Raw genomic sequence first — 54,400 nt, forward strand, 5'->3', positions numbered from 1 at the left:
AGCCGCAGCCCTCTGCGATGATAGACCCGTCAAGGTCAATGATAGAGCAGATAGACGAAAAGGATCTTTTTCTGCACTATCCTTATGAGTCCATAAAGCCTTTTATCAGGCTTCTTGACGAGGCGGCTAAGGACGAAAGCGTTACGTCTATCAAGATGACTTTGTATCGTGTGGCGAAAAATTCAAAGGTTATAAAAGCCTTGTGCAACGCCGCAGAAAATGGTAAAGACGTGCTTGTGCTTGTGGAACTGAGGGCACGTTTTGATGAGGAAAACAATATAGGTTGGTCAAAGCTTCTCGAGGAGTCAGGCTGTCATGTAATGTATGGTCCACAGGGGCTTAAAGTCCATTCAAAGCTTTGTCTTATTACAAGAAAAGTTGGCGACAGCGTAAAGTACACTGTTCAGGTGGGTACAGGAAACTACAACGAAAAGACCGCAGGGCTTTACACAGACCTTTGCCTTATGACGTCAAACAATGACATTGCTCAGGATGCTTGCGAGGTGTTCAGAACGCTGTCAATGGGCGAGCTTGTGGAAAGCTCAAAGTCACTTATGGTCGCTCCCCACTGTCTGCAAAACAAGGTAGTGGAGCTTATGGATAATGAGATAAGCATTGCAAGAGCAGGCGGTGAGGGATATGTTGCCGCAAAGCTCAATTCTCTTACTGATAAGGTGCTTATGGACAAGATAATAGAATGTTCTCAGGCAGGCGTGAAGGTAGAGCTTGTCATAAGAGGTATATCCTGCCTTGTGGCAGGCGTGGAGGGAGTTACTGACAATGTGCAGATACGCTCAATAGTAGGCAGATATCTTGAACACGCAAGGATATATATTTTCGGCACAGGTGTTCGCAAAAAGGTATACATATCCAGCGCAGACTATATGACAAGAAACACCACAAGGCGAGTTGAGGTCGCCGCACCTATCCTCAGTGAAGAAGTAAAAAAACGTGTCCTCGATATTTTTGACACCCAGATGCAGGACAACGTAAAAGCAAGGATAATGCAGCCTGACGGAAAATATGTCCGTGCAGAGCGTGGAGATATCGCCATTGACGCACAAAGCAGATTTTACGCTGAAGCATACGCCAATGCACCAAAGCCTGCTCCTGTTAATGATTCAAAGGCTGTCGAGCCTGAAAAGGATAAAAAGGGCTTTTTAGGCTGGCTCAAAAGGCTTTTCAGAAGAAAAAAGAAATGATATACAATGCGGTCATATTCTATATGGCTGCATTTTTTGTACAAAAAATGGGACAGACCTTCGCCTGTCCCTTAAATTTTTATTCATTACTTATTATCCGCAAAAGCGTTGTTGATAGCTGAAACAAGTCCCTTGATAGAAGATACGATGATATCTGAGTGTCTGCCGACGCCCCAATACATCTTATCACCGCAGGAAATTCCAACATACGAAACAGCCTCAGATGTTGACTTTCTTTCAAGAGCGTGTTCTGTGTATGTTTCCACGGTAAAATCAAAGTTCAAAGCCTGCTTGATAGCATTTGCCACAGCGTCAAGACGTCCATTACCCTCTGCTGTATGATCGTCTGTTACGCCGTTTACTGAAGCTGTGATAGCGGCACAGATAGTGCCGTTTTGCTTCTGAACATAGTGTGCTTCAGGAATGTCAACAGGTGCGCACTTGTTGAGGTACTCGTCCTTGAATATCTTGTATACCTCATCAGGCATAAGCTCCTTGTGCTTGTGGTCTGAAACAGCCTTTACCTTGTAGCCAAAGTCCTCTCTCATCTTCTTTGGAAGATCGTAGCCGAACTGATTTTGGAGGATAAAGCCTATTCCGCCCTTGCCTGACTGTGAGTTTATTCTGATAACGTCACCGTCATACTCTCTGCCAACGTCATGCGGATCGATAGGAAGATAAGGAACTGTCCACTTGTCACAGCTCTTTTCTTTTCTCCAGTTCATGCCCTTTGCGATAGCGTCCTGATGTGAGCCTGAGAATGCAGCGAATACAAGTGCGCCTGAATATGGGCTTCTGTCATAAACCTCATTCTTGTAACTCTCTCGTAAAGCTCTACCAGCGCAGGCATATCTGAGAAGTCCAGCTTAGGGTCAACTCCGTGAGTGTACATATTAAGTGCGATAGTAACGATATCAGCATTACCTGTTCTCTCGCCATTGCCGAAACAAGTACCCTCTATTCTGTCAGCACCTGCAAGCAGACCCATTTCGCAGTCTGCCACTGCACAGCCTCTGTCATTATGTGGGTGAAGTGAAACTATAACGTTCTCTCTGTTGTGAAGAGTGTCGCACATATACTCTACCTGCTGAGCATAAACATGAGGCATTGACATTTCAACTGTTACAGGCAGGTTGATGATGACCTTGTTATCAGATGTAGGCTGCCAGATGTCGATAACAGCGTTGCAGATATCTCTTGCAAACTCAGGCTCTGTGCCTGTGAAGCTCTCAGGAGAATACTCGAATATGATATTTCCCTTAGCGTGCTTTTTATACTCGTTACAGAGCTTTGCACCGTCTGTAGCTATCTTGATTATCTCTTCCTTAGACTTTCGGAAAACCTGCTCTCTCTGTGCAACAGATGTTGAGTTGTAAAGGTGGACAACAGCGTTCTTTGCACCGTCGATAGCTTCAAATGTTTTCTTTATGATATGCTCTCTTGACTGTGTAAGTACCTGAATAGTAACATCATCAGGTATCATGTTCTTCTCAATAAGTGTGCGGCAGAACTCATATTCTGTTTCAGAGGCGGCAGGGAAACCTATCTCTATCTCCTTGAAGCCAATCTCAACGAGCTTTGTGAAAAACTCCAGCTTTTCTTCAAGGCTCATAGGAATGATAAGAGCCTGATTGCCATCTCTCAGGTCAACAGAACACCATGCAGGAGCATGGTCAACATACTCTTTTTCAGCCCACTTCATGCACTTTACAGGAGGCATATAATAGCCTCTCTCATACTTTTCTACGTTTTTCATGTCAGTTCCTCCTTATAAATATAAAGCCGATAATTATTTTGATAGTGATGTGGAAAAGGGCATAAAAAAATCGCCGCTCCTACCAATAAGGAGAGACGAGCTTTGCCGTGTTACCACTCTCATTCATATACGGTTCACACCGCATATCTCAGCCGCATCTATCAATGCGTATCTCTATAACGGGAGAACCCGTGAGCGGCTAATAAGATTTCACCGTTCAAGCTCGAGGACGAGTTATCACAAATTCCGCATACCGTCTTGCACCCACCGACGGCTCTCTGTAATGTCAGAACTTTGCTTTTGTTCCTGTCAACGCCTTTGTCATATTGTTTTTATTATACCCATACTTCCCGCTTTTGTCAATAGGACAATTGTTGATTTAACAATTTGTTAATATTCGGTGCTAAATCGTTTTCCCTGACGTTAAATGCAGGTGCAGGCGTCCCCTGCAAAATAATCTTAAAATATTCTTATTACACTTTTCAAATTCTTAAAAGTATCTTAATTAGCCTTTCTGTCGGTTGACAAAGAATAAGCAATGGTCTATAATAATAGATGCTGGCTGAGGGGGTTACCCCTCATACTTTTGTACAAAAGGGGATCTGTAACATGATATTTGAAAGCATAAAAAAACTTGTAACATATGGTCTGGAAAGCGGACTTATCGAGGAGAGCGACAGAGTTTACACTACAAACAGGCTTCTTGAAGCCCTTGACCTTGAGGAATATGACGAACCAGCGGAGGAGTTTTCTGACGTTGATCTTGAAAGCACTCTCAAAGAGCTTCTCGATTACGCTGTGGAAAAGGGTCTTACAGAAGATTCAGTTGTATACAGAGATCTTTTTGACACAAAGCTCATGGGGCTTCTTACTCCAAGACCGTCAGAGGTAGACACAAAGTTCTGGGGACTTTACAACCACCAGTCTGCAAAGGTCGCAACTGACTATTTCTACAAGCTTTCGCAGGACACGGACTACATAAGAAGATACAGAGTAAAGAAGGATATGCGCTGGATAGCTCCAACTGAGTACGGCGACCTTGATATAACTATCAATCTTTCTAAGCCTGAAAAAGACCCGAAAGCCATTGCAGCGGCAAAGCTTGCAAAGCAATCGGGATATCCTAAGTGCCTGCTGTGCTATGAGAACGTGGGATATGCAGGACGAGTGAACTCCCCTGCAAGACAGAACCACCGTGTTATATCCCTTAAAATAAACGGCACAGACTGGGGACTTCAGTATTCCCCATATGTTTATTACAACGAGCATTGTATCCTTTTCAATAAGAAGCATACTCCTATGGTAATAGACCGTTCGGCATTTGAGAAGCTTTTTGACTTTGTCAGACAGTTTCCGCACTATTTCATAGGTTCAAACGCTGACCTGCCTATCGTTGGCGGATCTATCCTTTCGCACGAACATTTTCAGGGCGGTCATTATACTTTTGCAATGGCGAAAGCCCCTGTTGAAGAAAAGATAGTTTTCAAGGGCTTTGAGAACGTTGACGCAGGTATCGTTAAATGGCCTATGTCCGTTATCAGAATAAACAACGAGGACAAAAACGCTCTTGTTGACCTTGCTGACAAGATACTCAAAGCTTGGAGAGGCTACACCGACGAAGAAGCGTTCATTTACGCTGAAACTGAAGGCGAGCCACACAACACTATAACACCTATCGCAAGAATGAGGGACGGCAGATATGAGCTTGACCTTGTGCTTAGAAACAACATCACAACCGAGGAATATCCTCTTGGCGTTTATCACCCGCATCAGGAGCTTCATCATATAAAGAAAGAAAATATCGGTCTTATCGAAGTAATGGGTCTTGCAGTGCTTCCGTCAAGACTTAAAGGCGAAATGGAGAAGCTTGCTCAGGTTCTGGTCACAGAGGGAACAGAGGGTGTACGCCGTGACAAGCTGATAGAAAAGCACGCTGATTGGGCTGAGGAGATATCAAAGAAAAACAGTATAACAGCCGAGAACGTTCATGAGGTCTTGCAGAAAGAAATAGGCATCGTGTTCGCAAAGGTGCTTGAACATGCAGGCGTTTATAAGAGAAACAAAGACGGAAAAGCTGCATTTGAAAGATTTATAGACTATGTGAACAACAAGTAATAAAGAAAGAGGTGAACGCCCGTATCTCGCAGAAGAGATCCTGCAAGGGTGCGGGCATTTTTATGCTCAGATTTACAAGACAGCATATAAAGGAAACAGCAATAATTCTGGCAATAGTCATTTTTATAGGCACACTGTGGTTTTTAGGCTACAAAAGGCATATAAGAGATACGATCAATCAGGCTTATGACGTTACGCCCATATCCGCCATACAGTTACAGCTTGCTTCGTCATCAAAGGCTGATAAGCTTATGATAGTGGCTCACCCTGATGACGAAGTGCTTTGGGGCGGAGGACATCTTTATGATAAAGGCTATTTTGTTGTGTGTGTAACAAACGGAAGAAATAAGGTGCGTTCTCAGGAGTTCAAGGACGTGGTGACTGCCTCGGGCAACGAGTGTATAATGCTTGAATATCCTGATAAAGTCAGGGGTAAGCGTGATGATTGGGCGCTTGTTAAGGACGGTATCGAATCTGACCTTGAAAAGATAATGACCTGCAAGGATTGGAAGCTTATAGCTGTGCATAATCAAAAAGGCGAATATGGTCATATCCACCATGTAAACGTGCATAATTACGTCACTGAGATATACGATAAAAACGATATCCAGTGCGACCTTTACTGCTTTGGCAAGTATTACAAGGCTAGCCGTCTGAAAGTGGTGGACAGCACTTTGCCAAAGATATCAAAAGAAAGATACGAGTTCAAGAAAAAGCTTGCAGATATGTATACCTCTCAAAAGAAAACTGTAGACAAGCTGTGGCATATGGCTTATTATGAGGATTGGACGCTGTATAAACGCTACAGTGAACACCCTGAAATGAAAAAACAAACTGCAACTGCGCTGGGAGTGGCTGTGAATGAGGCTCAGTAAGAAAAATATAATACATCTGTGTGTGCTTACAGGGATATATCTTCTCTTTGTGCTTGCATTGACAAGATTCAAGTTCGCCTATGGCTCTGAGCTTGACTGGGGCGGACAGCATTATGCTATCCCTGATTATTTCAGAAAGCTCTTTTACAAAACAGGGGACTTTTTTTCCTCCTTTGCCCCGAACATAGGTTGTGGTGAGAACATCTATAATCTGTCATATTATGGGCTTTATTCGCCTATAATACTTTTTTCTTATCTTCTGCCATTTGTGAAAATGTCCACCTATATACAGATAGTATCCATAATAGGCATTATAGCAAGCCTGTGGATATTCTATATATGGATGCGGCAGAAATTCACAGACAACACAGCGTTTGCACTGAGCTTTGTGTTTCTCTTTTCAGCGCCCCTTATCTTCCACAGTCACAGGCACATAATGTTCGTGAATTATATGCCGTTCCTGCTTTTAGGCTTTATGGCTATCGAGGATTATTTTGAGGGCAAGAGAAAATACATGGTGACGCTTTGGGCATTTTTGATGCTCATGACAAGCTATTTCTTTGCAGTGTCGGGTCTTGCGGCAATGGCAGTGTATGGCGTTTACCGCTGGCTGAAAATAAATGAAAAGCCAACTTTCAAGAAGTTCTGCAAAGACGGAACAGCATTCGCTTTCAGGCTTATCCTAGCAGTGATAATGGCGTGCGTGCTTATCCTGCCGACACTGCACTGTATGCTCTCAGGCAGAGAGGCAGGCAACAGCCATGTTGATCTCAAGTCGTTCATACCAGGCGTAAACTTGAAATTCCTGCTCTATTATCACTACTCAATGGGACTTTGCCTTTTCACAGTGCTTAGCATAATATCAGCGGTGTTCTCAAAACAGCGCTGCAGAAGATTTCTTGGGATCGTTATGATGGTAATAGCCACCTGCCCTATAATAGTCTATATGTTAAACGGCACACTGTATGTTGACCCGAAAGTTCTTATACCTTTCCTTCCTCTTGGTATGCTCCTTTTCGGACACACCTATTTTGATATAATAAGAGGAAAGCTAAAGCTTAAACCACTTGCAGTGATAACCCTTTTAGTTGCACTGGCAGGAGTTTTCTGGTTCAAGACCACCAAAAAAGTGGAGTTTTATATTATCCTTGACTTTGTTGTGCTTATGTCGAGCCTGTTTGTATACAGACGTTGCAAAAAAGAGTTCATACTTAATATAGGAATGTCCCTTTGCCTCGTGGTATCCACAGTATATGCAAACTTTGCAGACAAGCTTGTGCCTTTAAAAGAACTTGACTATGATAACAGCAGTGATATGAATACACTTGCAGACTATGTCGGCTCGCAAGAGGAGATATCGAGAACCTCAAACTGCGTTGACGAAGTGAACACAGTGAACATGATATATAATGCAGATTATTACACCATGTCAATATATTCCTCACTGCACAATAAAGATTACAACAAATTTTATTACAGCGAGATATACAACGAAAATTCATACCGCAACACTTCCCTGACCACTCAGACACGAAGCCTTATTGCTGATATGTATTTTTCAAACAGATATCTTATCACTGACGACCCGGTAAAGGCAGTGTCAGGCTACAAGAAGATAAAAGAGAGCGGAAGCCTTTCACTTTATGAAAACAATGACGTTCTGCCTTTCGGATATGCTACCAATGCTCTTATCGGCAGAAAAGAATATAATTCCCTGAATTATCCTTACTCAGTGGAAGCTCTTTTCAATAATATAATAGTTGAGGATAAGACGGAAAAGTCATTTTCATCTGATATCAAAAAAGTACGCTCCATCAACTTTACAGAGTGCGACCAGATAAAGCGTGAATGGGGAAAATACACCATTGACGCCAAAAAGCCTTTCACTCAGGAGATAACGCTTCCCGAAACGCTCACGAACAATGAGATAATGTTTGTATCTTTCAATGTGAACAACGATATAAAGGGTGGCAGAAAGGACGCTTGGGTGTCCATAAACGGCAATAAAAACAAGCTCACTGCACCCGATTGGAAGTATTACAATAATAACAGACGTTTTGAATATGTCATAACCACAGGTCAGGACTATAGTGCAGACAGCGTTAAGGTGAATTTCTCTGACGGCAAGTATGAGATAACCAACGTTCGCTGTTATGTCATCGACAAAGACAGCCTTGTGCGTGACGTTGACCCGTTCATGATAGACAAGAAGACCTCTCACGGAGATGTGATAAACGGCACTATAGACGTTAAAAATGACGGCTATTTCACTATTTCCATTCCGTATACCGACGGCTTCACCGCTGAGATCGACGGCAAAGAGGTGCAGTGTGAAAAGACCGACACTGCATTTCTTGGCTTCAAGATACCAAAAGGCAGCCACAGCATAAAGATAACCTTTACCGCACCGTTGCTCCACAAGGGCATAGTTCTCTCAGGGGCAGGCTTGCTGATATTCATAGCTTGCGTTATTATTGACAGAAGAAAATCAAAAGCTTCAAAGTAGGGAAAAAAATAAAAGCGACAGAAATCCAGATCTGTCGCTTTTTTTGTCGTATGTTTAGGTTTGTCTATTCACTTATTACATAAAATATGATAAAATAACAGAGTGATTGTGTGACTTTTGTCAAAGGTTCTGTCTGAATCCCTCACCAATGGTAACATTTTCGTATGCAAGCTCACGCATTTTCAGCATTACGTCATGTGGAGTTTCTCTCATTCCGCCCGTTGCCCAATCTATTATTATTCCGCAATAGCCATGAGAATAAAAATCGGCAAAGAACTTCGCCTTATCGGAACGCTTTCTGGTTATAGCAACAGCGTGATAGAAAAATCTGATGAACAGCTTGTGCATACTTCTGAAAAGATAATGCTCGAATATCTTTTCGTTGCTTTTTAGCGTGTTTGAGTAAAAGCGCTTGTCTTTAAGCATATTTACGAGAAATCCTTCAAGACGCTCATACCAGTTGTCGTAGTTTACGCCTTTGGTGATGTCAGCGAAAAGCTCGTGAAGATAGATATAGCTCAAAAGCTCATATTTATCCTGAAAATGGTAATAAAAAGATTGGCGGTTAAGACCGCACTCACCTGTTATATCGGATATGGATATTTTATCAAAGGGTTTTTGCTCGCAGAGTTTTTTCAGTGAATCACACAAAGCACTTTTGGTTATCGCAGAGCTTGACATTTAACTACATTCCTTTCAGATTCATAACGACAAAAGGTCTTTTTTGAGAAAAAATCAGACTAAGCTGAATTAATGTCAAAAAAGCAGACAATTCGCGCTAACTTTTATTATATCATAATTTTATGAAATTTCAATAACTTTTTATAAATATTTTTCACAGGGGGAAACGGCATGAAAAACAATATCATCACAGAATTTATAAATGGTCAAAGCTGTAGAGCGTATGAAGCCCTGGGAGCAGTAAAAATGGAGAACGGCATAAGATTTTCCACCTATGCGCCCCATGCAAGGAAGGTAGAGCTTTGCCTGAACGGAGATATTATCCCTATGGAATGCGACGAGCAAGGGGTATGGAGCGTTGAACGCCCTGCAAAAGAGGGTGACATTTATCAGTATGTTATCACAACGCCTACTCTTGAAAAGCACTACCGCTCAGACCCTTTTGCGGTGTACAGCGAGGTAAGGCCGAAAAATGCGTCTGTGGTGTATGATATAAACAGCTATAGCTGGAATGACCAAGAATGGCTCTCAAAGCGTGACAAATGCTATGAAAAGCCTATGAACATATATGAGGTGCATTTCGGCTCGTGGCGCATAAAAGAGGGAAAAGAAGAAACCGACCGCTTTTACACCTATGAAGAAATGATAGACCTGCTCATACCTTATGTAAAGGAAATGGGCTATACCCATATCGAGCTTCTGCCACTGACGGAATATCCTTATGACGGCTCATGGGGCTATCAGGTGTCGGGATATTTCTCCGCAACCAGCCGTTACGGCGACCCCAGAGGCTTATGAAATTCATAGACGCTTGTCATGCGGAAAATATCGGCATTATTCTGGACTTTGTGCCCGTACATTTTGTTCGTGATTTCTATGCCCTGCACATATATGACGGAAGCTTCCTCTTTGAAAGCGACAACGAGTATGACAGATACTCCGAGTGGGGTACTGCCCTGTTTGACTACACAAAGCCTCATGTGCTTAGCTTTGTAAAATCCTCAGTTAATTTCTGGATAGAAAAATATCATGTTGACGGATTGAGATATGACGCAGTTGCAAACCTTATCTATCGTCACGGCCACACTGATGACGCTGTGAACGACAGCGGTATATGGTTCTTGAAGAACACTAATTACACCATTCAGAAAATGCACCCTGACGTTATGCTTTTCGCAGAAGATTCCACCAACTACACAAAGGTAACTGCCCCTGTTGAGTTCGGCGGTCTTGGTTTTGACTATAAATGGGATCTGGGCTTCATGAACGATACCATCAATTATATAAAGACTCCGCCTTTTGAACGCAGAAATCATCACAATAAAATGACTTTCTCCATGAGTTATTTCTATAATGACCTTTTCATTCTTCCTTATTCTCACGACGAGGTAGTTCACGGCAAGAAAACCATGGTGGATAAGGTGTTCGGCAGTCAGCAGGAGCAGTTTGCTACCATAAGAGCACTGTATACTTTCCAGTTCACTCACCCCGGCAAGAAACTCAACTTCATGGGCAACGAGCTTGGCGAATATCTTGAATGGCGTGATGAAAAAGAGCTTGGCTGGAATTTGCTCACATATCCTATACACGATTCATTACACGAGTATGTGAAAGCACTCCACAAGCTTTATCTTGAACAGCCTGCACTGTATAAGTCCGACTATAATTCCACATCTTTCCGCTGGATAGACGCAGACAACAAAAATCAGTGCATTTATGCCTACCGCAGAAGCGACCATTCCGGCAAGACGCTTTATATGGTGTTCAATTTTTCCGGAAGCTATCAGAACTATAGCCTGAAGGTCGAGCAAAACGGAGCTTACAAAGAGCTTCTCAACTCTGACCGTGATATTTATAGTGGATCAAACTGCATAAACAGCGGTCTTTACACCACAAACTATAAGCTGCCACTCAGACTCGCACCTCTCAGCAGCGTTATAATTACCACAGAATGAGAAAAAAATATTAAAAATCATTAAATACTATTGCAAAATGGCGAAATATGCGTTATAATATGAGTGTATGTAATATACAACATTTACACCAAAATCATTTGAGAGGAGTTATGTAAATAATGGTTTATTCTCACGAAGTTGAAACAATGTGCCCTATCGCTCAGGGCGTTGCTCACGGTGCAGCTCCAATTCCAGAAGAAGCAAAGTGGGTAAAAGCTAAGGAAATCAAGGATATCTCAGGCTTTACACACGGTATCGGCTGGTGTGCTCCACAGCAGGGCTGCTGCAAGCTGACACTTAACGTAAAAGAGGGCGTTATCCAGGAATGTCTCGTTGAAACTATCGGCTGCTCAGGTATGACACACTCTGCTGCTATGGCATCAGAGATCCTTCCAGGCAGAACAGTTCTCGAGGCTCTTAACACAGACCTCGTTTGCGACGCTATCAACACAGCTATGAGAGAGCTTTTCCTCCAGATCGTTTACGGTCGTTCACAGAGTGCATTCTCTGAGGGCGGTCTTGTAGTAGGCGCTGGTCTTGAGGACCTTGGTAAGGGACTTCGTTCACAGGTAGGTACTATGTATGGTACACTTGCAAAGGGTCCTAGATACCTTGAAATGACAGACGGCTATGTTACAGGTCTTGCACTTAACGAAGATGACGAGATCATCGGCTACAAGTTTGTAAACTTCGGCAAGATGATGGACTTCATCAAGGCTGGCGACGATGCTAACACTGCTTTTGAGAAAGCACAGGGTCAGTACGGCAGAGTAGCTGACGCTGTTAAGATCGTTGACCCAAGAAAAGAATAAGGAGGATTTGTTACAATGGCTTTATTTGAATCATATGAGAGAAGAGAAAAGCAGATCCTTGCTGTTATCAATCAGTACGGTATCAACACTATCGAAGAGTGTGCTGACGTATGCAAGGCTAAGGGTCTTGACATTTATAAGCTCGTTGAGGGCATTCAGCCTATCTGCTTTGAGAACGCTAAGTGGGCTTACACAGTAGGCTGCGCTATCGCTATCAAGAAGGGCTGCACAAGAGCTGCTGACGCTGCTGCTGCTATCGGTGAGGGACTTCAGGCTTTCTGTATCCCTGGCTCTGTAGCTGACCAGAGAAAGGTTGGTCTTGGTCACGGTAACCTCGGCAAGATGCTTCTTGAAGAGGATACAGAGTGCTTCGCATTCCTCGCAGGCCACGAATCATTCGCTGCCGCTGAGGGTGCTATAGGTATCGCTGAGAAGGCTAACAAGGTTAGAACAAAGCCTCTGAGAGTTATTCTTAACGGTCTTGGCAAGGACGCTGCACAGATCATCGCTAGAATCAACGGCTTCACATATGTTGAAACAGAAATGGATTACTACACAGGCGAAGTTAAGGAAGTATTCCGTAAGGCATACTCTGATGGTCTGAGAGCTAAGGTAAACTGCTACGGTGCTAACGATGTTACCGAGGGCGTTGCTATCATGTGGAAAGAAAATGTTGACGTTTCTATCACAGGTAACTCAACAAACCCAACAAGATTCCAGCACCCAGTTGCAGGTACATACAAGAAGGAAAGACTTGAAAAGGGCAAGAAGTACTTCTCAGTTGCATCAGGCGGAGGAACAGGTAGAACTCTGCACCCAGATAACATGGCTGCTGGTCCTGCTTCTTACGGTATGACAGATACAATGGGAAGAATGCACAGCGACGCTCAGTTTGCTGGTTCTTCTTCAGTTCCTGCACACGTTGAGATGATGGGTCTTATCGGCATGGGCAACAACCCAATGGTTGGTGCTACAGTTGCTTGCGCAGTTGCAGTTGAAGAGGCTATGAAGTAAGGTTTTAGCCACTTCACAAGTCTTGTAATGCGAACAACGATAAGACTTCGTGTTCAAAAGAATATCAGTAAGGCGTTAGATTTTGTTCTAACGCCTTATTTTACGCACAAAAAGACCTCCCCATGCTGTAAGAAAGGTCTGACGACCAAACTAAAGCGCAGGAAGGTCAATATCACAAATACAAGCTAAAAAACTGCATAACTCCCATATTAAAAGAACTTTGCAATATCCTCAACAGCTCTCCTTTTAGGTCTAGCAGGGGCTTCTGCAGGATAGCCAACGGCTATAACCGATACTACGATCTCGCTTTCAGGTATTTCAAGCACCTCACGGAGCTTTTCTCCGTCCCTGATGCCCATTACAAGCGAACCTAAGCCAAGCTCAGCCGCTTTGAGAAGAAGTATCTCATTGTGCAGACCAAGATCGTAAAATCCCCAGCCATTGCCGACTTCATTATCAGGATCACCCTCTTTGTCAAAACCTGCTCTTGTATGTACAAAAGTCGTTACAAGAAGCGCCGCATTTTCAGACCTTTCTCTGTTAAATCCAGGCAAGCACTCCTCTCTTACCCTCTTTGTCATCTCGTCACTGAGAACACAGTAATACCTTGCAGTTTCAGAGTTTTTCCACGATGGTGCTTCTGTTGCAGCAGCTATAAGAGTTTCTATCTGCTCTTTTGTTACCTTTTTACTGCCGTCATATTTTCTTATGCTTCTTCTGCTTTCAATAAGCTTCTGAAATTCCATTTATATCTCTCCTTGTCAAAATGTGAGGCTCACGCCTGTTTCAGATACAATTATAACATATCACTTCCACCATTTCAAGTAGCAAAAGCCCTTGAAATGTTCATATTATTGTGATACAATAACGTAAAGACAATATGGGGGTGCAGACTATGAGCTTTGTAAAATTCGAGAACGTTTATAAAAGATACAAAATGGGCGAGATAACCATAAATGCCGCAGACGGTGTTTCATTTGAGATAGAAAAAGGCGAATTTGCTGTTATAGTAGGCGCAAGCGGTGCAGGAAAAACTACTATACTTAATATGCTCGGCGGCATGGATACCTGCGACGAGGGCAAGATCCTTGTTGACGGCAAGGACATTGCCACTTTTAATAAAAAGCAGCTCACAACATACCGCAGATATGACATAGGCTTTGTTTTTCAATTCTATAACCTTGTTAATAATCTTACTGCTAAGGAAAATGTAGAGCTTGCCACACAGATATGCGCTCATGCTTCACAGCCTGAAGAAGTGCTGAAAAAAGTGGGACTCGAGGACAGAATGAACAACTTTCCCTCCCAGCTTTCAGGCGGCGAGCAGCAGCGTGTTTCTATCGCACGAGCATTGGCGAAAAATCCTAAGCTTCTTCTTTGCGACGAACCAACGGGTGCTCTTGATTACAACACAGGTAAAAATATCCTCAGACTTTTGCAAGATACCTGCCGAAATGACGGTGTGACAGTTATAGTCATAACCCACAACTCCGCAATCGCACCAATGGCTGACAGAGTTATAACCGTCAAAAACAGCAAGGTGGATAAGGTCGAGATAAATAAAGACCCTGTTGACGTTTCTACTATCGAATGGTAACGGAGAAATATATGAAAATTCTTTCACCTATCAAATACGAATATGGCAATCTGAAAATAGGCGGAGGCGGCTTTGTGACAGGTATCACTTTCCACCCCACCGACAGCAAAACACTCTATATACGCACCGACATCGGTGGCGTTTATCGCTATGACTTTGATAAACAAACTTGGGCGTATCTGGCAGACAAAGTTACCGCAGACGACCCTGCACAGACCTATCCCCTTGCAATAGCCCTTGACGAAAACGACCCAAATAAGCTGTTTTTCACCTGCGGAGATAAACGCTCAAATTATCTCTGCATATCTGATGACAATGGAGAAAATATAATACAAAAGACACTGCCATGCAGCGTTCACGGAAACGAAGTTGGCAGAGCCACAGGTGACAGACTTATTTATAAAAACGGCAGGCTGTATTTCGGCTCTCAGACCGCAGGTATTATCTATTCTGAGGATATGGGCGAAAGCTGGCAAAGCATAGACCTGTTTGGTGAGAAAAACATCTCGCTTATATGGACAGACAGTGAGGGCAAACTTTTTATCGCAGGCTGTTCAGGTGAAGCAAACTCCCCTGACGGTGTAACAAGAGATCACACTCTGTATTGCTCCACAGACGGCTTGAAAAGCTTCGTTCCCCTCACCGCCCCCGACCCTGTGAAATACGAAAACTCCTCCTATTATGGCTTCGTGCCACAGCGTATCACCAGTGACAGCAGATATATATACATCACTTTTGCTTCAAGCGGAGAAGTATTCTACGGTGGCATGGGTGCTTATGCCTGCGACACAGGCTCGCTTTCAGGCGGCAAGGTATACAGATACCGCATCGAAAATGGCGTGCCTGTTTTTAACAAAGACATCACCCCCGAGGACCATGTCCCATGCGGCTACAGCGGAATATGTTCCAACGGCAAAATGCTTTTGCTATCAACTGTCTGCCGAAAAAATGGCGGAGATATGATCTATACAAGCACCGACAGCGGTGAAAGCTGGAAGATAATAATGAACAGGCTTGAATATAGCCGCTTCGATTGGAATATCCCATACATGAAACCACGATACAACGGCGGCGGAAACTGTGTCCACTGGATAAGCGACATAAAGCTTTCACCTTTTGACAGCGACACAGCCTTGTTCAACACAGGAACAGGTCTGTTCATGATAACAGGTCTTGCAAGCGGAGTTGTGCTTGTCAAACCATTCTGCGAGGGCATCGAGGAAACTGTTCACCTTAATGTATACACCACTCCCCATGGCAGGAATCGCATTATAGATATCATTGGCGACCTTGGCGGCTTTGCCTTTAAAGACTATGACAGTGAGTGCGAAAATTCCTTTGCAAACGAAAATGGCGACCGCTACATCACCTGCCTTAATGCTGATCTCACCCTCAGCGACCCCGAATACATCGTCGCAACTCCCCGTGGCAACTGGACGGGCAAAACAAAAGGTGGTCTGATCTTATCCAAAGATTGCGGTTCAACATGGGAAAGACTTCCAATGCCCCGTGGGTTTTCTGAGTTTATAGACAAAAGGCTTGACAACATCGAAAAGCCTAATGTAGACTCAGGTTGGACAGCGATATCTGCCGACGGCAAACGCATAATGTGGGCTGTTGCAGGCGGCAGAGGCTTTTCTAACAAGGCTGTCTGCTATACCGACGATGAGGGCAAAACATGGCAAAAGTCCATTTTTACGGACAGCAGCGGAAACTCAGCAGATGAACACAACGTAAAAATATTCTCGGACTATTACAACAGCGATCTTTTCTTCGCCATAGCAGAACGAGAAAATCTTGGACTTTACATCAGCCGTGACAAAGGTGCAACTTTCAGAGAAGTGTCCATAAAAACGGACATAAAGTGTCCGCGATACGCTCACTATCAGCTTTCAAGACAGCCAGATAAAAGCGGAGTATTCTGGCTTGCAAACGGCATAGAAGGACTTTACCGCTTCGAGATAAAGAGTGACAGCGTGGGTATAAGTGATATTCTCCCTGAGGACAGGATAAACTGCATAGGCTTTGGAAAAGGGCTTGAAGAAACTCCTGCAATGTATGTCACAGGAAATATCAGTGGCGAATACGGCTTTTATATTTCTGATGATCTGGGCGAAAGCTTCGCACGTATAAATACCAACAGTCAGCAATACGGTGTTATACACTCAATATGCGGCGATATGCGTGAACACGGTGTTTTCTGCCTTGCCACAGGCTCTCACGGGCTTATGTTCGGCAGGCAAAAAAACCTTGCAAAGCCGTGAAAAATGTGGTATAATCAAAGTAACATAATTGAAAGGAAGTTCAATATGACCTACAAGGAAGAATTTATAAAATTTATGGTAGACAGCGGAGTTCTCACATTTGGCGACTTCACTCTTAAAAGCGGCAGAAAAGCTCCATATTTCATCAACTGCGGAAACTATAAAACTGGTGAACAGCTTGCAAAGCTGGGCGGCTTTTACGCTGACTGCATAGCTGACAACAAAATACCTGTTGAAACACTTTTCGGACCTGCATATAAGGGTATCCCTCTTGCTGTTTCAGCCGTTATCGCGCTTGCAACAAAGTATGGCATTGACATTTCTTACTGCTTTGACAGAAAGGAAGCTAAGGATCACGGCGAGGGCGGAATGTTCGTTGGAAAGAAGCTTGCAGACGGAGAAAAGGTAATAATCATCGACGATGTTATGACATCTGGCAAGGCTCTCAGAGAGTCAATGCCAAAGCTCAAAAGTGCCGCAGACGTAAACGTAACAGGCATGGTGATAACAGTTGACAGAATGGAAAAGGCACTGGATACTGACCTTTCAGCTGTTGAACAGGCTTATAAAGACTTTGGCGTAAAGGTATACTCTATCGTAAACATCAACGATATCATCAAGGCTATTCAGGACGGTGTTGTTGAGGGCAAAGAGTATCTTGACAAAATGCTGGAATACCGTGCAGCATACGGAGTTGACCACGAATAATAAGGCTGCTTTGAGGAAAATTTAAGGTTATTTTAAAGTTACAAATTGAAATAATTTGTAACAGTATTGTAGTGAAATGTAACTTGTCTGTTCTTGAAGTTACAGCCCCTAAAGGCTATAATATGTAATGTAGAACAGAGAAAGAAAAAAGAATGTAAACACTAAGATCAAACTCTTAGCTCGTTTCATCCTCTCCAAAATTTTTACACAAGCAAAGGGCAGCCGATGGGTTGCCTTTTTGTTTTGTCGAAATGAGCAGGATAAATGTAAAAAAAGTGTTAAGTGCTTGACAAGTGACGTATATAATGGTATAATAATAAAGCTGATTTGTTCAGCATATTGATAAATACTACATAGAACTACTGTCTAAACTGAAATGATGGGCTTCTATGAGTCATAATTTTAGTTTGGAAGGAGGAAGTCAAATGAGAGAAGGAATTCACCCAAAGTATGAGGAAACAACAATTACTTGCGCATGCGGTAATGTTATCCATACTCGTTCTACAAAGAAGGATATCAAGGTTGAAATTTGTTCTAAGTGCCACCCATTCTACACAGGTAAGCAGAAGCTCGTAGATACAGGCGGACGTGTTGACAGATTCAAGAAGAGATTTAATCTTGACTAATTTTCAAAGGGAACGGATAATTCCGTTCCTTTTTTCTTTTATATGAGGAAACCAAATGGGATATACAACAATCTATGAGGAAGCTCAGGCGAGCTTTACGGAGAAAAAGTCCGAATTCATCGGGCATATCGCACCTGTCAGCACCGCTGATGAGGCTGTCGCATTCATAAACAGAATAAAAGCCGAAAACCGCAAGGCAAGGCACAACGTCTATGCCTATGTGTTGAGAGAGGGAAACGTTTCACGATACAGCGACGACGGTGAGCCGCAGGGTACAGGCGGAGTGCCTGTGCTTGATGTAATAAACAAATCCGGGCTTACAGACGTTTGTGTGGTGGTAACACGATATTTCGGTGGAATACTTTTGGGGGCAAGCGGTCTTACAAGAGCCTATTCTCAGGGTTGTTCAATGGCGGTGAACGCTGCAAGAAAAATGAAAATGTGTGAGTGTTCAAGAATATCCTTTTCCTGCGACTATACACTTTATGGCAAGGTCAGCTATGCGTTGCCTGAATATGGCGTGATAATGGAAAAAGAGGACTTTGCCGATTCTGTAAATCTTGCGTTTCTTGTGAAGTCTGAATTATCAGACAAGCTAAAAAAGCAGCTTACGGATATATCCTGCGGCAAGCTTGAATTGTCAGAAGAAACAAATCTCCTTGCTGATTTTGCATGAAATTTGTGCGATCATACAAAAACATTCAGCCTTTATGTAAAAATAAAGGTTTTTTGAACTATTATAGTATATATTATATAGAGTTAGTATGTTTTATATACTGTAAGGGGGAATTTTTGTGCTGCCGAGAGAACAAACCGAGTTGTTTGAAAAACAATTTCTGAGCGAAAACGCCTGCTTGTCTGATGATTCAAAAGGGCGTAAAGAGCCTTGCGAACCTTGTCCGCTGAGGACGTGTTTCCAGCGTGACCGTGACAGGATACTTCACTGCAACTCTTTCAGACGGCTGAAGCATAAAACTCAAGTCTATCTGTCCCCTGCAGGCGACCATTATAGAACACGACTTACTCATACCCTTGAGGTAAGTCAGATCGCACGGACTATCTCACGGGCTTTGCGGCTCAACGAAGATCTCACCGAAGCTATCGCACTGGGTCATGACCTTGGACATACGCCTTTTGGTCATGCAGGAGAAAGGGCTCTCAACGAGCTTAGCCCTGACGGCTTTCACCACTATGAGCAAAGCCTGCGTGTAGTGGATATTTTGGAAAAAGACGGCAAGGGTCTTGACCTCACAGAAGAAGTCCGTGACGGAATATTAAAGCACACTAACATGATAGCCGACACGAAAGAGGGATATGTTGTGCGCTTTGCAGACGTTATCGCCTATATAAATCACGATATCGACGATTCCGTTCGTGCAGGCATTATGACCGAGGAGGATATCCCGAAAAACATCACAAAGGTTCTTGGCGGATCCAAGTCTGAGAGGATAACCACTCTTGTGACCTCGCTTATCAAGGGCGGAGCTGAAAACCTGCATATGGACGACGAAGTGAGTGACGCCTACACTGCACTGCATAGATTTATGTTTGACTTTGTGTACACAAATCCAAAGTGCAAATCAGAAGAAGTCAAGGCTAAAGACATGATAGCAAAGCTCTATGACTATTATGTTCATCATATCGAAAAGCTGCCTGCCTTTTATATGAATCTCGCCTATCAGTTCGGAATTGACCGTGCTATCTGCGATTACATATCAGGCATGACAGACGGCTTTGCCATTGAGACCTTTAAAAATCTGTTTATCCCATTGGGGTGGACAAAGTATTAGCGCATACCCAAGGAGGAAGAAATTTGCCGCTGCCTATAGATTTTATAGAAAGACTTAAAGCTGCCAACCCTATCGCAGAGGTCATGAGCAGCTACGTCACCCTCAAAAGAACAGGCAGAGATTATGTTTGCCTCTGCCCTTTTCACAACGAAAAAACCCCGTCCTGCCATATTCACCCTGACAAAGAGTATTTTCACTGCTTTGGCTGCGGAGCAGGCGGAGATGTTATCACTTTTACAATGAAGTACAATAATCTGGACTATTGGGAAGCTGTCAAGCTACTTGCAGAACGTGGCGGAGTGCCGCTTCCGGAGGATAACGGCTATGACAGCAAGCGCACCGATACCAGAAAACGCTTCTATGAAATGAACAAAACAGCCGCAAGGTTTTTCTATCATCAGCTAAAGACACCACAGGGCAAGGAATGTCTTGACTATCTTATAAACAAACGTAAGCTCAGTATTGAAACCATAAAGAAATATGGAATGGGCTTTGCTCCAAACAGTTGGTCTGCCTTGAAAAGCTATATGCTCTCCGAAGGCTTCACCGAGGAAGAATTAGAGCAAGGCTCGCTTATCTCACGTTCACAGAAGAATACCCGAAATACGTTCGATTTCTTCGTAAATCGTGCAATGTTCCCTTTTATCGACCTTGCAGGTCATATAGTGGGCTTTGGCGGAAGAGCGCTCACACCTGACGATAAGAGAAAATACCTTAACTCAAAAGATACCCTTGTGTATTCAAAAAACAGATTTCTCTTCTCCATGAACTTCGCCAAAAACGCCGCAGTGAAAGATAAGACCATTCTTCTGTGCGAGGGTAATCTTGACGTTATTTCCCTTAATCAGGCAGGCTTTGAGAATGCCGTAGCTTCCTGCGGAACTGCGCTCACCCCTGAGCAGGCGAAGATAATATCCAACTATGCAGACAACGTTGTCATATGCTATGACGCAGATGGCGCAGGTCAGAAAGCCACAACGAGAGCAATAAAAATTCTAGGTGAAACCGGTCTTAAGACCACCGTTATAAAAATGAACGGTGCAAAGACCTGATGAGTACATAAACAAATTCGGAGCAGACCACTTTCGCCATTTGCTGAAAAAATCAGACGGTGCAATAGAGTTTGAGCTAGAAAAATGCAAAGACGGCATTGATATGGACACTGATATAGGCAGGATAGATTATCTCAAAAAAGCCTATAAAGTCCTTGCGGATATAAGCTCCCCTACTGAGCGTGAGATATACGCAAAAAAGGTGGCGGCTGAACAGAATGTGAGCATCACAACTGTCAATGCAGAACTTAATGCTATACTTAAAAACCGTCGCTATCAGTATAGCAAAAAGGAATGGACTCGCACTATAACCTTCGCTGACAAGCGTGACACCATAAACCCCGAAGCCAATGAACACAGACGAGAATCCGCCGCCGAAGCGGGTATCATATATTATCTCTACAATAATCATGACGCCTGCGGAGATGTTCTCAAAAAGCTTCCGCCCGACAAATTCGTTACCAGCTTCAATAGGCGTGTTTACGAAAGCCTGACGAGCAAGATAACCGATCTGCAGGATTGCTCTGTATCATCTTTTAATGGTGAATTTTCACCCGAGGAAGTGGGTAAGATAACGGAGATACTGGAAAAATACAGCGAACTGGGCATTGACGCCAAGGTCGCTGAGGATTATATAAATGTGCTTTTAAACTACAAGCCGAAGGAGAAACAGGAGGATATATCCGACGATGACTTCTTCAAAAAGTTTGAAGAAATGCGCAAAAAGAATTAGCAAAGATCAACCGATGTAAAAATTGAGATTGGAGTGTTTGAAATGACAGACAAGAAACAGATACTTGATAACCTTATGGAACACGGCAAAACTACAGGCAAGCTCACTACAAAAGAGATAACTGACGCTCTTGAAAAGCTCGACTATGACGTCGAGCAAATGGACAGCTTCTATGATAGCTGTGCCGCAAATAACATTGAGATAATTGATGATATCATCACCGACGACAGCCTTGACATGGTAAACCCGGAAGACGATCTGGATCAGGACGGCGTTGATATTTCCCTTTCAACTGACGGGATCGCTATCGACGACCCGGTTAAGATCTACCTTAAGGAAATAGGCAGAGTGCCGCTTCTTACCTCCGAGGAGGAGATACAGCTTGCAGAAAAGATGTCTAGCGGCAATGAAAAGGACGCTAAAAAAGCAAGAAAAAGACTTGCAGAAGCAAACCTCAGACTTGTTGTTTCTATCGCAAAGAAATATGTGGGCAGAGGAATGAGCTTCCTTGACCTTATCCAGGAAGGCAACATGGGACTTATCAAAGCCGTTGAAAAATTTGACTATACAAAGGGCTTCAAATTCTCCACATATGCCACATGGTGGATAAGACAGGCTATAACAAGAGCGATCGCCGATCAGGCAAGAACTATCAGAATACCTGTACACATGGTAGAAACTATCACGAAGGTAAAGAAAGTATCCTCACAGCTTCTCCACAAGAACGGTCATGATCCGTCACCAGAGGAAATAGCAAAAGAGCTTGATATGAGCGTTGAAAGAGTAAGAGAGATAATGCGTATCGCTCAGGACCCTGTTTCTCTTGAAACACCTATCGGTGAGGAGGAGGACTCACATCTTGGCGACTTTATCCCTGATGATGACGCTCCGGCTCCGGCAGAAGCCGCTTCACTTGTGCTTCTTAAAGAGCAGATAAATCAGGTGCTTTCCACTCTTACAGAGAGAGAAGAGAAGGTGCTCAGACTGCGTTTTGGTCTTGAGGACGGACGTTCAAGAACTCTTGAAGAAGTAGGTCAGCAGTTCAACGTTACCCGTGAGAGAATACGTCAGATAGAGGCAAAGGCTCTCAGAAAGCTCCGTCACCCTAACAGGAGCAACAAGGTAAGAGATTATCTTGACTAAGTTTCGGAGGAAATAAATGTTTATAACACTTGAGGCGGATTACGCAGTAAGAATAGTATCCGTTCTATGCCGCGAAAAAGACAAAATGGACGCAAAAACCATTTCCAATGATGCCTGCGTTACACTTCGATTTGCGCTGAAGATACTGAGAAAGCTTGTTGCGGCTGATATAGTGAAGTCATATAAAGGCACGCAGGGGGGCTATATCATAAATAAAGACCCTGCACAGCTTACCTTGAAAGACGTTCTTGAAGCCATAGAGGGTACATATTATTTTTCAAGATGTCTTTCCCCAGACTGCACCTGCAACAGAGGTGCAGACGGTATCTGCTGTTATCAGAAAGCTTTTAACGAGATATCTGAAATGGTAAGGAACAAGCTTGACACATATACCTTTGCGGAGCTTATCGCAAATTCTGAGGAATTTAACCGAGAGGATACTGCTAATGAAACGCAGCAAGAAATTCAAGCTTGACAAGGAAGCTATAAACAAAATAGACAGCGAGTATGACAATCGTGACCTTTCAAACTACACAAATTACGAGGTATACGAGGAAGAAAAGCCGCGTCACAGATTTCTGAAAAAGCTCGTAAAACGGCTGATAATACTGTGTGCAGTTGTGCTTGTGATAAACCTTGCGGTGCTTTTGTATACAGGCAGACTGTGGTTCAATGAGCCGAAAAAGCGTGACTATCCAATAAGAGGACCTGTTGTAACAGAGTCAATGGGTGAGATACGCTGGAAGAGTTTTGCTAAGCAGAATATCCAGACCGCCTATATAAGAGCCACCAAAGGCTCTACCTTTGAGGACGGTGCGTTCCGTGACAACTGGAACGGCTCAAAGGACACTGATATATCAGTGGGAGCATATCATGTGCTTGAGCTTGATACTGACGGCACTGAGCAGGCAGAGCATTTCATAAATGCTGTGGGCGAGGATCTAAGCGGCAGGCTTATCCCTGCAGTGGAGGTAAGACTGAGAGGACTTTACAGAATTTTGCCACCTGACTATTACGAAGCCGCAGATAACCTTGCAGACTTCTGCGACAGGATAGAAAAGCAATACGGCGTAAGACCTGTCATATACTGCACAGAACGGACGTACAAAAACATCGTTGCTTCAGACAGCAGATTTAACAAGGACAAGATATGGTATGAGAGCCTGTTTTCAAAGCCTGACGAGGATATGGATTGGACGTTTTGGACTTATACCAACCGTGTAAAATTCTCATTCTATGAAAGCGGCGAATATCTCCACATGACGGTATTTAATGGCAGCGAAGATGATTTCAAAAAGCTTATAATATAAAAAAGCGTGTATGTTTTTTTGCATACACGCTTTTTCTATCACATAAAATAAAAACAGGACAAACACTTTCATGTCCGTCCTGTCTGTTTCATAATATTACTACAAATATGTAATTACTTAGCTTCACCCTTGAGCTCTGCCATACAAGCTGCACAAATTGTCTTGCCCTTGTATTCAACGCACTCTTCACCGCTTCCGCAGAAGATACAAGTTCTCTGGAACTTCTTCAGAATGATCTTGTCATCATCTGTATAGATCTCGATAGCGTCCTTAACAGCAAGGTCGTAGGTTCTTCTGAGCTCGATAGGAAGAACTATTCTTCCAAGCTCGTCAACTTTTCTTACAATTCCTGTAGATTTCATAAAATCAATCCCCTTTAAATTAATTTGAAACACAAAAATAGTATTTCATTTAACATAAATCTTATGATAAACATATTATAACAAACATAATTACATTTGTCAAGCGTTATCACCAAAATTTCACACTTATTGTCAAAGTTTTTTATATATTAACTTGATATGAATACTAATTGAAAGGAGTGTTAATTATATTAAGCGTAATAATTGTGATATTGTCCCTATCCGCCTTGTTATGCGGTTTTCTTAAAGGCGACATGACAGCAGTATCAGTGGCTTCTCTTGAAGGCTGTAACAAAGCGGTGGAGCTTGTCATATACTTGAGTGGCTCGATGTGTCTTTGGGGCGGACTTATTAAGATATGTGAAAAGGCTGGCATAACAGCGGTCATTGCACATATGCTATCCCCTGTCACAAGGCTACTATTCAGAGATGCCGCACACTGCCCTGAGGTCATGAATGCCGTGACAATGAACCTGACCGCAAACCTTTTAGGATTAGGCAATGCCGCCACACCCTCAGGCATAGCCGCCGTGAAAGCCATGCAGAAGCTTCCGCCTGCGGCACGAAAGAAGTGCATTTCTATGCTTGTGGTGCTTAACACAGCTTCCATTCAGCTTATCCCCTCCACCATTGCGGCAATGCGCCTTGAACACGGTGCAGTATCCCCCTTTGACGTAACACCTGCTATCATTTTCTCCTCCCTTATCTCCGTGACCGCAGGCTGTCTTATGGTCTATGCCCTCAACCTCAGAAAGGACGAACGCCATGAATTTCGGTGACATTTTCGTGCCTGCGCTTATGGTTTTTATACTTTGCTATGGGCTTGTGAAAAAGGTGGATATAGTGAACGTGTTCTGCGAGGGTGCGACTGAAAACCTCAAAATCGCCGTGGGGCTGATACCAATGCTCATTCTGCTTATGACAGCAGTGGGAATGTTCACATCATCAGGAGCAGCTGATATTATAGCAAAACTGCTCCGACCTGTGACCACCTTTCTGGGCTTTCCGGAAGAGTGCATACCCCTTGCCATAGTCAGACCCATTTCAGGGAGCGGCGCACTCGCCTGCCTTGAAACCATTCTTTCAAGCGTTTCCCCTGACAGCTACAGCGGACGTGTGGCAAGCGTTTTAATGGGGTCAACGGAAACGACATTCTACACCATAGCAGTATATTTTTCAGCCATAAAACAAAAGGCTTATCCCTCAGTATTTGCGGCGGCGTGCCTTTCAGACCTTATGGGATTTGTGTTCTCTGCACTTGCAGTTAGGCTGTTTTTCTCATAAAACGCAGGAATAAATTTCACATATCGGTACATAATAGACCTATCACAAATATACGGAGGTCTTACCAATGAAAGATATGTTTTGTTTCCAGTGTCAGCAGACTGCACACAACACAGGCTGTGACGGAAAAGTAGGCGTATGCGGCAAAAAAGCCGATACAGCAGTTTATCAAGACGAGCTTATCGGTGCACTTATCGCCCTTGCAAACGCAGCAGAAAATGGCTCGTCAACTGAAAAAACAGATATGCTCATACTCAAAGGGCTTTTTACGACTATCACGAACGTGAACTTCAATAATGTCACCATAAAACAGCTCACAGAGGAGATACACATTGAGCGAAACCGCATCAACTCTCAGAAGTTTGATGACTACGACATGAAAAAACTGTGGAACGATCATGAGGATATCCGCTCGCTGAAATCACTTATCCTCTTCGGAATAAAGGGTATGGCGGCGTATGCTTATCACGCACATGCACTTGGCAAAACTGACAGCGAGGTGACAAGCTTTTTCTACAAGGCTCTGCGTGCCATAGGCAGTGAGAACGACCCTGAAAAGCTGTTGGGGCTGGTGCTTGAAACAGGCAATGTGAACCTGAAATGTATGGCACTTCTCGACGCCGCAAACACTGACGCATACGGCGACCCTGTCCCTACAGAAGTTCCACTGACCATTGAAAAAGGGCCTTTTATCGTCGTGAGCGGTCATGATCTACACGATATGAAACTTCTCCTTGAGCAGACCAAAGATAAAGGAGTGAATATCTACACCCACAGTGAAATGCTCCCTGCCCATGGTTATCCAAAGCTCAAAGCCTATCCGCAGCTAAAGGGCAATTTCGGCACAGGCTGGCAAAATCAGCAGTCGGAATTTCACAATATCCCTGCACCGATACTTTTCACAACAAACTGCATAATGCCTGTTCGTCAAAGCTACTGCGACAGAGTTTTCACCACCTCTATCGTGTCATATCCTGAGCTTGTGCACATTGGCGACGACAAGGATTTTACGCCTGTTATAGAAAAAGCCATTGAGTGCGGCGGCTATGACGAGGACAGAGAAATGACAGGCATGAACGGCGGTCACACAGTAACAACAGGCTTTGCACACAACGCAGTGCTGTCAAATGCCGAAAAGATAATAAGCCTTGTGAAAGAGGGCAGGATAAAGCACTTCTTCCTCATAGGCGGCTGTGACGGTGCGTCACCGAGCAGAAGTTACTATTCAGACTTCGCAAGGCTCACACCGCCTGACAGTCTTATCCTCACCCTTGCCTGCGGAAAATACCGCATAAACGATATGGATCTTGGCACTATCGACGGCATACCAAGGATACTTGACTGCGGACAGTGCAATGACGCATACTCAGCCATAAAGATAGCCCTCGCACTTGCCGAGGCGTTCGACTGCGGAGTAAACGATCTGCCGCTGACGCTTGTGCTTTCATGGTATGAGCAAAAGGCAGTGTGCATACTTCTCACCCTGCTTTCATTGGGCATAAAGAACATCTACCTCGGACCGACCCTCCCTGCATTCGTTTCAAAGGGCGTGCTTGACGTTTTGGTGGATAAGTTCCAGCTTACACCTATCAGCACCCCTGAAGAAGATATAAAGAAAATACTCGGCTAAATTTTCGCAGGAGCGTGATTTTTACGTTCCTGCTGAGAGTGCTGAAAAAAACAAGCAAGCGGGACGTCGAGGGCGCCGTCCCCTACAAATGACGTAGCTATTTTATGTAGGGGCAACCTTTGGTCGCTCGCTAACTATTGGGCTTTTCAACAAATTGGCAGGAGCGTGATTTTTACGTTCCTGCTTTTTTGTCGTAAAAAAATCTTCTTCATTTCTTGTATAGGAGAATAAAATATGGTATAATCATATTAAAGAAAAAACAAGAAATCGGAGGTACATAAAATGTCTGAAATAAAATGTCCCCACTGCGGAGAAGTATTCAAAGTTGATGAACAGGGCTATGCGGCTATCGTGGCACAGGTAAAAACGGCTGAGTTTGATAAAGAGCTTGACAAGCGTGTGGCTGATGAAAAAGACAAGGCTTTAAAGCTTGCTAAGCTTGATTTTGACAGCAAGTATACAAAGGCTGTCAATGATAAGGATATGGAGATACAAAAGCTGAAAGCAGCTGCGGCTAACGGTGAGAGTGAAAAGACACTCGCTGTCACAAAGGCTCAGGAAAGCACAAGAGCCGAGTATGAAAAAACGCTTGAACAGCTAAAGGAGCAGATAAGTCAAAACGAAAAGCTTATCGCACAGCTTACCGCTCAGACCAAATCTATGACCACAGAAAAAGAACTTGCCATATCAATGGCTGTGGAGAAAGCAAGATCGCAATTCAACAGCGAAAAGGATAAGCTCAGGCAGGAGATATCCCAGCGTGATATGCAGATACAGCAGCTCAATTCTGAGCATACTCTGCAAATGCAAAAGTCAGAAAATGAATATAAAGCGGAGATAACACGTCTTGAAACGGATATCAAAAATAAGGATACTGAAAAGGCTTTGGAGCTTACCACTGCACTTTCAAAAGTGGAAAGTGAGAAAAATTCCACTATCGCAGAGCTTAATGCACAGATAAAAAGTAAGGACGAAGCTATCGCATACTACAAAGACCTAAAAAGCCGTCTGTCTACAAAAATGGTGGGCGAGAGCCTTGAACAGCACTGCATGAACGAGTTCAACAAGATAAGAGCTACCGCATTCAGAAACGCTTATTTTGACAAGGATAACGACGCAAGCTCAGGAAGCAAGGGCGACTTTATCTACCGTGAATGTGATGAAAACGGTGTGGAGATAATATCCATAATGTTTGAAATGAAAAACGAGCAGGACACCACCTCCACCAAGAAAAAGAACGAGCATTTCTTCAAAGAGCTTGACAAGGACAGACATCAGAAAAATTGTGAATACGCTGTACTTGTTTCACTTCTGGAAAGCGACAGCGAGCTTTATAACGCAGGCATAACAGATGTTTCATATGCTTATGATAAAATGTATGTAGTCAGACCTCAGTGCTTTATACCGATAATCACCATTCTGAGAAATGCCGCCATGAATACCCTTCCTATAAGGAAGAGCTTGAAAAGGTGCGCAATGAGAATATCGACATCACAATGTTTGAGCAAAACATCAACACTTTCAAGGAGGGCTTTGCCCGAAACTATGAACTTGCAAGCAGACGTTTTGGCGAAGCTATCACAGAAATAGACAAGTCTATAGCACATCTCACAAAGATAAAAGAAAATCTTATTTCATCAGAAAACAATCTGCGCCTTGCTAATAAAAAGGCTGACGCTCTCACTATCAAGAGCCTTACCAAAAATAACCCTACCATGCAGAAAAAATTTGCCGAGCTTAAAGGAGAATAATTGCTGAATATGAAAGGAGTGGCAAAGCCATGAAAAAAGATATCAGAAAAGACATTTTCACAATTATCGCCGTGACTGTCGCCGCCTTTCTCATGGCGCTAAACACAAAGACCTTTGTAAACACAGGCGGCCTTTACCCAGGCGGAATGACAGGAATGTCCATACTCATACAGCGTGCAGTGAAACAGCTTGCAGGCATAATGCTTCCGTTCAGCATCATAAACATAACTCTGAACATAATCCCTGTGTATATCGGTTTCAGATTTATCGGCAAAAAGTTCACGGCTTTTTCCTGCGTGATGATACTGCTCAACAGCTTTTTCACCGACCTTATCCCCAACCACATAATCACTCAGGACGTGCTTCTCATAAGCATCTTCGGAGGAATGATAAACGGCGTTGCCATTAGCCTCTGCCTTAATCGTGGTGCAACATCAGGTGGAACGGACTTTATATCCATTTATCTTTCAGAGAAAAGCAATATGGACACCTTCAATGTTATACTTGGCTTCAATGCGGTCATATTGTGCGTTGCAGGCTTTATGTTCGGCTGGGACAAAGCACTGTATTCTATCATCTTTCAATATGCTTCAACAACCGTTTTGCATATGCTCTACAAAAAATTCCAGCAAAGCACCTTGCTTATCGTAACAAACAAACCCAAAGAGATAGCAGACGCTATTTATGCAGTGAGCCAGCATGGCGCGACCATACTTGACGGCGAGGGGTCTTATGAACACTGCGAGAGACAGATCGTCTATTCAGTAGTATCAGCGGCACAGACCAAAAAGGTCATACACGCTGTAAAAGAAGCCGATCCGAAAGCCTTCATAAACGAAGTAAAAACACAAAAACTCTCAGGAAGATTTTATCTACCAAAAGAGAGCTGATATAAAAGCGGACTGAAAAAAGGTCCGCTTTTTATTAAAAAAAATCTTGTTCAACCCTTGTACTTTGTGAAAAAATATGATATACTATTAATATATATAAAATCATCTGTATTTGTTTTGTTTTTTTCATTACATTTACAGAAATTATCGAAAGGGTGTGAACTATGCTTGACAGTATCGCTTATGTTATAAACGCTATTTGGGGCGTTTTTACATCAATAGTCTTAATGACATTGTCGATATTGCTATCCTCTCCTTTCTGATATTCCACGGCATAAAGCTTATTCGCGAAACAAGGGCGCAGCAGCTCACAAAAGGTATCCTTATACTTATAGGCTGCTACCTGCTTGCAGTATTCTTTAATTTGCAAACTATCAGATTTTTGCTGAAGATCTGCTTCCAGTGGGGCTTCCTTGCTCTTATCATAATGTTTCAGCCTGAACTCAGACGTGTTCTTGAAAAGGTTGGACGAACAAGTCTGGGCGGCTTTAATTTCTTTAGCTCAAGTGACTCTGACGACAACACCGAACATTGGAAAAAAGCTATTGACGCTATATGTGATTCTGCCGCAAGTCTTTCTTCCACCAAAACAGGTGCGCTTATAATCTGTGAGAGAAAGACAAAGCTTGGTGAACAGATAGCTACAGGAACGATACTCAACTGCATACCTTCAACAGCGATATTCGGAAACATATTCTTCCCGAATACACCGCTCCATGATGGTGCTGTAATAATCAGAGACGGAATAATACTTGCGGCAGGCTGTTTCTTGCCAAGGCCGCAGAAAGACGAACTTATAAACAAACAACTCGGTTCAAGACACCGTGCAGCTATCGGAATGAGCGAAAACTCTGACGCAATAGTCGTCGTGGTATCTGAGGAAACAGGCAACATCTCAGTTGCCGAAAACGGAGAGCTTACCAGAGGATATTCAAAGGACTCTCTGAAAAGGCTTCTGGACAATCGTCTTTTGCCTGAAAAGGACGCTAATTCCATTAGAGAAAATTCTTTTGCAGGAAGGGTGATTTCAAAATGGAAAAAGTAAAAAAGGCTAAAAAAGAAAATCGCCATGGTGCAGACTTTGGTCTGAGAATACTTTCCATAATCATTGCTGTAATAATATGGTTCGCCCTTTCTATCACTCAGTATCCTACAATAAACAAGACTATAACAAACGTCCCTGTTGTGTTCTCACTTGACGGAACGCAGGCAAAAGAAAAAGGACTTTCCGCACTCAACTATAAGGATATCTCCGTAGACGTTGAGATAAAAGGCATGAACTATGAGATAGGCAGCTATACTGCCGCAGATCTTGTGGCAACTGTCAATCTTGATGACGTAACAAAAGAGGGTACCTACGACCTTGACATTGATGTCAAGTCATCACATTCCACAGACAAGGTAACTGTAGTTTCTGTCAACCCTGACACTGTTTCTGTGGAGTTTGACAGACTTACCACAAAGACTATCCCACTCACCGCAGAAGCCCCGCTCATAAGCGCTGAGGAGGGCTATATCCTTAAAGAAACTACTACATCTCCAAGCGAGATAACAGTTGAAGGTCCGAAAAATGACCTTGACAACATAAGCAAAGCAGTGGCACAGATCTCAAAATCAAAGAAAATATCCGAGGACACGACTATCAACACACAGGATATCGTATTCTATGACGATGACGACAACGTTGTTGATCCATCTAAAATAGAAGTCAAGGATACGAAGTCTGTCGATGTGAATTTTGTTATCTACAAGAAAAAGACAGCAAAGCTAAAGGTAGATATCTCTAATTGTACGGATAATTTTGATGTCAACTCCCTGCCACTGAAGCTTTCCGAGGAAGAGATTTCTGTGGTATCGCCAAATCTTGACGACTCAGATACAGAAACGCTCACTATCGGCTCCATAAAACTTTCAGAGATAAACCTTGCAAAGGTGTTCAGCTTCAAGATCCCTCTCAACTCAGGTGAGATCAATATGAATGGCGATGAAAACGTTCGTGTATCCTTTGACTCAGATGGATACACCTCGAAGGAGTTCACCATAACATCAGACCATATCATCGCAACGGGCAAGCCGTCAGGCAAGTCCACTGAGATAGAAACAAAAAAGCTCACAAACGTCAAGGTCTACGGTCCTGAAGATGTGATAAACAATCTTAAAGACAGCGACTTATACGCTGAGGTCAATCTCAGCGACATAATTGACTCTGGTTCTTATGCTCGAGAGGCTATAATCTATTCACCGACCTACAACAACGTTTGGGGTTTCGGCAAAAACGAGATACAGATAGTTGTTTCAGACTAATAGGATTTTATCGGGACGATCTATTCGTCCCGATTTTTCGGTAAAAACGCAGGAGGATATATGCCAATAATAGTAAATCAAATAAGTTCCCCCCTTAACGCAACAGAGCAGGAAGTTATCTCCACCGCTCTGAAAAAGCTAGGCAGTGCCTCAAAGCACGCCATAGACTGCGAGATACACAAAAGTTCTCTTGATGCACGAAAGCGCAACGACATTCACTTTGTCCACTCAGTTTTCGTGACACTTGACAGTGCCGACCTTGAAAAGAAGCTTTGTGAGAAGAACACTTCCCTGACCTATGTTGAGCGCAGTGTTTACAAGCCTGTCATATCCACAGAAAAAGCAGAGGGCAAAGTTGTCATTGCAGGTTTTGGACCAGCAGGAATGTTTGCAGGACTTGCCCTTGCCGAGCAGGGATATAGACCGATTATTTTAGAGCGTGGCAGCTCAATGGAAAAACGCACTGCATCGGTACAGAAATTCTGGCTCACAGGCGAGCTTGACACCAATTGCAACGTGCAATTCGGTGAAGGTGGTGCAGGCACATTTTCTGACGGCAAGCTCACCACACGAATAAAAGACCCTCTTTGCAGATATGTTCTTGAACGCTTCGTGGATTTCGGTGCGCCGAAAGAGATACTCACCAAAGCTAAGCCGCATATCGGCACTGACAATCTGCGAAATATCGTCACGGCTATCCGAAAAAGGATAATAGAGCTTGGGGGCGAGGTAAGATTTGACACTGCTCTCACTGACCTGGCTATCGCTAACGGCAAAGTGCAGACTATATCGGCAAGCGGAAAGGACGAAAAAGTGTCTGCCGTTATACTTGCTATTGGTCATTCCGCAAGGGATACTTTTGAGCTTTTGCAGTGCAAAAACATCTTTCTGGAACCTAAGCCGTTCTCTGTTGGCGCAAGAATAGAACATAAGCAGGCGGCTGTTGACGAAAGCTTATACGGCGACCATGCAGGCAATCCACTTCTTCCAAAGGGCGAGTATCAGCTTTCATGGCGTGATAAAAACGGCAGAGGTGTTTACACTTTTTGTATGTGTCCGGGCGGTACAGTTGTGCCGTCGGCATCCGAAAGCGGAGGCACTGTCACAAATGGCATGAGCGAGTTTGCCCGTGACGGTGAAAACGCAAACGCTGCAGTAGTTGTGGCCGTTACCCCTGACGACTTTGGTCACTGCCCGCTTGACGGAGTGGCTTTCGCACGGTCTATAGAGCAAAAAGCTTATACTCTTACAGGCTCATATAAAGGCGCAGGCACGACAGTTGGCGGATTTCTTGATGGCAAGCCTGAAATAGCAGGCACAGTTTCACCCACCTACGCACTTGGCTGTAAGGCGACAGAGCTTCGTGATGTATTTCCTAAATTCGTGACTGATATGCTGGAGGGCGGCTTGCAGAATTTCTCACGGAAAATGAAATGCTTCGGCGATAAAGGTGCAATGCTCACCGCACCTGAAACCCGTACCAGCTCCCCTGTTCGCATTACACGAAACGCAGATATGGTATCTCTCTCAGTGGAAAATCTCTATCCCTGCGGCGAGGGTGCAGGCTATGCAGGAGGCATAATGTCCGCCGCCGTTGACGGTCTTAAAGCCGCAATGCAGATAATGTCAAGACAAGCACCGTGTGATAAATAACCAAAAAAAGCCGTTTACTGTACGAATTTTTGTACAGCAAACGGCTTTTTATTGTAGGGGCGAACACTGTTCGCCCGTTTACCTACACTCGTTTATATAAGCCGAAATATCACACAAAAAGGGACGGCAAAACCGTCCCTTAAATTTTTGGATATTAAAGCTCAACTGGCTCGAATCTGATACGGATATCAGGAAGCTTCTTGATCTCTGTGTAGCTGTTCATAAGTCCGTCCTCAATAGACAGATCATTCTCACCGCTTGCAGGAGGAGCAAAAAGTCTGAGAGTCAGATCAGCCTCACCCTCCAGCGGCTTCTCAAAGAAAGCTGCCATAAGGTCGATCGTCTTTGCCTCAGGTGACTTATAGAACCACTTGCCGTTTATCTCCATCATGATGTTTGAATCATCATCAAATGTAACCTCGCAGAAGTGTGGATTCTTTTCAAAGTGGAGAGGGATCTCAAGACCCTCTGCGTCCTCAGAACCGCCCCAACGAAGCGTGCATGGCAGTGTAACCTCGTCGCCTCTTGTCATTGCAGGCTTGAAGAAATCATCGTGGATAATCTCCTTGTATGTCTTCATAACAGGCTGCTCGATACCGCAGTCAGCATAGTTAGGGTCCTGAATCTCAAGACCAAGACGTCCTCTGTCTCTGAACTGATAGAAAGTAAATCCTGAGAACCAGCTCTCGCCGTCAGCCTTGAGCATATCGCAGAATTCCTTTACCATTGCTGCCTGATCGTATGGACCTGTAACATCACCGTCAGCGTTGAACTCGCTCATTACCATTGGCTTTGTAACGCCGCCGTTTATCTCCTTGAATCTCTCAAAAGAACGCTTTGTCATATTGTATATGTCCTTGACCTTGCTTCTGCTGTGGCTTGTGCCGCCTCTTTCAGCAACGTCATAAGGCCAACCCCAGTGAAGAGCCATGTACTTGTCAACAGACCAGATGTCTGTCTCCTTGACAGCCTGTGAAAACTCTGCTTCCTTTTCGATCTCTTTCTTGTTAAGATCTTCAATGCCACCGATACAAAGAATAGTAGAAACGTTTGGTGCATGCTCTTTAAGTATCTTATTGAAACGGCAGTAGAAATCAGCAACTTCCTGATAAGTGCATCTCTTGTTGAATGAGAACCAGTTGCCTGTAGCTTCATGGTTTATTCTCAGAAGAAGTCTGCCGAAAGGTCTAAGGTCATTTGCGATAGCGATAAGCTGCTCGTCTGAAACGTGTGGGTCAACTGTGAGTGTGAGTGTAACGTCCTGTCCATGACGTCTTACATCTCTCATGAAGGTAAAAGGCTCGCCCTCTGTGTTGCCCTCAAGACCGCCCTTGTACGTGAAATAATCATCATATGGATAATCCCATGCAAAAGAAACATCTTCGTCTTTCATTACCTCAGAAATTCTTCCGGGGAACTCCTTATCCAGCGGATAGTAGCAGTACATAAGGCTTATGCTTCTGTGTGGTCTGCCCATTTTGTTGAGAATATAATCCTGATTTACATACTCTCCACGCTCAGAGCCGTCGCCCAAATCAACAGCACATTTTGCCTTACCCATATGCAATGAATAGATCTTGTATTCGCTCATAAAATTTCCTCCTATTTTAAAGACAGGACTTTCCTGCCTATTCTGTTACTAAAAAATTCGTTAATATCGTCCAACACCCTTGAAAGCTCAACTCTCGGCTCAACGCACATAAAATCCAGGCACTGCGGAATTTTTTTCACACATGGACTTGGTTTTAAGTTTACCACAATAAGCTCATAAAGTCAAGAACTGTGGCTCAGCTAACGTTATTAATGTAATTTACAATATAAGCCGTCATGCCTAATATAATAAATTCATGTTTCATATTCTTATATTAAGTATAAAATCTTCTGATTTTAAGCCTTGGTTCATACGAAAACAATGTTAAAATCTTTATGTTCTAAAGAGTAGTATAGCAGAGCTTAATACAAATTTATAGTGAAATAAACAAATAAATAATGAATTTTCAGTGAATATAAAAAGCGAACAGGCATCCACCCGTTCGCTTTAATTGATATGATTAAATTACATCTCCGAGCTTGTGTCTGCACTGTCGACCGCACTCTCAGAAACCTCAGAACTATCCGCACTGCCTGCAAAAGCATTGCTGTTTTTATTCTCTCCGTAGGTAGACATATACACCTTTGTGAATTGTATGTCCTCCCTAGGCTTCAGCGTCTCAGAGTCAGCCACATCAGCACCGCATATCTCGTCATAAATATCCAAGCCATCATAAACCTGACCGAAAACAGTATACTGCTGAGAGAAATTAAGCACACCGCCATATTTCTCAAAAGCATCGGTGATATCCTCAGGGATATTGTTGCTGTCTGCAAGCTTGCTGTCAAGCTCCGCCTGCTCCTCCTCGGTAAGGTCATAGTTATCAACAAAAAGAAGATAGCTGTTTGAAACCTTCTTCTTGCTGAACAAGTGACCTTGCTCCTGAGTGTATGCACAAAGCGCACCTTTTAAAGGCCACAGGTTTTTTGAATACTCCGCCTCGATAGTGGTAGTGTCAGTGTCAGAAGTTGTCTGACCGTCAGCCTGCTTTGTTCCGCCTATAAAATACACACCGTCCTGCACCATGCTCACATAAGTGCCGTCATAGTAGCCCTTTTCCACAAGTCCAGTGAAAAACTTGCAATAGTTCGGTGCTTCATCAGGAAAAAGCACAGCCTTGAAAGTTCCCTTGTTTGTTTCAAAAACCACCACAGGGCTGTCATCGGCAGGTTCGTCCATCTGTATCACCTTTGCGTCAGTATAGTCTATATCATTCTTGCCGCTACTGGTACAGGCATAAAATAGAACAAAGATTATAACAAAGCAAATTGCTATAAGTGAAAACTGAAAATACGTCTGAAACTGTTTTCTGCGGGATGGACCCAGATCCTGTTTATTTTTGCTCATTTAACGCTCCTTTACTTTTTCTTTATCTTTGTGCCCTGTCTTGTTTCCTCAACGATATAGCCAAGCTCGCCTATCTTATCTCTCAGCTCGTCAGCCTTAGCAAAGTCCTTTGCCTTTCTTGCAGCCTTACGCTCCTCAACAAGCGCCTTGACCTCCTCAGGGATATCCTCTTCACCGTCAGCACTGAGCTTCTTTGCAGCTTCTATCAGACCAAGTGAAAGCACCTTGTCAAAATCCTCGATAAGGGCAAGCTTTGTTTCATTGTTAGTGTCAGCTTTAAGAACGTCATACAGAACAGTGATAGCATTTGAAGTGTTTATATCGTCATCAAGTGCCGCCTTGAAGCTACCCTTGAACTTCTCAAAATTCTCAAGCTCCACTACCTCGTCAGGCTTCTTGTCAGCCATAAGCTGTGCTATCCTTGCAGTGAGCTTGTTGTATGCTGTCTTTGCATTGTCAAGGTTTTCGTATGTGAAAACAAGTGACTTTCTGTAGTGTGACTGCAAGCAGAAAAATCTGTATACCAGTGGGTCATAGCCCTTTGACTCCAGCAGTGAAACAGTAAGGAACTCTCCCTTAGACTTTGACATCTTTCCGCTGTTTGTGTTAAGGTGCAGGATATGGAACCAGTAGTTGCACCATTTGTGACCAAGATAAGCCTCAGACTGTGCTATCTCGTTTGTGTGGTGTGGGAAAGCGTTGTCGATACCACCGCAGTGAATGTCAAGTCTTTCGCCAAGGTGCTTCATGGAGATACATGAACACTCGATATGCCAGCCAGGGTAGCCCACGCCCCAAGGGGAATCCCATTTAAGCTCCTGATCATCGAACTTAGACTTTGTGAACCACAGTACAAAGTCAGCCTTGTTGCGCTTGTTTGTGTCCTCCTCAACGCCCTCACGAACGCCGACCTCAAGATCTTCCTCATTAAAGTTGTGGAAAACATAATACTCTTTCAGCTTTGAAGTATCAAAATAGATATTTCCACCTGCCTCATAAGCATAGCCCTTGTCCATAAGAGCAGATATCACCTTGATAAAATCACCAATACAGCCAGTTGCAGGCTCAACAACGTCAGGCCTTTTGATATTTAGCTTCTTGCAGTCCTCAAAGAAAGCGTCAGTGTAGAATTTTGCGATCTCCATAACAGTCTTATGCTCACGCTTTGCGCCCTTGAGCATTTTATCATCGCCTGTATCGCCGTCAGAAGTAAGATGACCAACGTCAGTGATGTTCATTACTCTCTTTACGTCATAACCGTCATAGCGGAGATACTTTTCCAAAACGTCCTCCATTATATAGCTTCTCAGATTGCCGATATGGGCATAGTGATAAACTGTAGGACCGCAGGTATACATTGACACCTTGCCCGGCTCGTTTGGTACAAATTTTTCGATCTTGTGAGTAAGCGTGTTATAAATGTTCATTTATCTTTACCTCTTTCCTTATATTTTACTGCTCTTTATTTCCGATCTTTTCAAGCTCAGCCACTCTCTTTTCCAGCTTAGCTATCTGTATTCTTGTCTGGCAAAGCTCCTGAGCCACAGGATCAGGGATATGCACCTGATCGAGATCGCAGGTACGCTTACCGTTCTGCTTAACTATCCTTGCAGGCACGCCCACAGCCGTTGAGTTTGCAGGCACAGGCTCAAGAACTACCGCATTTGCGGCTATCTTTGCATTGTCCCCCACAGTGAATGGTCCAAGAACCTTTGCACCGCACCCTACCATAACATTGTTTCCAAGGGTCGGGTGTCTTTTACCGTGGTCTTTACCTGTTCCGCCAAGGGTACAGCCCTGATACAGCAGGCAGTAATCGCCTATCTCAGCGGTCTCACCTATAACAACACCCGAGCCGTGGTCGATAAGCAGACCCTTGCCTATCTTAGCACCTGGGTGTATCTCAATACCTGTCAACATTCTTGCAAACTGCGAAATACATCTTGCGATGACCTTGTGCTTGTGAACATAGAACCAGTGCGACACCCTGTAAAAAGCCACAGCGTGAAGCCCCGAATATGTGAGGATCTCCAGCGTGCTGGTTGCCGCAGGATCTCTGTCCTTTATAGTCTGAATATCATGCTTTATATTTTCCAAAATCGTCATATCTATCTCTCCCTTTCTAAGAAAAAACCTCCGGAATGGCGTTTCACCACTCCGGAGGCAGATTATGATCTACGGTCCCACTCCGATTTCCTGTACAAAATTTTGTACAGCTCAATATCTTTAACGCAGACCCTACGGAGAGGAATACTAAGCTTTCGCCGTTGTTCGCTCCCTGCTGTCAGCCGCACTTCACTGAAAGTCCTTGAAGCCTTGCACCAAACGGCTCCTCTCTGAAAATTACCTCACAGCTACTCTTGCTGATACGCATTTATATATTAAGTTATCATATGCCGCAACACGTCGGCAGGCCACATTATTTGCCCGAATCTATATACTTCCAGTATCCCTTGAGATAAACCGCACCGGAAATAACGGTAAGCACAACCGCTATCCAAATGAGTATCTCGTTTACAAGGAATATCGGTGTTCCCCAAGTGAAATCAGGGCTTCCCTTTGGTGCAGGAAAAATTATCTGAAGCACCATTATAGCGATAAGTGCCACCATAGTGAAAGCCGTTTTCAGCTTGCCCCATATTCCTGCAGCGACCACAACGCCCTCGCTTGCCACAACAAGTCTAAGAACCGTTACCATAAACTCTCTTGCAAGTATCAGTACCACCGCAACAGGGTCTATCCAACGTTCAAATGTGAAGCAGATAAGCGCCGTCATAACAAGAAGCTTGTCTGCAAGTGGGTCAAGAAACTTTCCGAAAGTAGTAACAAGATTGTGCTTTCTTGCTATCTTACCGTCAAACCAGTCTGTGATAGACGCAGCAGCGAACACGATAAGCGCAAACACCATGTGATGCGGTATCTTGAAAAGCAGCACGAACAACAGAAAAAACGGTATCAATATTACTCTAAGCACTGTAAGTTTATTTGGCAGGTTCATATCAAGTTCCTTTCATCTACATTTTTGAGCCGATAAGGTCATAATCCATAGTATCGTCAATTTTTACCTTGACATACTCGCCGACCCTAACTTTATCCTCGCTCAGGAAGAATATCTTTCCGTCTATCTCAGGTGCGTCCGCCTGACTTCTGCCGTAGTAACACTCGGCATATCTGTCAAAGCCTTCACACACCACCTCGACTTCGCTGTCGAGAGCAGCCTCATTAAGGCTGTCGGAAATGATCATCTGTTCTTCCATTATTATCTCCGCTCTGCGCTCTCTGTCCTTCAAAGGCACCTGATCTTCAAACTTCTCCGCAGGCGTACCCTCCTCAGGCGAGTAAGCAAAACAGCCGAGCCTTTCAAAGCGAATTTCCTTTACAAACTCGCAAAGCTCCTCGAACTGTTTCTCAGTTTCCCCTGGGAAACCTGTGATAAGAGTTGTCCTCAGCGTAACGTTCGGTATCTTTTCTCTTATCTTCTTTATAAGCGCCGTAAGGGTCTCTCTGTCCCCATGGCGGTTCATTCTTTTAAGTATGGTCTTGTCGCAGTGCTGTATAGGCATATCAAGATACTTTACAAGCTTGTCCTCTTTAGCGATAACGTCCAGCAATTCGTCCGTTATCCTCTCAGGATAGCAATAAAGCGTCCTTATCCACTTGAAGCCGTCTATCTCACAAAGTGCCGTGAGCAATTCAGGAAGCATAGACTTGCCGTATATATCCTCGCCATAGCGTGTTGTATCCTGCGCCACAACTACAAGCTCCGTCACGCCGTTCTCAGCCAGCCATCTGGCTTCCTTGACGATATCCTCCATGCGTCTGCTTCTGTATTTTCCTCTTATAGACGGGATAGCGCAGTAAGTGCAGTTGTTGCTGCAACCCTCGGCTATCTTTATATACGCATAGAAAGGCTCAGTAGAAATAATTCTTCCGCCCTCCATTGAAAGCTCAGTTTTTGCGCCATAAGAACAGACCGCCTGCTTATCCAGCAGTATCTCTCTTATAATATCGCAAATTTTTCCGTTAGAGCCTATTCCCACAACAGCGTCAAGCTCAGGGATCTCCTTTTTCATTTCGTCACGGTATCTTTCAGCAAGACAGCCCGTAGCTATTACCGCCTTTATCCTGCCCTCCTGCTTGAGAGTACAGAACTCAAGTATAGTGTCTATAGCCTCCTGTTTAGCCGACTCGATAAATCCACAGGTATTTATAATGACCACATCAGAAAGGGCTGCGTCAGAAACTATCTGAAAACCCTCCTTGCGCAGATCATAGAGCATATGCTCAGCGTCCACCTGATTTTTAGGACATCCGAGAGAAACCATTCCCACTCTAGTTGCCATGAAAAAATCTCCAATCCTACACCGCCAACGGACGGCATAAAGTATCACAATAATCTATCTTATTATCTCACTTTTACACAGTTTTGTCAAGCCCTTTTAGTCACTATTGTATGACAAAAATCAAAATATTTATGAAATTTCCACAAAGCCAAAAGCATACAGAAAGTAAGTCCGGCATGATCCCAAAAGAAAACCCCGAAAGCTGCAACTTTCGGGGGTTTCATTTGTGTGTCACTGTGAACACAATCAATCTCGTGGTTACCTATATTATACACCACGCAATTTATTTTGTCAAGCACTTTTGCACCGTCAGTTTTTCTTCTCAGGATATGTGACCGTTATCTCAGCCCCTGCTTCCTGCGACCAAACAACATAATCAAGCTTTCCTTCATCAATAAAAACAGTGAAATATGTATCCTTAAGCTCATCAGGAAGCTGTTCCTTTATCTTTTCTATGAACTTATCCGTCTCTGTGGAAATGTAGTTCATGTACTCAAACTTGTAGCTCTTGTCTTTTGAAAGCTCCGTGACCGCCTTTTCTGCCGCCTCATATACCGCCTGAGCGTTAGCCTCAGCCTTTTCCGAGTTTTCGTCAGTGATTATGCCGTCTGCGTAAGCCTGCGCCTTTGATCCTGCAAAGCAAACTTTCCAATCATTGTCCTTGTCAAGCACCATAAGAATATACTGCGATGACGTGACCTCTCCCTCAGAGCTGTCATAAGCTATGGTCACATAAAGCTCAGCCGCCTTTGAATACTCCTCCGAGATGTTCACCTTGTCGATAAAGCCGCACTTATCCTTGTCAAAGCTATATCTTACTCCGCTTATCTGCTCGTCCTCACCGTATTCATTGTCGCCGCCCATGTTCTTTTTCATATATTCATAGTCAGCGGCATAATCGTCTGTCATAAGCTTTACCATTGATTGGTCAAACTCAGCGTTTGCGGCTTTAAGATACATTGCCGCAACGTCCTTTGCTTCTTCAAGCGGGTCAGCGGCTTCTTCGCTTTCCGTATCAGTTCCCTGCGTTGTCACAGCGTTCTCACTGCCCTGAACATTTTCCGCAGGCTGAGAGCTGTCTGTGCCGTCAAAGCTCAGCGAACAGCCTGTCATGACTGCCGCACTCAGTATAGCCGCCGCAAAAATGATCTTTTTCATTCTTTGCTCCTTTATTCGTCGCTGTACTCCTGTTTTATGTCAGCAAGCACCTCTTTTATTATGTCGTATGAATACCCCAAACGCACAAGGGCGTTTTTTACCTTTATGTCACCCTTTTCTCCGTCAAGATATCTGAGATACTTTCGCTCCACAAGCTCATACAGCCGCTCGTATGTACCCTCGCTGTATTCCTCCAGAGCCTCCTCTATTATAGGCTTCGTAAGCCCTTTCTGTCTCATTTGCTGATAAGCACGGTAATATCCGTATTTACGCACTTCCACATAAGTCCTCGCAAGCCCCTGAGCATACCGCCTGTCATTGACCGTCCCAAGCTCCAGCATCTTATCCATTACAGCGTCGCATATCTCCTCGCTGTAATTTTTCTCAAGCTTCTTGTAAAGCTCCACATAGGAATAGTCCCTATAGTCAAGGAGATACAAAGCCCTTTCCTTAGCCTTTCTGAACTCGTTGTCAAAAACTATCTTCTCCCAAGCAGACTCAGGCATATCAAGCCCTGCTCTCAGACCATAGGCAGACACTATCTCGTAGTTAAGAAAAGCCGTTCCGCCCTCCTCAAACTCTATCATGTATGTGCTGCCCTTGTATTTTGAAACGCCCGTTATTTTAAGCATTTATCAGTCACCAAGCTCGCTTATATCAACAGGAGCGAACTCTTCGAAGTCCTCCTCAGGCTTTGCCACAACAGACTTGTCGCTTGCCGCCTTGCGTATCTTCTTCTCAGGCTTGTCAGCAGCCATATCCTCATTTGCACTCTGAGCCGCCGCACCTGCGTTAGCCTTTTCTTCAAGCTTCTTGGCCTTTTTATCTTTCTGCGCCGCAAGCACAAGCTCCGCCTGATGTTCCTTTATCTTGGCTTCTATCTCGCCCATGATGTCAGGATTGTTCAGCAGGAACTCCTTAGCGTTGTCACGTCCCTGACCAAGCTCATATCGTTGTAACTGAACCAAGCTCCGCCCTTCTTCACCACATCAAGATCGACCGCCATGTCAAGCACCTCGCCCACACGGGAGATGCCCTTGCCATACATGATATCGAACTCGCACTCCTTGAACGGCGGTGCTACCTTATTCTTTACCACCTTGCACTTTGTTCTGTTACCAATGACCTCAGAGCCGTTCTTTATCTGCTCTCCACGTCTGACCTCTATTCTTACAGAAGCGTAGAACTTCAAAGCACGTCCGCCCGGAGTAGTTTCAGGGTTTCCGTACATAACACCTATCTTCTCACGGACCTGATTGATAAATATAGCCGTTGTATTGGACTTTGCGATAACAGATGTGAGCTTTCTCATAGCCTGAGACATAAGTCTTGCAAGCTGGCCAACGTGAGTGTCGCCCATTTCGCCGTCTATCTCAGATTTTGTTACCATTGCCGCAACCGAGTCGATAACGATACAATCAACAGCGCCGGAACGAGCCAGAGCCTCGGCTATCTCCAAAGCCTGCTCACCACTGTCAGGCTGAGAAACAAGCATATTGTCGATATCAACGCCAAGCTGACCTGCATAAACAGGATCAAGAGCATGCTCAACGTCGATAAAAGCTACCTCGCCGCCCATTTTCTGCGTTTCTGCGATAACATGAAGTGCGACCGTTGTCTTACCTGATGACTCAGGCCCGTATATCTCGATGATCCTTCCTCTCGGCACTCCTCCAATACCAAGCGCCATATCAAGGGTCATTGAGCCTGTGGGTATAGCCTCGATATCCATAGCCTTAGCCTCGCCAAGCTTCATGATCGCACCCTTGCCGAACTGCTTTTCAATATATGCTATCGCTGTGTCAAGAGCCTTTTTCTTTTCCTCTGCGTCAGTTATTTTTACTACCGTCTTAACGGCTTCTTTTTTCTTCTTGTCTATCGCCATTTTATATGACCTCCCTATCTTATCGGTGTTTTATCCGTATCTATATCATAACACACTAACTGTCCGTTTGTCTGTACAGTAACCGCAATTTATCTATTTGTACAAATTTTCGTACTATTTTTCATAAAAGCCCGAAACACAGCGGTAAACACCGCACAAGTCTTTCCTGCATCTCACGTTCTTAAAGCCGTGCTGTATCATCAGCCGCATTACTTCGTCCTCCTGACCGATACCGATCTCAAAGAGCATAACGCCGCCGCTTTTAAGCTTTTTCTTCCACTTGCGAACTATCTCACGATAGAAGTCCAAGCCGTCCTCACCGCCGAAAAGAGCTTCCGCAGGCTCAAAAGAGACCTCACGCTGTAAAGCGTCCATGTCCTCTGTTGTGAGATAAGGGGGATTGCACACTATAAGGTCAGCCTCAGGCATATCCTCCACAAGCTTTTCGTCTGTAACGTCGCCCATGACTATCTCAGCACCCGAGCCGTTCAGACTTATATTCTCACGGAGATACTCTGCCGCCTTTTCAGACTTCTCCACACACACTGCCCGACCGCAGTCAAGCTTCCTTTCAAGGGTGATACCAATGCACCCCGAGCCTGAACAAAGGTCTATAACAGTAATATCTTTCTTATCCGCAAACATCTTCAAAGCCGTGTCAACAATAGTTTCCGTGTCCTGACGTGGTATCAGCACGCCCTCGCCCACCTTGAAAGGCAGACCATAAAACTCCCACTGTCCAAGGAGATACTGCAAAGGATAGCCATCACAGCGACGTGTGACAATGTCGCTTATACGCTTTTCCTGCTCAGAGGTGATATTCTCCCCCTCAGCCACATCTTCAAACACCCATGTGACCTCGCAAGCAGCGTTCTCACCAAGACCGCTTTCTTCAAGCAGTCCCACACATTTATCAAACAGTTCTTTCCTTACCATTTGTCATCTTCCTTATTTTCAGGTATACAAGCTCTCAGTGCCGCTATAGCACATTCTATCTGACTTTCATCAGGCTCGCTTGTAGTTATCCTCTGTATCCACAGACCCGGTGCAGATATTATCTTAGTGAAAATATTGTCATATCTTCCCGCTAGCCTTATAAGCTCGTAAGCAATACCCGTAACAATAGGCAGAAGTGCTATCTTTATAACAACTCTCAGCAAAATGCTTGCCCATGATACTCTGAATATTGTGTTTACAAAAATGCTTATGAACAGCACAAGGAAAATAAAGCTCGTTCCGCAGCGAGGGTGAAAACGTGTGTATTTCTTCACATTCTCCACCGTCAGCTCTTCTTCATGCTCATAGCAAGCGATAGTCTTGTGTTCAGCACCGTGATATTCATACGTACGCCTTATATCCTTAGTAAGAGCAGTCAAAGCCGTGTAGCCAATGAAAATAGCTATCTTCAAAATACCCTCGATAAGATTCTTTCCAAAAGCCGACAGGTCAACGAACTTGCTTATGAATTTAGACACCAGCGACGGCAGATACATAAACAGCAATATCGCCAGACCCACACCCAGCACCATAGATATCGCCGTGATGATAGGGCCAAGCTTGTCCCCAAGCTTATCGTCCAGCCACTGTTCAAACTTGGTCTGCTCCTCCTCATCGTCCTCCGTCATCTGCTTCTCAGCCGACCTTGTAAGGCACTTGTAGCCGTCTATAAGAGAAGTAAGGAAGCTGAAAATGCCTCTCACAAAAGGCGTTTTTCTGTACCAAGGCGTATCTTTTCCGCCTTTTATCGCCCACTCCTCCAGGTCTATGGTGCCGTCAGGCAGTCGACAAGCCATAGCCGCCTTGTCAATGCCACGCATCATAACGCCCTCGATAACAGCCTGTCCACCGATCTTTGACTTGAATTTTTCCTTGCTTTGTGCTTTACTGCTCATTTTCTTTCCTTTCAAGGCGGTGTGTGCGTCTACTGCACGTTGTCGTTGTTTTCGATAGGCTCAGAAGAAATAAGCTCCACGTCTACAGTTGCCTGATTGTCAGGCTTTTTCTTCTGCTCGATACAAGGGAGCGTTATCATCACTGTTGTACCTACTCCCTGCTCACTGTTTATCTCCAGCGTACCGCCATGCCGCTGAATGATCTCGTCTGCCACCGCAAGACCTATTCCTGAACCACGTCTTGTATGGTTCGCCTTAAAGAATTTCGTCTTGACTTTTGGCAGGTCTTCCTTTGATATTCCCATACCCGTGTCGGAAATGGAAATACATACCTCATTGTCCTCCTCATAAGCCTCCACCGATACAGTGTCGCCCTTGTTGGAGTATTTGATAGCGTTGTCCACAATATTTATGAATACCTGACGAAGCCTGTTCTTGTCGCCGTAAACAAACGGCAGCATTTTCGGCTCGTAGTAATTGAGTGTTATACCAAGCGCCTTTGCTCTCTCCTGATAGATAAGCACAGTTTCCCCAAGCTCCGCAAGAATATCTATAGTATCCATAATAAGCGTGAGTCTGTTGTCCTGTATCCTCGAAAAGTCAAGAAGCTCCTCGACCATTTGCGAAAGCCTCTCTGTCTCACTTGTGATGACCCTCATACCCTTCTTGAAGGTTTCCTTGTCCTCATACATACTGGTAACAGTTTCCGTCCAGCCCCTTATAGCGGTAAGCGGAGTTCTCAGCTCATGAGATACAGAGGATATGAACTCATTCTTCATCTGTTCTGTATTAGAAAGCTCCTGCGCCATGTAGTTGATAGAGTCGCAAAGTTCGCCAAGCTCGTCATTTCGTTTCTTTTCAAGACGTTCGCTGAAATCTCCTGTAGCATACCGCCTTGTTATGCTGTTTATGCTTCTTATAGGCAAAACAATAGATTTGATAAAAAACATTCCCGAGAAAAACATTAGCATTATGACAGCCACAACGATAGCCGTGATTATCATAGACATAATAAAGATCTGATGGTCGATATTTTTCATGGAAGACAACATTCTCAGTGCTTCATATTCGCTTCCCTTCGGGGATATGACTGACGTTATCGCCATGACCTTTTCCCCTGTTGACAGCTCATATATCTGTGTGCCTATTCCCGTGTCGGACTTCTTTGCGTCCTCATAATCGGTCATGTTGTCATTCTCCGAGGGAGAGAAGCCTGATGATGTAACATCGACCTCGCCGTCGGTCTTGATAGCCATAAGCTCTATCTTGTCTTTCTCGTCATAGCTTTCCACAAGGGAGCGTATCTGAGAATTATAGTTAGTCTGCTCGTCACCTGAAGCGTTCACTACCGCCGTGGTGACTATCTTCATTTTAGATGCAAGATACTGCCTTGTGGAGCTGTAGTAATAATTCCTCACCACCACGATAAGCAGTATTTCAAGCACCACAAGTATTCCCACGACCACCCCGAGATTGTTCCTCAGCCAGTGCTGTGTGATACTGAGTCTGCCGCTTTTTCTTTTTTTTCCGCTCAACTGATAAAAACTCCGTTCATCATGTTTTCACAGCTCAGTTAGAGCCGCCTGCCCACTTGTAGCCAAAGCCCCATATAGTAAGGATATACTTAGGATTAGAAGGCTCGTCCTCTATCTTCATTCTTATTCTTCTGATATTCACGTCCACTATCTTATCGTCGCCGTAATAGCTCTCGCCCCATATGTGATTGAGTATACTTGAACGGTCAAGTGCAGTATTCTGATTTTTGAAGAAATACTCCATTATCTGATACTCCACCTGCGTAAGGTCTATCTGCTCACCGTTCTTGAAAACAGTTCTGCTTTTAAGATTAAGCGTAAATGGACCTGAAACTATCTGTGAAGCCTCCTCAGGCTTAGAGCCTGAACGATTTACACGTCTGCAAACAGCGTCAACTCTTGCAATAAGCTCAGAAATAGAGAACGGCTTTGTGATATAATCATCAGCACCGCTCATAAGACATGATATCTTATCCATTTCCTGTGATTTTGCCGAAAGCATGATAATGCCGATAGTGTTGCTTTTCTCTCTTATCTTCTTGCACACCTGCATTCCGTCGATGCCGGGCATCATAATATCAAGCAGAGCAACGTCAAAACCGCCGTCCTTTTCGTCATAAGCTTTGAGAGCGTCCTCACCGCAGTTTACGTCAACTACCTCGTAACCGCTTCTTACAAGGTTTATGACCACAAATTCTCTAATTGAATCTTCGTCCTCGCAAACCAAAACTCTTTTCATTACATTTACTCCTCTCCAAGATCAGTTTATTATGTAAAAATTATTCTGAATTTCGTCAATAGTCGGTATGAGCTTTTCACGCCTGTCAAGAGGAAGCTTCACAAAATAATCAAGCTGACCCTTGCTGTCGATAAGCTCATATCCGTCAGAGATATAATCCTCCGAATCATTCTTTGAAGACACAGCGATACGCATTATCTCCTCGTTGCTCTCGTTTATATCTCCCGTGTATTTATAGAAAACAAGCTCGTTTGTGTCGCTGTCCTTTTTCACCGTAACAGAACTGTTCCAGCGTTTTGGGAACGTTACAAAATATCCGTCAGATATGGCATAATAGCCTGTGTATTTTGTTTTCAGATCATAAAAATCCTCGTAAACGCTCCATGTAGTCATATAGAGCATTTCGTCTGCCACAGCGTTTTCATAACCCACCATAGGCGAAGTTGACGGTATCTCCACATCACCATCGCCGTCCATGTCCTCACTGTAGTAGCCCGCTGGTCTTGTGCATAAAGGCAGCAGCTTTTCGCTTCTAAGCTGCATAGGATTTTGAAGTCCCGAATATCTGTAGTATATTATCTCCGTCTGCAATTTTCCGTCAGCAGTCAGTCCGTCAATAAAAATAGCACGCCTGCCGCTGTCAAGCATTCCCGTCTTTGATGACACATAAGAAGTCACATTATCGCACATATCAACGCTCTCGCCACGGGTTATTTCATTGTTTTTCATGTTAAGCATAGAAGCCTTTGCCGTCACCGCACCTGTATCATTATTGGTGCTTCTCTGAATGGTGATAAGCTCTATATAACCATCATTGTTTATATCCAAAGGCTCCAGCACCGAATAAGTATCAAGCGCCACACGCTTGAAATCTCCGTCGGTATAGCTGTATATCTCCATGGTCTTTTCATCATTAGTAAGATTTTGATATCCCACAAAAACGTCCGTCTGGTTATTGTTTCCCATAGGCGAGATAATGACCTGATCTATGTCAGTGCCTGCGCCTGCAAGCTCTTTCACAGAATACCACTTGCCTTTCTCGTCCTTGTCGAGAATGTTCACCCTCAAGCCGTCCTCCTCAGATCCGTTTGAAGTGTACTCATAGAAGACCATAGCCTCGTCCGTAGGCTCATCGTCGATATTTGCGATAACATAAGCCGAGCGGTATTCACCGTTTTTAGGATATTTCAGAGTTATATTGCTGCCCACGCTCTCGATAAGCGCCTGATGTATCTCGCTTTGCTCAGAGGTAAGCTTCGGGGCGTTTATAAGTCCCTCAACAGAAAAATTCAGTGCCGAACAGCCTGTCATAGTAAGACAAGAAAGACAAACAGCAGCCAATTTAAGATTTTTCAAGCGATCCCTCCTGATACACCAAACAAAAAAATAGAACCGGGCATATACCCGATTCTATTATATCATATACACAAAAATATTTCAAGCCTTTTTCTGCCCATTAGGAACAGGTAAAAATTATTTTGCTTATCTTTCGTCCAATGGGATATACTTCTTCTCACCTGAGATAGCCTTGTATGCAGGACGGATTATCCTCTTGCCTGTTACAAGCTCTTCAAATCTGTGTGCGCACCAGCCTGCCATTCTTGAAACGGCAAACATAGGAGTATAAAGATCCTCAGGAATACCCAGCATACTGTAAACAAAGCCCGAGTACATATCAACATTAGCGCACATCGCCTTGTCACTGCCCTTGATCTTCTTGAACAGCTCAGGAGTAAGTCTTTCCACCGCTTCAAGAAGCTTGTATTCTCTCTCAAACTCAGTGTTCTCAGCCATTTTCTTGGCATTCTCTCTGAGTATGACAGCTCTAGGGTCAGACAATGTGTAAACAGCGTGACCCATGCCATAAACAAGACCAGTGTGGTCAAAAGCTTCCTTGTTGAGTATCTTTGTAAGGAAATCAGCGATCTCGCCCTCGTCCTCCCAGTTCTGAACGTTGTCCTTTATGCACTGGTGCATTGCCGCCACCTTAAGGTTAGCACCGCCGTGACGTGGACCTTTCAGTGAACCGATAGCCGCAGAGTATGCAGAATAAGGATCCGTTCCGGAAGATGTAAGCACACGGCAGGCAAAAGTCGAGTTATTTCCTCCGCCATGCTCAGCGTGGAGCATAAGTAACAGATCAAGAATCTTAGCCTCTTCCTCAGTGAACTGTCTGTCCGGACGCAGTGCCGACAGTATCATCTCCGCAGTAGAATGTGTAGGTATCAGAGGGTGCATGAACAAGCTTTCACCGTCATAACAGCGTTTCTTTACCTGATAAGCCGAAACCATGATGTTAGGCAATTTAGAGATTATAGAGATAGCCGTAGCCATTTCATACTCAGGAGAACGGTTCTCAGGATTATCGTCATAAGAGTAAAGAGCCAGAATTGCTCTCGCCATCTTATTCATGATGTTCTTTGACGGAGCTTTAAGTATCATGTCCTCAAAGAAGTTGTCAGGGAGAGGTCTGTTTTCAGCCATCATTTCTCTGAACGCATCAAGCTCCACCCTGTTAGGCAGATCGCCCATGAGCAGCAGATACACTATCTCCTCATAGCCGAAACGTCCCTCTTTCTGAGCGTTAGTGACCAGATCATTTATGTTGTATCCACGGAAGATAAGCTGACCTTGAATAGGAGATTTCTCACCCTCGTTTACCACATATCCGTGTACGTTACAGATATTAGTAAGACCTGCCATAACACCTGTACCGTCAGAGTTTCTCAAGCCTCTTTTTACCACATATCTGTCATAAAGCTTAGGGTCAATAGTATTGTTTGCTATAAACTGTTCGCATAAAAGCGACCTTGCTGCATTATTTATCATTGAATAGATCATCTCGCTTTCAAGTAGATTATAAATATAAGTTATATTATACACCTTTTTCAGATTTTTGTCAAGTATTAAGATAACCTGTCAAATCAAAACCGCATATCTCCGCCATTTAAAAATTTGCAGTACAAAAATTCGCCCTGTATGAATATTTGCTCCACTGCATGAATATAATATAGTACCCCAAAAAAGAAAGGACAAACCATATGAAAGACCTGATACAGATAATGGCAGTATTTGCTGTTATCCTTATAATAATACCGACAATAGTATTTCTTCGCCCAAACGAGTCCGCATCGAAACCTGCATTTTCAGAAAAAGAAAAAATAGCCGTATATTTCACCGAAAACGGCAAGACCGAAGACTTCACCATTGAAGAATATATGATAGGCTCAGTGCTTGCACAAATGCCCGCGGACTTTGACGAAGAAGCCCTGAAAGCGCAAGCCGTCCTCGCCCATACCTACATATGCCGCCGACAGCTCTCCGAAGCCCAGTCGCCTACTCCCGCCTTAAAAGGCGCACTCATCAGCGATGACAGCACCCTCTACCAAAGCTTTTTTACCCTGAAAGCCGCCAAAGAATATTACGGAAACGACTATGAAAAAGCATACAAAAAGGTAAAGTCAGCCGTGCAGTCAGTGGAAAACGAAATACTTACCTATAAAGGCGAACCCATAATCGTCGCCTTCCACGCTGCTTCAAACGGTCATACCCAATCCGCCAAAAACGCATGGGGCGAGGATATCCCATATCTTCTGTCAGTAGACAGCTCCGCTGATAAAGACCTTGTCACCAAAGAATGTACCCAGACACTCACCGCCAAGGAATTTCAAGACAAGCTTCTTGACCGCTTCCCCGATATTAATTTCACTCCCCTCGCCAATGCTGATAGTTGGCTCAAAACAAAAACAGACGGCATAGGCTATGTAACGAACCTGACCGTCTGTGGCTATGAGATACAGCCAAACACCTTCTGCGATATCCTTAATATCTCCTCGCCATGTTTCGAGTTCACCTTTGCCAACACAAAATTCACTTTCACCTCTCACGGCTTCGGACACCTCGTAGGAATGAGCCAGTACGGTGCAAACGCCATGGCAGAAAAAGGCTCAGACTACAAAGCCATTTTGACCCACTATTTCACAGATACAAAGCTGCAAAAATCTACTGAGCTGGCACAACTGCAATAAACACAAGGTCGCTGTCGCCGTCATTGATAAAGCTATGCTCATGACCGTCGGGGCAGTAATGGAAATCTCCTGCCGACAGTCTTTCCTCACCGCCGTCATAAAGCATTTTGCCGCTGCCCTCAAGAACATATATCATCTCGCAGTTGCCCTCATGTCTGTGCAGACCGATAGAAGCCCCAGGCACAAGCCTGCCTTTCATCATCTTGTTCTTTCCGTCAGAATAAGCCCTGCTTGCAAAGCTTTTCTCGCCGCCCTTGAAATTCGGTGCAAGGCTCTCTTTAATATCATCAAAAAATATACGCATAAAAAACACCTCCGCAGTTTATAGATCAATTATACCACCACATCGATAAAAAAGCAACAAAAAAAGACCCGTCCCGAAAGACAGGTCTTTAATTATTCTAAGTAAGAATTATCTGAATTACGGATTACTTTCTCTTCTTAGTAGCAACTACAGCAGCACCAGCAAGTGCAACACCTACAGCAGCAAGAGCAGCAGCACCTGTGCTTGGGTTTGTGTTAGATGCGTTGTTAGCAGCCTTAGAAGATGTAGCAGCAGAGTTAGTCTTAGAGTCTGAAGAATCTACGAGAACACCCTTTGACTCGTCAGAATCTGTTGAATCAGCTGTTGACTCAGAAGAATCTGCTGGCTCAGCGTCACTCTTGTTGAGAACTACAACCTTCTTAACAGCCATCTTAACAGCAGGATCTTCGCCGTCTGTACCAGCGAGGTCTGTAGCAATGTCAAAGAACATATTATTTGCGTCCATTTCAAGAGCTGCAGGGAACTTAACGATAAATGTGTATGTGCCGTCAGCGTTTACTGTAACAGCAGGGTTGTTATCAGAAGCTTCCCAATAACCAATACCGTTCTCAATACCATTTGTGAAGCATGGATAAGCTGTGAAAGCGTCAGTTACATTTGAGATATCAACTGTAACAGCAATAGCGTCAGCACCTGCAAATACGCTCCAATCATCAACAAGGTTGAAATCAGCCTTGTGTGCATCGTCACACCATGGGTGCTTAATGTTGATTCTTACCTTATTACCGTCAGATGTAGACTTACCCTCACCGTTAAGTGTAACCTCAGTCTGCTTCTTGTATTCGCTAAGGTCAACAGTGTTTCCGCCCTGTGCCTTGTCAGACTCTACAACAAGGATAGGATTGCCGTCCTTGTCAAGAAGTGTGAACGCATTGAATGTGAAGTCCTTTGTAGACCAGTTCTGGAGCCATACCTGAGCATATGTATCTGTATCAGCAAATACAGGATCTGTTCCCTTCAGAACAAAATCATAAGAACCGTCAGCAGCCTTAACGCCTGTTACGTCCTTAGCACCCTCCTGGAATGACCACTCTTTTGAAGCCCAACCAGTTGACTCAGAGTTGTAACCAAGTCCACCGCCTATCCAGTCTCCAGCCTCGATCTTTGCAGCTGAGTCTGCACCAACTGTTACATTAACATCAATACCGCAAACATCTGAAAGCTTAACGTTTGTTCCTGTAAGAACACCTGTCTTTGTAACAACACCGTCATCGTCCTTCTCATCAATGAGAGAAACAGTACCTCCAGTGAGGTCTGCCTTAACAGTAGCTGTTTCATCAGCAAATGCTGCGAGTGACATCATTGATGCAGCAAGAGCAGCAGCTGACATACCAGCGAGAATCTTAGAGATTTTCATTTGTTTTTCCTCCATCTTTGTTAATAATTTTTAGATACATATTGAGCGATATCTCCTCAACATACATCTTGCCTATATTGTAACACACATTTACAAGTATTTCAATAAACGTTTTTCACAAATTAATCACATATCTTTAGCCATTTTTCACAAATTTGTATATTATTTTGCTATATATAGCCAAATA

Annotated in this window: 46 protein-coding genes, 3 pseudogenes and 1 other annotated feature (1 of these 50 running past the window's edge); of the genes and pseudogenes, 28 read left to right on the forward strand and 21 right to left on the reverse strand. The window is 43.9% G+C overall.

All coding sequences use genetic code 11. From position 1 onward, the window contains the following. Window positions 1–1,202, forward strand: the 3' portion of a protein-coding gene (gene ppk1 / locus DW793_RS01100; RefSeq protein ID WP_118156817.1) for a polyphosphate kinase 1. Its footprint begins 943 nt before the window's first position; only the last 1,202 of its 2,145 coding nucleotides appear in the window; its start codon lies beyond the left edge, outside the window; the stop codon is at window positions 1,200–1,202. 86 nt (window positions 1,203–1,288) lie between these two features. Here the strand turns inward: ppk1 and DW793_RS01105 are convergent. Further along, a pseudogene (locus DW793_RS01105) lies at window positions 1,289–2,958 on the reverse strand (2-isopropylmalate synthase). 88 nt (window positions 2,959–3,046) lie between these two features. Further along, window positions 3,047–3,280: a binding site (T-box leader), on the reverse strand. A 287-nt stretch (window positions 3,281–3,567) separates the two neighbouring features. Here DW793_RS01105 and galT point away from each other — a divergent pair. The 3 genes from galT (at window position 3,568) to DW793_RS01120 (ending at window position 8,454) form a co-directional block, all read left to right on the forward strand. Then, window positions 3,568–5,073, forward strand: a complete 1,506-nt coding sequence (galT, locus tag DW793_RS01110; RefSeq protein WP_118156818.1) for a UDP-glucose--hexose-1-phosphate uridylyltransferase — start codon at window positions 3,568–3,570, stop codon at window positions 5,071–5,073. Between the two features lie 62 nt (window positions 5,074–5,135). Next, the gene (locus DW793_RS01115) at window positions 5,136–5,948 is read left to right on the forward strand and encodes a PIG-L family deacetylase (RefSeq protein ID WP_147342139.1); all 813 of its coding nucleotides are present in this window, start codon (window positions 5,136–5,138) and stop codon (window positions 5,946–5,948) included. After that, complete coding sequence (locus tag DW793_RS01120; RefSeq protein WP_118156820.1) at window positions 5,935–8,454, forward strand: YfhO family protein; 2,520 nt, start codon at window positions 5,935–5,937, stop codon at window positions 8,452–8,454. The genes DW793_RS01115 and DW793_RS01120 overlap by 14 nt, the downstream gene beginning before the upstream one ends. A 120-nt stretch (window positions 8,455–8,574) precedes the next feature. On the opposite strand, the gene DW793_RS01125 is transcribed toward DW793_RS01120, so the two are convergent. Further along, window positions 8,575–9,135 carry a TetR/AcrR family transcriptional regulator C-terminal domain-containing protein gene (locus DW793_RS01125; RefSeq protein WP_022288290.1) on the reverse strand — a complete coding sequence of 187 codons (561 nt, stop codon included), beginning with the start codon at window positions 9,133–9,135 and terminating at the stop codon, window positions 8,575–8,577. 171 nt (window positions 9,136–9,306) lie between these two features. On the opposite strand from DW793_RS01125, the gene DW793_RS14975 reads away from it, so the two are divergent. The 4 genes from DW793_RS14975 (at window position 9,307) to DW793_RS01140 (ending at window position 12,916) form a co-directional block, all read left to right on the forward strand. Then, complete coding sequence (locus tag DW793_RS14975; RefSeq protein WP_252969598.1) at window positions 9,307–9,933, forward strand: hypothetical protein; 627 nt, start codon at window positions 9,307–9,309, stop codon at window positions 9,931–9,933. Continuing rightward, on the forward strand, window positions 9,930–11,090 hold the full coding sequence (locus DW793_RS01130) for an alpha amylase C-terminal domain-containing protein (RefSeq protein ID WP_252969599.1): 1,161 nt from the start codon (window positions 9,930–9,932) through the stop codon (window positions 11,088–11,090). The genes DW793_RS14975 and DW793_RS01130 overlap by 4 nt, the downstream gene beginning before the upstream one ends. Window positions 11,091–11,209: 119 nt before the next feature. Continuing rightward, window positions 11,210–11,902 (forward strand): iron-sulfur cluster assembly scaffold protein, encoded by a 693-nt coding sequence (locus tag DW793_RS01135; RefSeq protein WP_022288288.1) that lies wholly within the window; start codon window positions 11,210–11,212, stop codon window positions 11,900–11,902. A gap of 15 nt (window positions 11,903–11,917) precedes the next feature. Then, window positions 11,918–12,916 carry a GGGtGRT protein gene (locus tag DW793_RS01140; RefSeq protein WP_022288287.1) on the forward strand — a complete coding sequence of 333 codons (999 nt, stop codon included), beginning with the start codon at window positions 11,918–11,920 and terminating at the stop codon, window positions 12,914–12,916. 209 nt (window positions 12,917–13,125) lie between these two features. Here DW793_RS01140 and DW793_RS01145 read toward each other — a convergent pair whose 3' ends face one another. Further along, window positions 13,126–13,662: a nitroreductase family protein gene (locus DW793_RS01145; RefSeq protein WP_022288286.1), complete on the reverse strand. Its 537-nt coding sequence runs from the start codon at window positions 13,660–13,662 to the stop codon at window positions 13,126–13,128. 149 nt (window positions 13,663–13,811) lie between these two features. On the opposite strand from DW793_RS01145, the gene DW793_RS01150 reads away from it, so the two are divergent. The 11 genes from DW793_RS01150 to DW793_RS01200 all read left to right on the forward strand — a co-directional run bounded on the left by DW793_RS01150 (window position 13,812) and on the right by DW793_RS01200 (window position 24,139). Beyond that, complete coding sequence (locus tag DW793_RS01150) at window positions 13,812–14,513, forward strand: ABC transporter ATP-binding protein (RefSeq protein WP_171028866.1); 702 nt, start codon at window positions 13,812–13,814, stop codon at window positions 14,511–14,513. Window positions 14,514–14,524: 11 nt separating this feature from the next. After that, on the forward strand, window positions 14,525–16,777 hold the full coding sequence (locus DW793_RS01155) for a sialidase family protein (RefSeq protein ID WP_118156821.1): 2,253 nt from the start codon (window positions 14,525–14,527) through the stop codon (window positions 16,775–16,777). 45 nt (window positions 16,778–16,822) lie between these two features. After that, window positions 16,823–17,485, forward strand: coding sequence for an orotate phosphoribosyltransferase (pyrE, locus tag DW793_RS01160; protein WP_118156822.1), 663 nt, complete (start codon window positions 16,823–16,825; stop codon window positions 17,483–17,485). 425 nt (window positions 17,486–17,910) lie between these two features. Next, complete coding sequence (rpmE, locus tag DW793_RS01165) at window positions 17,911–18,111, forward strand: 50S ribosomal protein L31 (protein WP_022288282.1); 201 nt, start codon at window positions 17,911–17,913, stop codon at window positions 18,109–18,111. Between the two features lie 55 nt (window positions 18,112–18,166). Then, window positions 18,167–18,787 (forward strand): YigZ family protein, encoded by a 621-nt coding sequence (locus DW793_RS01170; protein ID WP_118156823.1) that lies wholly within the window; start codon window positions 18,167–18,169, stop codon window positions 18,785–18,787. 118 nt (window positions 18,788–18,905) lie between these two features. Further along, window positions 18,906–19,901, forward strand: coding sequence for a deoxyguanosinetriphosphate triphosphohydrolase (locus DW793_RS01175; protein WP_118156824.1), 996 nt, complete (start codon window positions 18,906–18,908; stop codon window positions 19,899–19,901). 23 nt (window positions 19,902–19,924) lie between these two features. Beyond that, window positions 19,925–20,953, forward strand: a complete 1,029-nt coding sequence (dnaG, locus tag DW793_RS01180; protein ID WP_181988258.1) for a DNA primase — start codon at window positions 19,925–19,927, stop codon at window positions 20,951–20,953. Beyond that, window positions 20,940–21,686, forward strand: a complete 747-nt coding sequence (locus DW793_RS01185) for a hypothetical protein (RefSeq protein WP_252969600.1) — start codon at window positions 20,940–20,942, stop codon at window positions 21,684–21,686. The genes dnaG and DW793_RS01185 overlap by 14 nt, the downstream gene beginning before the upstream one ends. A gap of 42 nt (window positions 21,687–21,728) precedes the next feature. Further along, the gene (gene rpoD / locus DW793_RS01190; RefSeq protein ID WP_022288278.1) at window positions 21,729–22,829 is read left to right on the forward strand and encodes an RNA polymerase sigma factor RpoD; all 1,101 of its coding nucleotides are present in this window, start codon (window positions 21,729–21,731) and stop codon (window positions 22,827–22,829) included. Between the two features lie 16 nt (window positions 22,830–22,845). Beyond that, complete coding sequence (locus DW793_RS01195; RefSeq protein WP_022288277.1) at window positions 22,846–23,304, forward strand: RrF2 family transcriptional regulator; 459 nt, start codon at window positions 22,846–22,848, stop codon at window positions 23,302–23,304. Further along, complete coding sequence (locus tag DW793_RS01200; protein WP_118156827.1) at window positions 23,276–24,139, forward strand: glycoside hydrolase family 25 protein; 864 nt, start codon at window positions 23,276–23,278, stop codon at window positions 24,137–24,139. The genes DW793_RS01195 and DW793_RS01200 overlap by 29 nt, the downstream gene beginning before the upstream one ends. Before the next feature lie 113 nt (window positions 24,140–24,252). On the opposite strand, the gene DW793_RS01205 is transcribed toward DW793_RS01200, so the two are convergent. Beyond that, window positions 24,253–24,501, reverse strand: a complete 249-nt coding sequence (locus DW793_RS01205) for an AbrB/MazE/SpoVT family DNA-binding domain-containing protein (RefSeq protein ID WP_022288275.1) — start codon at window positions 24,499–24,501, stop codon at window positions 24,253–24,255. A 206-nt stretch (window positions 24,502–24,707) separates the two neighbouring features. Between DW793_RS01205 and DW793_RS01210 the strand changes: the two genes are divergently transcribed. The 8 genes and pseudogenes from DW793_RS01210 to DW793_RS01245 all read left to right on the forward strand — a co-directional run bounded on the left by DW793_RS01210 (window position 24,708) and on the right by DW793_RS01245 (window position 34,013). Continuing rightward, entirely contained in the window at window positions 24,708–25,280 is a 573-nt protein-coding gene (locus tag DW793_RS01210) for a nucleoside recognition domain-containing protein (protein ID WP_147342140.1), read from the forward strand. Further along, window positions 25,267–25,785, forward strand: coding sequence for a spore maturation protein (locus DW793_RS01215; RefSeq protein WP_041337233.1), 519 nt, complete (start codon window positions 25,267–25,269; stop codon window positions 25,783–25,785). Before DW793_RS01210 ends, DW793_RS01215 begins: the two co-directional genes overlap by 14 nt. A gap of 67 nt (window positions 25,786–25,852) precedes the next feature. Next, window positions 25,853–27,415 (forward strand): hydroxylamine reductase, encoded by a 1,563-nt coding sequence (gene hcp / locus DW793_RS01220; protein ID WP_118156829.1) that lies wholly within the window; start codon window positions 25,853–25,855, stop codon window positions 27,413–27,415. Window positions 27,416–28,219: 804 nt separating this feature from the next. Then, window positions 28,220–29,166: pseudogene (locus DW793_RS14980) on the forward strand (DUF2130 domain-containing protein). Window positions 29,167–29,195: 29 nt separating this feature from the next. After that, window positions 29,196–30,056, forward strand: a complete 861-nt coding sequence (locus tag DW793_RS01230; protein ID WP_117863264.1) for a YitT family protein — start codon at window positions 29,196–29,198, stop codon at window positions 30,054–30,056. A 199-nt stretch (window positions 30,057–30,255) separates the two neighbouring features. After that, window positions 30,256–31,101 carry a diadenylate cyclase CdaA gene (cdaA, locus tag DW793_RS01235; RefSeq protein ID WP_118156830.1) on the forward strand — a complete coding sequence of 282 codons (846 nt, stop codon included), beginning with the start codon at window positions 30,256–30,258 and terminating at the stop codon, window positions 31,099–31,101. Beyond that, the gene (locus tag DW793_RS01240; protein WP_118156831.1) at window positions 31,089–32,360 is read left to right on the forward strand and encodes a CdaR family protein; all 1,272 of its coding nucleotides are present in this window, start codon (window positions 31,089–31,091) and stop codon (window positions 32,358–32,360) included. The genes cdaA and DW793_RS01240 overlap by 13 nt, the downstream gene beginning before the upstream one ends. A gap of 60 nt (window positions 32,361–32,420) precedes the next feature. Further along, window positions 32,421–34,013: an NAD(P)/FAD-dependent oxidoreductase gene (locus DW793_RS01245; RefSeq protein WP_118156832.1), complete on the forward strand. Its 1,593-nt coding sequence runs from the start codon at window positions 32,421–32,423 to the stop codon at window positions 34,011–34,013. Between the two features lie 154 nt (window positions 34,014–34,167). Here the strand turns inward: DW793_RS01245 and DW793_RS01250 are convergent, their stop codons facing one another. From DW793_RS01250 to DW793_RS01320, 15 genes and pseudogenes are all read right to left on the reverse strand, one after another. Beyond that, window positions 34,168–35,604 (reverse strand): hypothetical protein, encoded by a 1,437-nt coding sequence (locus DW793_RS01250; RefSeq protein WP_118156833.1) that lies wholly within the window; start codon window positions 35,602–35,604, stop codon window positions 34,168–34,170. 465 nt (window positions 35,605–36,069) lie between these two features. Further along, window positions 36,070–36,951, reverse strand: a complete 882-nt coding sequence (locus DW793_RS01255) for a peptidylprolyl isomerase (RefSeq protein ID WP_118156834.1) — start codon at window positions 36,949–36,951, stop codon at window positions 36,070–36,072. Window positions 36,952–36,962: 11 nt separating this feature from the next. Then, window positions 36,963–38,378, reverse strand: coding sequence for a cysteine--tRNA ligase (gene cysS, locus DW793_RS01260; protein ID WP_118156835.1), 1,416 nt, complete (start codon window positions 38,376–38,378; stop codon window positions 36,963–36,965). Window positions 38,379–38,403: 25 nt separating this feature from the next. Next, the gene (gene cysE / locus DW793_RS01265) at window positions 38,404–39,120 is read right to left on the reverse strand and encodes a serine O-acetyltransferase (protein WP_390624593.1); all 717 of its coding nucleotides are present in this window, start codon (window positions 39,118–39,120) and stop codon (window positions 38,404–38,406) included. 250 nt (window positions 39,121–39,370) lie between these two features. Next, window positions 39,371–39,949, reverse strand: a complete 579-nt coding sequence (pgsA, locus tag DW793_RS01270; protein ID WP_118156836.1) for a CDP-diacylglycerol--glycerol-3-phosphate 3-phosphatidyltransferase — start codon at window positions 39,947–39,949, stop codon at window positions 39,371–39,373. Between the two features lie 16 nt (window positions 39,950–39,965). Beyond that, a complete protein-coding gene (rimO, locus tag DW793_RS01275) occupies window positions 39,966–41,294 on the reverse strand; it encodes a 30S ribosomal protein S12 methylthiotransferase RimO (RefSeq protein ID WP_118156837.1) in 1,329 nt (442 codons plus the stop codon). A 309-nt stretch (window positions 41,295–41,603) separates the two neighbouring features. Further along, a complete protein-coding gene (locus DW793_RS01280; RefSeq protein ID WP_118156838.1) occupies window positions 41,604–42,452 on the reverse strand; it encodes a hypothetical protein in 849 nt (282 codons plus the stop codon). Between the two features lie 11 nt (window positions 42,453–42,463). After that, entirely contained in the window at window positions 42,464–43,084 is a 621-nt protein-coding gene (locus DW793_RS01285) for a regulatory protein RecX (protein ID WP_118156839.1), read from the reverse strand. A 3-nt stretch (window positions 43,085–43,087) separates the two neighbouring features. Next, window positions 43,088–44,337 (reverse strand): annotated as a pseudogene (recA, locus tag DW793_RS01290) (recombinase RecA). A 114-nt stretch (window positions 44,338–44,451) separates the two neighbouring features. Beyond that, entirely contained in the window at window positions 44,452–45,273 is an 822-nt protein-coding gene (gene prmC / locus DW793_RS01295; protein WP_118156840.1) for a peptide chain release factor N(5)-glutamine methyltransferase, read from the reverse strand. Continuing rightward, window positions 45,267–46,229: a DUF1385 domain-containing protein gene (locus tag DW793_RS01300; protein ID WP_118156841.1), complete on the reverse strand. Its 963-nt coding sequence runs from the start codon at window positions 46,227–46,229 to the stop codon at window positions 45,267–45,269. Before DW793_RS01300 ends, prmC begins: the two co-directional genes overlap by 7 nt. 29 nt (window positions 46,230–46,258) lie before the next feature. Beyond that, window positions 46,259–47,764, reverse strand: coding sequence for a sensor histidine kinase (locus DW793_RS01305; RefSeq protein ID WP_118156842.1), 1,506 nt, complete (start codon window positions 47,762–47,764; stop codon window positions 46,259–46,261). A gap of 34 nt (window positions 47,765–47,798) precedes the next feature. Next, complete coding sequence (locus DW793_RS01310; protein WP_022287063.1) at window positions 47,799–48,503, reverse strand: response regulator transcription factor; 705 nt, start codon at window positions 48,501–48,503, stop codon at window positions 47,799–47,801. A gap of 21 nt (window positions 48,504–48,524) precedes the next feature. Beyond that, the gene (locus tag DW793_RS01315) at window positions 48,525–49,859 is read right to left on the reverse strand and encodes a hypothetical protein (protein ID WP_252969602.1); all 1,335 of its coding nucleotides are present in this window, start codon (window positions 49,857–49,859) and stop codon (window positions 48,525–48,527) included. Window positions 49,860–49,985: 126 nt separating this feature from the next. Further along, a complete protein-coding gene (locus DW793_RS01320) occupies window positions 49,986–51,332 on the reverse strand; it encodes a citrate/2-methylcitrate synthase (protein WP_117893295.1) in 1,347 nt (448 codons plus the stop codon). Window positions 51,333–51,544: 212 nt separating this feature from the next. Here DW793_RS01320 and spoIID point away from each other — a divergent pair, with 212 nt between their 5' ends. Next, window positions 51,545–52,531 (forward strand): stage II sporulation protein D, encoded by a 987-nt coding sequence (spoIID, locus tag DW793_RS01325; RefSeq protein WP_118156843.1) that lies wholly within the window; start codon window positions 51,545–51,547, stop codon window positions 52,529–52,531. Here the strand turns inward: spoIID and DW793_RS01330 are convergent. Together DW793_RS01330 and DW793_RS01335 are read right to left on the reverse strand one after the other, a co-directional pair. Next, entirely contained in the window at window positions 52,506–52,835 is a 330-nt protein-coding gene (locus tag DW793_RS01330) for a cupin domain-containing protein (protein ID WP_118156844.1), read from the reverse strand. The genes spoIID and DW793_RS01330 overlap by 26 nt on opposite strands. Window positions 52,836–52,959: 124 nt before the next feature. Then, window positions 52,960–54,213 (reverse strand): NPXTG-anchored protein, encoded by a 1,254-nt coding sequence (locus DW793_RS01335; protein WP_118156845.1) that lies wholly within the window; start codon window positions 54,211–54,213, stop codon window positions 52,960–52,962. Window positions 54,214–54,400: the final 187 nt, after the last annotated feature.

The organism is Ruminococcus sp. AM31-15AC, assembly GCF_003462045.1.
GTDB classification, from domain to species: domain Bacteria; phylum Bacillota; class Clostridia; order Oscillospirales; family Ruminococcaceae; genus Hominimerdicola; species Hominimerdicola aceti.

What these genes read in the sequence shown, in the direction of transcription:
- galT (WP_118156818.1), top strand. Translation starts at nt 3,568, where the DNA reads ATGATATTTGAAAGCATAAAAAAACTTGTAACATATGGTCTGGAAAGC.
- DW793_RS01115 (WP_147342139.1), top strand. Translation starts at nt 5,136, where the DNA reads ATGCTCAGATTTACAAGACAGCATATAAAGGAAACAGCAATAATTCTG.
- DW793_RS01120 (WP_118156820.1), top strand. Translation starts at nt 5,935, where the DNA reads ATGAGGCTCAGTAAGAAAAATATAATACATCTGTGTGTGCTTACAGGG.
- DW793_RS01125 (WP_022288290.1), bottom strand. Translation starts at nt 9,135, where the DNA reads ATGTCAAGCTCTGCGATAACCAAAAGTGCTTTGTGTGATTCACTGAAA.
- DW793_RS14975 (WP_252969598.1), top strand. Translation starts at nt 9,307, where the DNA reads ATGAAAAACAATATCATCACAGAATTTATAAATGGTCAAAGCTGTAGA.
- DW793_RS01130 (WP_252969599.1), top strand. Translation starts at nt 9,930, where the DNA reads ATGAAATTCATAGACGCTTGTCATGCGGAAAATATCGGCATTATTCTG.
- DW793_RS01135 (WP_022288288.1), top strand. Translation starts at nt 11,210, where the DNA reads ATGGTTTATTCTCACGAAGTTGAAACAATGTGCCCTATCGCTCAGGGC.
- DW793_RS01140 (WP_022288287.1), top strand. Translation starts at nt 11,918, where the DNA reads ATGGCTTTATTTGAATCATATGAGAGAAGAGAAAAGCAGATCCTTGCT.
- DW793_RS01145 (WP_022288286.1), bottom strand. Translation starts at nt 13,662, where the DNA reads ATGGAATTTCAGAAGCTTATTGAAAGCAGAAGAAGCATAAGAAAATAT.
- DW793_RS01150 (WP_171028866.1), top strand. Translation starts at nt 13,812, where the DNA reads ATGAGCTTTGTAAAATTCGAGAACGTTTATAAAAGATACAAAATGGGC.
- DW793_RS01155 (WP_118156821.1), top strand. Translation starts at nt 14,525, where the DNA reads ATGAAAATTCTTTCACCTATCAAATACGAATATGGCAATCTGAAAATA.
- pyrE (WP_118156822.1), top strand. Translation starts at nt 16,823, where the DNA reads ATGACCTACAAGGAAGAATTTATAAAATTTATGGTAGACAGCGGAGTT.
- rpmE (WP_022288282.1), top strand. Translation starts at nt 17,911, where the DNA reads ATGAGAGAAGGAATTCACCCAAAGTATGAGGAAACAACAATTACTTGC.
- DW793_RS01170 (WP_118156823.1), top strand. Translation starts at nt 18,167, where the DNA reads ATGGGATATACAACAATCTATGAGGAAGCTCAGGCGAGCTTTACGGAG.
- rpoD (WP_022288278.1), top strand. Translation starts at nt 21,729, where the DNA reads ATGACAGACAAGAAACAGATACTTGATAACCTTATGGAACACGGCAAA.
- DW793_RS01195 (WP_022288277.1), top strand. Translation starts at nt 22,846, where the DNA reads ATGTTTATAACACTTGAGGCGGATTACGCAGTAAGAATAGTATCCGTT.
- DW793_RS01200 (WP_118156827.1), top strand. Translation starts at nt 23,276, where the DNA reads ATGAAACGCAGCAAGAAATTCAAGCTTGACAAGGAAGCTATAAACAAA.
- DW793_RS01205 (WP_022288275.1), bottom strand. Translation starts at nt 24,501, where the DNA reads ATGAAATCTACAGGAATTGTAAGAAAAGTTGACGAGCTTGGAAGAATA.
- DW793_RS01215 (WP_041337233.1), top strand. Translation starts at nt 25,267, where the DNA reads ATGAATTTCGGTGACATTTTCGTGCCTGCGCTTATGGTTTTTATACTT.
- hcp (WP_118156829.1), top strand. Translation starts at nt 25,853, where the DNA reads ATGAAAGATATGTTTTGTTTCCAGTGTCAGCAGACTGCACACAACACA.
- DW793_RS01230 (WP_117863264.1), top strand. Translation starts at nt 29,196, where the DNA reads ATGAAAAAAGATATCAGAAAAGACATTTTCACAATTATCGCCGTGACT.
- DW793_RS01240 (WP_118156831.1), top strand. Translation starts at nt 31,089, where the DNA reads ATGGAAAAAGTAAAAAAGGCTAAAAAAGAAAATCGCCATGGTGCAGAC.
- DW793_RS01245 (WP_118156832.1), top strand. Translation starts at nt 32,421, where the DNA reads ATGCCAATAATAGTAAATCAAATAAGTTCCCCCCTTAACGCAACAGAG.
- DW793_RS01250 (WP_118156833.1), bottom strand. Translation starts at nt 35,604, where the DNA reads ATGAGCGAATACAAGATCTATTCATTGCATATGGGTAAGGCAAAATGT.
- DW793_RS01255 (WP_118156834.1), bottom strand. Translation starts at nt 36,951, where the DNA reads ATGAGCAAAAATAAACAGGATCTGGGTCCATCCCGCAGAAAACAGTTT.
- cysS (WP_118156835.1), bottom strand. Translation starts at nt 38,378, where the DNA reads ATGAACATTTATAACACGCTTACTCACAAGATCGAAAAATTTGTACCA.
- pgsA (WP_118156836.1), bottom strand. Translation starts at nt 39,949, where the DNA reads ATGAACCTGCCAAATAAACTTACAGTGCTTAGAGTAATATTGATACCG.
- rimO (WP_118156837.1), bottom strand. Translation starts at nt 41,294, where the DNA reads ATGGCAACTAGAGTGGGAATGGTTTCTCTCGGATGTCCTAAAAATCAG.
- DW793_RS01280 (WP_118156838.1), bottom strand. Translation starts at nt 42,452, where the DNA reads ATGAAAAAGATCATTTTTGCGGCGGCTATACTGAGTGCGGCAGTCATG.
- DW793_RS01285 (WP_118156839.1), bottom strand. Translation starts at nt 43,084, where the DNA reads ATGCTTAAAATAACGGGCGTTTCAAAATACAAGGGCAGCACATACATG.
- prmC (WP_118156840.1), bottom strand. Translation starts at nt 45,273, where the DNA reads ATGGTAAGGAAAGAACTGTTTGATAAATGTGTGGGACTGCTTGAAGAA.
- DW793_RS01300 (WP_118156841.1), bottom strand. Translation starts at nt 46,229, where the DNA reads ATGAGCAGTAAAGCACAAAGCAAGGAAAAATTCAAGTCAAAGATCGGT.
- DW793_RS01310 (WP_022287063.1), bottom strand. Translation starts at nt 48,503, where the DNA reads ATGAAAAGAGTTTTGGTTTGCGAGGACGAAGATTCAATTAGAGAATTT.
- DW793_RS01320 (WP_117893295.1), bottom strand. Translation starts at nt 51,332, where the DNA reads ATGATAAATAATGCAGCAAGGTCGCTTTTATGCGAACAGTTTATAGCA.
- spoIID (WP_118156843.1), top strand. Translation starts at nt 51,545, where the DNA reads ATGAAAGACCTGATACAGATAATGGCAGTATTTGCTGTTATCCTTATA.
- DW793_RS01330 (WP_118156844.1), bottom strand. Translation starts at nt 52,835, where the DNA reads ATGCGTATATTTTTTGATGATATTAAAGAGAGCCTTGCACCGAATTTC.
- DW793_RS01335 (WP_118156845.1), bottom strand. Translation starts at nt 54,213, where the DNA reads ATGAAAATCTCTAAGATTCTCGCTGGTATGTCAGCTGCTGCTCTTGCT.